Source organism: Psychrobacter maritimus, from assembly GCF_904846345.1.
Classification (GTDB): Bacteria; Pseudomonadota; Gammaproteobacteria; order Pseudomonadales; family Moraxellaceae; genus Psychrobacter; species Psychrobacter maritimus.
On the sequence record NZ_CAJHAJ010000003.1, the window covers coordinates 230,685 to 288,355 of the forward strand.

General features: G+C 42.8%; 41 protein-coding genes and 1 tRNA gene (2 of these 42 cut by a window edge). 19 read left to right on the top strand and 23 right to left on the bottom strand.

The annotated features are described in order from the left end of the window. The 4 genes from narJ to JMX50_RS06120 form a co-directional block, all read right to left on the bottom strand. Positions 1-430, bottom strand: partial view of a nitrate reductase molybdenum cofactor assembly chaperone gene (narJ, locus tag JMX50_RS06105; RefSeq protein WP_227670948.1) — the 5' portion only. 380 nt of this gene lie to the left of the window's left edge; the window shows 430 of its 810 coding nt (coding positions 1-430); the start codon lies at positions 428-430; its stop codon lies off the left edge, out of view. Positions 431-488: 58 nt separating this feature from the next. Then, a complete protein-coding gene (gene narH, locus JMX50_RS06110) occupies positions 489-2,027 on the bottom strand; it encodes a nitrate reductase subunit beta (protein WP_201628839.1) in 1,539 nt (512 codons plus the stop codon). 121 nt (positions 2,028-2,148) lie between these two features. Next, positions 2,149-5,907 carry a nitrate reductase subunit alpha gene (locus JMX50_RS06115; protein WP_201628840.1) on the bottom strand — a complete coding sequence of 1,253 codons (3,759 nt, stop codon included), beginning with the start codon at positions 5,905-5,907 and terminating at the stop codon, positions 2,149-2,151. 423 nt (positions 5,908-6,330) lie between these two features. Beyond that, a complete protein-coding gene (locus JMX50_RS06120) occupies positions 6,331-7,710 on the bottom strand; it encodes a NarK family nitrate/nitrite MFS transporter (protein WP_201628842.1) in 1,380 nt (459 codons plus the stop codon). Positions 7,711-8,203: 493 nt separating this feature from the next. On the opposite strand from JMX50_RS06120, the gene JMX50_RS06125 reads away from it, so the two are divergent. Continuing rightward, positions 8,204-10,267, top strand: a complete 2,064-nt coding sequence (locus JMX50_RS06125) for a histidine kinase (RefSeq protein WP_201628844.1) — start codon at positions 8,204-8,206, stop codon at positions 10,265-10,267. Between the two features lie 195 nt (positions 10,268-10,462). After that, entirely contained in the window at positions 10,463-11,122 is a 660-nt protein-coding gene (narL, locus tag JMX50_RS06130) for a two-component system response regulator NarL (RefSeq protein WP_201628846.1), read from the top strand. 159 nt (positions 11,123-11,281) lie between these two features. On the opposite strand, the gene JMX50_RS06135 is transcribed toward narL, so the two are convergent. Further along, positions 11,282-12,763: an MFS transporter gene (locus JMX50_RS06135; protein ID WP_201628848.1), complete on the bottom strand. Its 1,482-nt coding sequence runs from the start codon at positions 12,761-12,763 to the stop codon at positions 11,282-11,284. Between the two features lie 297 nt (positions 12,764-13,060). On the opposite strand from JMX50_RS06135, the gene JMX50_RS06140 reads away from it, so the two are divergent. The 5 genes from JMX50_RS06140 (at position 13,061) to JMX50_RS06160 (ending at position 19,570) form a co-directional block, all read left to right on the top strand. Further along, complete coding sequence (locus JMX50_RS06140; RefSeq protein ID WP_201624897.1) at positions 13,061-13,498, top strand: DUF1971 domain-containing protein; 438 nt, start codon at positions 13,061-13,063, stop codon at positions 13,496-13,498. Positions 13,499-13,631: 133 nt separating this feature from the next. Then, positions 13,632-14,555: an HpcH/HpaI aldolase/citrate lyase family protein gene (locus JMX50_RS06145; RefSeq protein ID WP_227670937.1), complete on the top strand. Its 924-nt coding sequence runs from the start codon at positions 13,632-13,634 to the stop codon at positions 14,553-14,555. Positions 14,556-15,136: 581 nt separating this feature from the next. After that, complete coding sequence (locus tag JMX50_RS06150; protein WP_201628849.1) at positions 15,137-17,410, top strand: nitric-oxide reductase large subunit; 2,274 nt, start codon at positions 15,137-15,139, stop codon at positions 17,408-17,410. 408 nt (positions 17,411-17,818) lie between these two features. After that, a complete protein-coding gene (locus tag JMX50_RS06155) occupies positions 17,819-18,496 on the top strand; it encodes a DUF411 domain-containing protein (RefSeq protein WP_201628851.1) in 678 nt (225 codons plus the stop codon). A gap of 303 nt (positions 18,497-18,799) precedes the next feature. Next, on the top strand, positions 18,800-19,570 hold the full coding sequence (locus JMX50_RS06160; protein ID WP_201628852.1) for a DUF305 domain-containing protein: 771 nt from the start codon (positions 18,800-18,802) through the stop codon (positions 19,568-19,570). Positions 19,571-19,732: 162 nt separating this feature from the next. On the opposite strand, the gene JMX50_RS06165 is transcribed toward JMX50_RS06160, so the two are convergent. After that, the gene (locus JMX50_RS06165; RefSeq protein WP_201618804.1) at positions 19,733-20,248 is read right to left on the bottom strand and encodes a hypothetical protein; all 516 of its coding nucleotides are present in this window, start codon (positions 20,246-20,248) and stop codon (positions 19,733-19,735) included. A 518-nt stretch (positions 20,249-20,766) separates the two neighbouring features. On the opposite strand from JMX50_RS06165, the gene recJ reads away from it, so the two are divergent. Continuing rightward, positions 20,767-22,620, top strand: a complete 1,854-nt coding sequence (gene recJ, locus JMX50_RS06170; RefSeq protein WP_201628854.1) for a single-stranded-DNA-specific exonuclease RecJ — start codon at positions 20,767-20,769, stop codon at positions 22,618-22,620. A gap of 21 nt (positions 22,621-22,641) precedes the next feature. On the opposite strand, the gene JMX50_RS06175 is transcribed toward recJ, so the two are convergent. The 13 genes from JMX50_RS06175 to JMX50_RS06235 all read right to left on the bottom strand — a co-directional run bounded on the left by JMX50_RS06175 (position 22,642) and on the right by JMX50_RS06235 (position 40,738). After that, positions 22,642-23,304 (bottom strand): trimeric intracellular cation channel family protein, encoded by a 663-nt coding sequence (locus JMX50_RS06175; protein WP_201628856.1) that lies wholly within the window; start codon positions 23,302-23,304, stop codon positions 22,642-22,644. An 87-nt stretch (positions 23,305-23,391) separates the two neighbouring features. Further along, positions 23,392-24,027 carry a trimeric intracellular cation channel family protein gene (locus JMX50_RS06180; RefSeq protein ID WP_201628857.1) on the bottom strand — a complete coding sequence of 212 codons (636 nt, stop codon included), beginning with the start codon at positions 24,025-24,027 and terminating at the stop codon, positions 23,392-23,394. A 14-nt stretch (positions 24,028-24,041) separates the two neighbouring features. Further along, a complete protein-coding gene (locus tag JMX50_RS06185; protein WP_201628859.1) occupies positions 24,042-25,223 on the bottom strand; it encodes a multidrug resistance efflux transporter family protein in 1,182 nt (393 codons plus the stop codon). Between the two features lie 116 nt (positions 25,224-25,339). Beyond that, positions 25,340-26,080: a 7-carboxy-7-deazaguanine synthase QueE gene (gene queE / locus JMX50_RS06190; protein WP_201628860.1), complete on the bottom strand. Its 741-nt coding sequence runs from the start codon at positions 26,078-26,080 to the stop codon at positions 25,340-25,342. Between the two features lie 241 nt (positions 26,081-26,321). Next, a complete protein-coding gene (gene dapD / locus JMX50_RS06195) occupies positions 26,322-27,143 on the bottom strand; it encodes a 2,3,4,5-tetrahydropyridine-2,6-dicarboxylate N-succinyltransferase (RefSeq protein ID WP_183618859.1) in 822 nt (273 codons plus the stop codon). A 178-nt stretch (positions 27,144-27,321) separates the two neighbouring features. Then, positions 27,322-28,260, bottom strand: coding sequence for an alpha/beta hydrolase (locus JMX50_RS06200; RefSeq protein WP_201628861.1), 939 nt, complete (start codon positions 28,258-28,260; stop codon positions 27,322-27,324). Between the two features lie 225 nt (positions 28,261-28,485). Continuing rightward, positions 28,486-28,860, bottom strand: a complete 375-nt coding sequence (locus tag JMX50_RS06205) for a hypothetical protein (RefSeq protein ID WP_201628862.1) — start codon at positions 28,858-28,860, stop codon at positions 28,486-28,488. 618 nt (positions 28,861-29,478) lie between these two features. Further along, positions 29,479-30,108, bottom strand: coding sequence for a type VI secretion system amidase effector protein Tae4 (locus tag JMX50_RS06210; RefSeq protein WP_201628863.1), 630 nt, complete (start codon positions 30,106-30,108; stop codon positions 29,479-29,481). Positions 30,109-30,123: 15 nt separating this feature from the next. Beyond that, positions 30,124-32,943 (bottom strand): DUF2345 domain-containing protein, encoded by a 2,820-nt coding sequence (locus tag JMX50_RS06215; protein WP_201628864.1) that lies wholly within the window; start codon positions 32,941-32,943, stop codon positions 30,124-30,126. Between the two features lie 117 nt (positions 32,944-33,060). Beyond that, positions 33,061-33,888 carry an OmpA family protein gene (locus JMX50_RS06220; RefSeq protein ID WP_201628865.1) on the bottom strand — a complete coding sequence of 276 codons (828 nt, stop codon included), beginning with the start codon at positions 33,886-33,888 and terminating at the stop codon, positions 33,061-33,063. Between the two features lie 64 nt (positions 33,889-33,952). Next, positions 33,953-34,978, bottom strand: coding sequence for a TagF domain-containing protein (locus JMX50_RS06225; RefSeq protein WP_201628866.1), 1,026 nt, complete (start codon positions 34,976-34,978; stop codon positions 33,953-33,955). Next, the gene (gene tssM, locus JMX50_RS06230) at positions 34,975-39,009 is read right to left on the bottom strand and encodes a type VI secretion system membrane subunit TssM (protein ID WP_201628867.1); all 4,035 of its coding nucleotides are present in this window, start codon (positions 39,007-39,009) and stop codon (positions 34,975-34,977) included. Before tssM ends, JMX50_RS06225 begins: the two co-directional genes overlap by 4 nt. Positions 39,010-39,100: 91 nt before the next feature. After that, positions 39,101-40,738: a hypothetical protein gene (locus JMX50_RS06235; RefSeq protein WP_201628868.1), complete on the bottom strand. Its 1,638-nt coding sequence runs from the start codon at positions 40,736-40,738 to the stop codon at positions 39,101-39,103. Between the two features lie 429 nt (positions 40,739-41,167). On the opposite strand from JMX50_RS06235, the gene JMX50_RS06240 reads away from it, so the two are divergent. The 4 genes from JMX50_RS06240 to icmH all read left to right on the top strand — a co-directional run bounded on the left by JMX50_RS06240 (position 41,168) and on the right by icmH (position 45,195). Beyond that, positions 41,168-42,175: a M15 family metallopeptidase gene (locus JMX50_RS06240; RefSeq protein WP_201628869.1), complete on the top strand. Its 1,008-nt coding sequence runs from the start codon at positions 41,168-41,170 to the stop codon at positions 42,173-42,175. A gap of 126 nt (positions 42,176-42,301) precedes the next feature. Next, entirely contained in the window at positions 42,302-42,934 is a 633-nt protein-coding gene (locus JMX50_RS06245) for a hypothetical protein (RefSeq protein WP_201628870.1), read from the top strand. 9 nt (positions 42,935-42,943) lie between these two features. Further along, positions 42,944-44,290: a type VI secretion system baseplate subunit TssK gene (tssK, locus tag JMX50_RS06250; protein ID WP_201628871.1), complete on the top strand. Its 1,347-nt coding sequence runs from the start codon at positions 42,944-42,946 to the stop codon at positions 44,288-44,290. 92 nt (positions 44,291-44,382) lie between these two features. Next, positions 44,383-45,195, top strand: a complete 813-nt coding sequence (gene icmH / locus JMX50_RS06255; RefSeq protein WP_201628872.1) for a type IVB secretion system protein IcmH/DotU — start codon at positions 44,383-44,385, stop codon at positions 45,193-45,195. 201 nt (positions 45,196-45,396) lie between these two features. Here the strand turns inward: icmH and JMX50_RS06260 are convergent. Next, positions 45,397-45,472 (bottom strand) — tRNA-Asn (locus JMX50_RS06260). Positions 45,473-45,831: 359 nt separating this feature from the next. On the opposite strand from JMX50_RS06260, the gene JMX50_RS06265 reads away from it, so the two are divergent. From JMX50_RS06265 to JMX50_RS06275, 3 genes are all read left to right on the top strand, one after another. Next, positions 45,832-46,374: an acyl-CoA thioesterase gene (locus JMX50_RS06265; protein WP_201562794.1), complete on the top strand. Its 543-nt coding sequence runs from the start codon at positions 45,832-45,834 to the stop codon at positions 46,372-46,374. A gap of 302 nt (positions 46,375-46,676) precedes the next feature. Then, positions 46,677-47,765 carry a cation diffusion facilitator family transporter gene (locus JMX50_RS06270; RefSeq protein ID WP_201628873.1) on the top strand — a complete coding sequence of 363 codons (1,089 nt, stop codon included), beginning with the start codon at positions 46,677-46,679 and terminating at the stop codon, positions 47,763-47,765. Between the two features lie 106 nt (positions 47,766-47,871). Beyond that, on the top strand, positions 47,872-48,561 hold the full coding sequence (locus tag JMX50_RS06275) for a DUF2059 domain-containing protein (protein WP_227670938.1): 690 nt from the start codon (positions 47,872-47,874) through the stop codon (positions 48,559-48,561). Positions 48,562-48,704: 143 nt separating this feature from the next. On the opposite strand, the gene dps is transcribed toward JMX50_RS06275, so the two are convergent. Next, positions 48,705-49,187 (bottom strand): DNA starvation/stationary phase protection protein Dps, encoded by a 483-nt coding sequence (gene dps, locus JMX50_RS06280; RefSeq protein ID WP_193031191.1) that lies wholly within the window; start codon positions 49,185-49,187, stop codon positions 48,705-48,707. A gap of 537 nt (positions 49,188-49,724) precedes the next feature. Here dps and uvrB point away from each other — a divergent pair. The 3 genes from uvrB to JMX50_RS06295 all read left to right on the top strand — a co-directional run bounded on the left by uvrB (position 49,725) and on the right by JMX50_RS06295 (position 53,912). Beyond that, complete coding sequence (gene uvrB / locus JMX50_RS06285; RefSeq protein ID WP_201562790.1) at positions 49,725-51,836, top strand: excinuclease ABC subunit UvrB; 2,112 nt, start codon at positions 49,725-49,727, stop codon at positions 51,834-51,836. Between the two features lie 226 nt (positions 51,837-52,062). Then, complete coding sequence (locus JMX50_RS06290) at positions 52,063-53,148, top strand: pyridoxal phosphate-dependent aminotransferase (protein ID WP_227670939.1); 1,086 nt, start codon at positions 52,063-52,065, stop codon at positions 53,146-53,148. A gap of 380 nt (positions 53,149-53,528) precedes the next feature. Beyond that, positions 53,529-53,912 (top strand): hypothetical protein, encoded by a 384-nt coding sequence (locus JMX50_RS06295; RefSeq protein ID WP_201618795.1) that lies wholly within the window; start codon positions 53,529-53,531, stop codon positions 53,910-53,912. A gap of 218 nt (positions 53,913-54,130) precedes the next feature. Here JMX50_RS06295 and JMX50_RS06300 read toward each other — a convergent pair whose 3' ends face one another. Next, on the bottom strand, positions 54,131-55,816 hold the full coding sequence (locus JMX50_RS06300) for an alkaline phosphatase D family protein (RefSeq protein ID WP_201628874.1): 1,686 nt from the start codon (positions 55,814-55,816) through the stop codon (positions 54,131-54,133). A gap of 146 nt (positions 55,817-55,962) precedes the next feature. Next, positions 55,963-56,349: a hypothetical protein gene (locus JMX50_RS06305; protein ID WP_201563005.1), complete on the bottom strand. Its 387-nt coding sequence runs from the start codon at positions 56,347-56,349 to the stop codon at positions 55,963-55,965. 968 nt (positions 56,350-57,317) lie between these two features. Here JMX50_RS06305 and JMX50_RS06310 point away from each other — a divergent pair. Further along, a protein-coding gene (locus JMX50_RS06310; protein WP_201628875.1) for a TAXI family TRAP transporter solute-binding subunit crosses the window boundary here: on the top strand, positions 57,318-57,671 show its 5' portion. The gene runs 681 nt beyond the window's last position; only the first 354 of its 1,035 coding nucleotides appear in the window; it begins with the start codon at positions 57,318-57,320; its stop codon lies beyond the right edge, outside the window.

Here is a 57,671-nt window from a genome sequence, read left to right on the forward strand (position 1 = left end):
TATCGTCTTCGATAATGGTTGCTTGATAGGCTAAAAACTCGAGATATAAAGGCAGATAGTCAGGCAGCTCTTTGACGCTAATCTCAAAGCCCGCTTCTTGATACTGACCCATCAAATCGACCATCGCTTGACCACGGTCGCGCGATTCGCCATGTACATGCTCAAACAACCACAATGATAAAGAACGACCGCGCTCAAACAGACCGTCATAACGCGCTTGCGCCTCAAGAGAGCCGGTATCGATTAAATCTTCAATCAAGTCGATGATTTGCGTGCGTACTTCTGGGCTAATCAGCGTTGATTTGGCGACAATCTCGGTGCAATCGGCAAGCGTATCGCCTAAAAACAGCTCATTGCTTGGATAGTCGATAAGTAAGCTTAAGACCTTGAGTAGCTTCAAATCCGAGTTACCGATAGTTGGTGACTCCATCGATGAAGTAATAGGTTCATGCATCGAAGTATTATTATTAAATTGAGTAGTTTGCATCTTATGACTCCCACTTTTGGACAGTATCGATGAAATCGCGGCGATTGGCTTTACGTTGGCCAAACATACTGTTGTCAGAATGTCCTGAACAGCCCTCGCCAAAGGTAAAGCCGCAACCATTACGCTCAGCAAAGGCATCACTTAAGGCTTCTTCACGATGGGTGGTTGGAATCACAAAGCGGTCTTCGTAATTGGCAATAGCTAAGTAGCGATACATCTCCTCAACTTGTAGCTTGGTCAAACCAACATCATCCAAAATACTTTGGACTTCTTGTTTTTCAACCAGTTGCATACGCTTGTAGCTACGCATAGCAAGTAGGCGTTTTAATGCCAAACGTACTGGCTCTTCATCACCTGCGGTAAGCATATTGGCAAGATAGCGCAGTGGAATACGTAAGCTGTCGACATCTGGAATCAAACCATCCATACCGACTTTACCCGCTTCAGCAGCGTTTTGAATCGGTGATAACGGCGGTACATACCACACCATAGGCAGCGTGCGGTACTCAGGGTGTAGCGGTAGCGCAAGTTTCCAATCCATCGCCAGCTTATAAACTGGTGAGCGCTGCGCTGAATCAATCACCGATTGCGGGACGCCGTCTTTTAACGCTTGGGCGATAACGGCAGGGTCATTAGGGTCTAAGAATACGTCCAACTGCGCTTGATAAAGGTCTTGCTCGTTAGGCGTGCTTGCCGCTTCGGCGATTTTGTCTGCGTCATAAAGCAGTACGCCCAAGTAGCGGATACGACCAACACAGGTTTCTGAGCAAACTGTCGGCAAGCCTGCTTCAATACGCGGATAACAGAAAATACATTTTTCAGATTTCCCCGATTTCCAGTTATAGTAAATTTTCTTATAAGGGCAGCCTGAGATACACATGCGCCAGCCGCGACATTTTTCTTGGTCAATCAAGACGATGCCATCTTCTTCACGCTTATAAATCGCGCCACTTGGGCATGATGCGACGCACGTAGGGTTCAAGCAATGCTCGCATAGACGCGGCAAATACATCATAAAGGTGTTTTCGTACTCGCCATAAATCTCAGCTTGAATGTTGTCGAAGTTCTTATCTTTGCGACGTTTTTCAAACTCTGAGCCGAGGATTTCTTCCCAGTTAGGGCCCCATTCAATCTTTTGCATACGTTTGCCGGTGATGGCTGAGCGCGGGCGAGCAATAGGCTGATGGTTGCTGATAGGGGCGGTATGTAGATGCTGATAATCGAAATCAAACGGTTCGTAATAATCATCAATCTCTGGCAAGTCAGGGTTGGCAAAGATATTGGCCAATACTCTGAATTTACCACCGATGCGCGGATTGATGGTGCCGTTGGCATTACGTATCCAGCCGCCTTTCCATTTGGTTTGGTTTTCCCACTCTTTGGGGTAGCCGATACCGGGTTTTGACTCAACGTTGTTAAACCACGCATATTCCATACCTTCACGGCTGGTCCAGACGTTTTTACAGGTGACTGAGCAGGTGTGACAACCGATACATTTATCAAGGTTAAGCACCATGCCGACTTGCGAACGAATTTTCATGGATCTGTGCTCCAAATATTAGTAGAAAAAGCAGCCTTTATTCTTCAATCATGTCGTTTCAAAAGATGTCGTCTTAAAAAATGTCTTTTAAAACGACGGATTTTCAATAGAAGAAAACGCTTTAATCCTCAATGGTGGTTGGTAATGGGCGTGGTAATTCGTTATCGGGTTTGTCCTCTAACCAGTCGATTTTTGACATTTTACGAATCACGACAAACTCATCACGGTTACAACCAACGGTGCCATAATAGTTAAAGCCATAAGACTGCTGGGCATAGCTACCAATCATGTGGGTCGGCTTCAAAATCGTCCGAGTGACTGAGTTATGGATACCGCCGCGCGTGCCTGTTTGCTCAGAACCGGGAATATTGACCAGTTTTTCTTGGGCGTGATACATCATGGTCATGCCTTCTTTGACCCGCTGGCTAACGATGGCACGAGCGGTGATAGCACCATTGGCATTGAACAGCTCAATCCAATCGTTATCGACGATGCCAGCTTTTTGGGCATCGACTTCCGACATCCAAACACAAGGGCCGCCACGGCTTAGGGTTAGCATGAGCAAGTTTTCAGAGTAGGTACTGTGGATGCCCCATTTTTGGTGCGGTGTTAAAAAGTTCAGTACAATCTCTTTATTACCATTTGGCTTAGCGTCTTTGAGCAGCTCAGTGGTCTTAGTATCAATCGGTGGACGATACTGCTGCATTTGCTCGCCAAACGCTTGCATCCAAGGATGGTCTTGATAAAACTGCTGACGACCAGTAATCGTGCGCCAAGGAATCAGCTCATGGACGTTGGTATAACCGGCGTTATAACTGACTTCATCTGACTCAATACCTGACCACGTTGGGCTTGAGATGATTTTGCGTGGTTGGGCGACGATATCTTTAAAGCGGATTTTTTCATGTTCGCTAGACTTGGCAAGATGGGTATGGTCGCGACCGGTGAACTCAGAGAGTGCAGCCCAGCCTTTTACCGCCACATGACCATTGGTTTCAGGCGCGAGCATCAAAATCATCTCAGAAGCGTTAATCGCCGTATTAAGACGCGGTCTGCCTTCAGAGATACCCGTTTCAGTCACACGGTGATTTAAATCGCCAAGCTGTTTGACCTCGGTTTTCATATCCCAATTCAGACCTTTTGAGCCATTGCCTAATTTTTCTAGGGCAGGGCCAAGCGAGGTGAATTTGGCATAAGTATTCGGATAGTCACGCTCAATCACTTTAATCATCGGGCAGTTTTTACCCGGTACAGGTTTTTCACCAGCGGTTTTCCAGTCAGTGCCACCAAATGGCTGTGCAAGCTCGCCCGGCGTGTCGTGTTGCATCGGCAAAGTGACAACGTCGGTTTCAACGCCTAAATGACCTTTTGATACTTCAGAGAAGCTCTTGGCAATGCCTTTATAAATTTCCCAATCGGTTTTAGATTCCCATGCAGGGTCGGTCGCTGCGGTTAATGGGTGAATGAATGGATGCATGTCGGAGGTATTCATGTCATCTTTTTCGTACCACGTTGCTGTTGGTAGCACGATGTCAGAATACAAGCAAGTAGAAGACATACGGAAGTCTAGGGTGACAACCAAATCTAATTTGCCAGTAGGGCCTTTTTCTACCCAATCAACTTCTTTTGGTTGCAGGTGACCTTTGGCATTTTCCTTATTGAGCAAGCCGTTTTTGGTGCCCAAGAAATAATGCAGCATATATTCATGGCCTTTACCTGATGAGCCCAATAAGTTTGAGCGCCAGATAAACATATTGCGCGGGAAGTTGTCAGGATTATCAGGGGATTCACAAGCAAAGCGTAAGCTGCCGTCTTGTAGAGAATCGACCACATACTCTTCCACATCTTTACCGCAATCGGCGGCTTTGGCAGCGATGGTCAGTGGGTTACGATTGAGTTGCGGTGCTGAAGGCAACCAGCCTGCGCGTTCTGCTTGAATGTTGTAGTCAAGCATATGCTCAGGGAAAAACTTTTTATCAACGAGAGGCGAGAGGATTTCATGGGCAGAGATGGTCTCATGACGCCACTGTGAGCTGTGATTGTAGAAGAAGCTCGTGCCATTCATATGACGCGGCGGACGATGCCAATCAAGCGCAAATGCCAATGGCAACCAGCCGGTTTGAGGGCGTAGTTTTTCTTGCCCAACATAATGCGCCCAGCCGCCGCCAGATTTACCGATACAGCCGCATAGCATGAGCATGTTAATCACGCCGCGATAGTTCATATCGAGGTGATACCAGTGGTTCATACCCGCGCCGATGATAATCATCGATTTACCATGAGTCTTATGGGCATTTTCAGCGAATTCACGCGCGACTTGGATGACGCGCTCACGGCTCAGACCGGTGATGACTTCTTGCCAAGCAGGCGTGCCCGGTACGGTGGCATCGTTATAATCGTCGGTGACATGCTCGCCGCCGACACCATTATCAACCCCAAGGTTGGCAACGGTTAAATCAAATACAGTGGCGACGATAGCGGTGCTGCCATCGGCCAAAGTAATGGTTTTACAGGGGACGGTTTTTTGCTGTATCGCTTCGCCTGGTACTGAGGTGAAATGCGGATGATCTACATGACCAAAGTAATCAAAGCCGACTTTACAGGTCTCATTACTGTCTTTTAAAGTCAGCGTTAGGTCAATATCTGCGCCTGTGGTACCATTTTTTTGTTCAAGATTCCATTTGCCTTTTTCGCCCCAACGGTAGCCGATAGAGCCAAGCGGAGAAACCAGCTCGCCATTACTATTTAGACCGATGGTTTTCCATTCTGGGTTGTTTTCTTGACCTAAATTATCGATTAAGTCAGAAGCACGCAGATAGCGACCCGCATGGCGCGCGCCTTCTTCACCTTCTAGCATCACTAGCACTGGTAAATCGGTATAGCGTTTGGCGTAATCTAAGAAATAGTCACTAGGCTGCTTAAGATAAAACTCTTTGATAATCACATGACAAAATGCCTGCGCGACTGCCGCATCAGTACCCTGTTTTGGATTTAGCCATAAGTCAGTGAGCTTAGAAACTTCCGCATAGTCAGGCGTGATAGAGACGGTCTTGGTGCCTTTATAACGCACTTCGGTAAAGAAATGCGCATCAGGTGTACGCGTTTGCGGAACGTTTGAGCCCCACGCAATAATATAGTCAGAGTTATACCAATCGGCTGATTCTGGCACGTCAGTCTGCTCACCCCAAACCATCGGCGACGCTGGTGGCAGGTCACAATACCAGTCATAAAATGATAAGCAGACGCCGCCAATTAATGATAAATAGCGACTACCAGCAGCATAACTGACCATCGACATCGCAGGAATTGGAGAGAAACCGACGATACGGTCAGGACCAAAGGTTTTGGCGGTATACACATTACTGGCAGCGATGATTTCATTGACTTCTGCCCACGTCGAGCGGATAAAGCCACCCAAACCGCGCTTAGATTTGTACTGTTCTGCTTTGATAGGGTCTTGGACAATGCTGCCCCACGCATCAACTGGATCAGGATACTGCGCTTTGGCTTCACGCCATAATTTTAATAGTGGCTTACGTACTTTAGGGTATTTCACACGGTTCGCTGAATACATATACCAGCTGTAGCTTGCGCCACGAGGACAGCCGCGCGGTTCGTGGTTTGGTAAGTCAGGACGGGTTTCTGGATAGTCGGTTTGCTGCGTCTCCCACGTCACCAAGCCGTTTTTGACGTAGATTTTCCACGAGCAAGAACCGGTACAGTTGACGCCATGCGTTGAGCGCACAACTTTGTCATACTGCCAACGGCTACGATACACATTTTCCCAATCACGAGACTCATCGCGCGTCTCGCCATGCCCATCGGAGAATTCGCCCTGTTTACGTTTAAAAAAACGGAATTGGTCGAGTAAATGGCTCATTTCGCTATCCTCTATTTTATTGCCTAAGGTGTATCTAGAGCTGAGTGCAGAATGCTTCTATCTTGATAGTGCTTGATATCGGTATGCAGCTAAGCCGTAAATATTATTTCGATAGCGTCATTTTAAGTAAGCCGTCACCCTCTTACTATCAGCTAACATGAGCAGGGCACTACCACCTTAGTAGTAGCGGCAAGTTATCAAATTTGCTTAAAAAAACTGTTAAGTGTCTAATTATTGAGCGTCTAATCGTTAAACGTCTAATCGTTAAACTTCCATGAGCCCTGCTTATTTAGCAGCTGAAAATTGTTTAGCAAAAATTTAAAACAAAAAAAGTGCTACTCACATCAGCAAGTAGCACTTCATAGGGTTGGTTATTGCTCAGTAAAAAGACGGTTATTAAAGGGTTGTTATAAAATATCTGCTTTAACAAGGAATCTCAGCATTAGCACGGCTGTAATACCACCAAGTCAATCCGATACAGAGAATATAAAAGGCAATTAAGGCGATAAAGGTGCCATCAATACCCAGTCCTGAACCGAACATTTTTGGTACAAAGAACGCGCCATAAGCGGCGATTGCTGAGGTGAATCCAACCACCGCCGCTGACTCTTTACGTATTTCAATAAATAGCGGCTCTGTCCCTGCTTTCTCAGGCTCACGGCGTTCGTGAAAGGTTCTAAAAATAACTGGAATCATGGTAAAGGTAGAGCCGTTACCGATACCCGTGGTGATAAATAGCACCATAAAGGAGATAAAGTAGCCGACAAAGCTGCCCTCATTGGTCTCGCTAGGTAGGAAGTACATCACCGCCAATACTGCCAATACCATCACGATATAGTTCCAAAAAGTGACTTTTGCGCCGCTGGTTTTATCAGATATCCAGCCACCTAGTGGACGAAATAGCGCACCAACCAAGGGACCTAAGAAAGCAAATTTAAGCGCATCAATGGCAGGAAATGAGTTTTTAATCAGCATCGGAAATGCGGCGGAAAAACCAATAAAGGAGCCAAAGGTTGCCATATAAAGAATACACATAATCCAGTTATGTTTGCGTTTAAAGATAACGGATTGGTCTTTAAACGAGGCTTTGGCGGTGGCAATATCGTTCATGCCAAACCATGCCAATGCTGAGAACAGCAGGATAAAGGGTACCCAAATAAAGCCCGCGTTTTGTAGATAAAACAGTTTGCCGCTGGCAGAGACTTGTGGGTCGCCGCCTAAGCTACCAAAGGCCGCTACCAATATAATCATCGGGACGACGAACTGCATGACCGACACGCCCAAATTACCCAAACCAGCGTTTAGCCCAAGCGCTGTACCTTGTTCTGCTTTTGGATAAAAGAACGAGATATTGGACATAGACGAGGCAAAGTTACCACCGCCAAAGCCGCAAAGCAGCGCAATAATGGCAAATATCATAAACGGTGTATCAGGATTTTGAACCGCAAAGCCCATCCATAATGCCGGAATTAACAGAGATAAGGTTGATATCGCTGTCCAACGCCGACCACCAAAAATTGGCACCATAAAAGAATAAAAAATCCGTAGCGTCGCCCCTGATAGACCGGGTAGCGCAGCGAGCCAAAACAGCTGCCCGCCATCAAAATCAAAACCAATCTCAGGTAAGCGCACGATGACCGCGCTCCATACCATCCATACTGCAAACGCCAGTAGCAAGGATGGAATGGATATCCATAAATTTCGAGTGGCGACTTTTTTGCCGCCCCCTTTCCAGAACTCATCTATCTCAGGTCGCCAGTCAGTGATGAGCTTACCACCTTTGAAGTTGTAATCATTGCTCATACTATTCCTCACTTAATATCATTTATACTTAGTTATAATGGATAGTTTTATAACCTTAAGCCGTTATAAAACTTACCGTATGCAGTCGCTTTGATTGTTGTTAATGACCGCTCGTATATGGGTTAGGTTGATGCGGTAGATTGATGTCTGTGACCAATGCGCCCTTGATAACAGCAAATCATCACAATCAATGGTTTTATAGAAACGATAACTCACGGTACTGCGTTATCCCGATGATGAGTATTCATACATAGTGGTATACTGATGGCTAAAAGAGGTATGTTGCGGGCAGAATGATTACTAAAAGTTTGCTCTGAATGGACCGATGTGGTTTTTATTTTTTGAAAAGTGTGGAGTTTTTAACCAGAACTGGTTTGAGATTGGTTAGGCGCACTTGGCTTTTTTTAAGATGCTTTTAATACTTTTAGTAAGTTGTTAACGCTGAGATACTGAACGCCTCTTTTTTACTAATTTTGATGGGTAAACGCTATTCATGAAGTCTATTCAACGCCGCCAGTCTTTAACCCTGCATGCTTGGGGCGCTATTATTATCATTGCCATCTTATCCTTCATGTCAGCGTTGGGGAGTGGGGCGCTGGCTTGGGTAGCACGGTCTGATGCGGAGGCGATTAATACCGCAGGCTCGATACGCATGGCCACTTATCGCATTAGCTTTCAGATTGCGACTGGTTTTTCCGATGACCATCCTTTTAGCTCAAGTTTAAATATTAACCAAAACGGTGTCAGCGACCAAGAAAATGAGACGTCTGTTAAACAAGATAAATTAGATTTTTCTAATAAGAATACCGCCGAAAAGACCGCTATCTTGATTAAGGATATGGAAAATCGGCTGGCAGAATTGCAGGTCTATCAGCTAACGAGTGCCAATAGACATACGCTCATCAATGAGCAGCTTAATAAGATAAAAGACCAATGGTATCAAGACTTAAAACCGACTTTATTGGCGCAGGATAAACAGGATTTTTATGGCGTTTCTGCCAGTTATATCGAAGATGTGAACCGTTTTGTTGGTGAGCTGCAGTACCGAAACGAGCAGCGCCAGACATGGCAGCAAAACTTGCAAATCCTCTCGTTGATACTGACCATCATTATTGTACTGATTGGCATGCGCCGATTGCATCAATTGGTGCTCACACCTATTTATCAATTGATAAAAGCCAATAACCAATTTAAAGACGGTCAGTTTAATACCAGAGTATCCATCGCAGGCTATCGAGAGTTTGAAGTGCTTGGCAATTCTTTTAATGATATGGCAAGTACGATTGAGACCTACCAGCGCTCGCTTGAGAGTGAGGTGCAAGTAAAAACCCAGCATTTGGTCAAAGCCAATCAAGTACTGTCACTGTTTTATGACTTTTCAAAATCGCTGACCACCAGCCAAGTGAGCTTATATCAGCTCGACGCTTTAATTGCAGATTTCAGTAAGACCTTGCCGCATTTAGAATTTACCTTGTGCATACAGAATAAATATATCACCAGTAAAAATGCCATCGTTCTGCATGGCGAAAAAATGAAAGAGCTGTGCAAAAAGCTCAATTGTGATAACTGTGCAACGAAAAATGGCGAACATACCAAGTCTTATCCTATTGTTCATCAACAAGAAGAATTTGGCGAATTGCGCGTGCGACCTAAGTCGGCGCTAATGATGAATTACTCTTTTATCGCTGATGATGGCCTTAATGATGATGACAGTAATAAGACAGGCAATGATATCGCGCCAGAGCAGCGCATAAACATGACAGAGGCGGGGAGGGTTTTCCCATTTAGCAGTCCTGAATTGGATGCGCAAAATAACGAGCTCATCGTGGCGCTGACCAACTTAATCAGTACCGCCTTATCGCTACGTAAGCAAAAACAGCAAGAGCATCAGCTGATTTTGTTTGAAGAGCGCTCGACCATTGCGAGAGAGCTGCATGACTCCTTGGCGCAGTCGTTGTCTTATCTAAAAATCCAAGTCAGCGTCCTTGAGAGACACCTTAAAAACGCTGGCAGCGAGCCCGTCAAAGCGCCGGTAGCGCAAAATATCGAGCAGATAAAAATGGGGCTAGGCTCAGCTTATCAGCAGTTAAGAGATTTATTGGTGACCTTTCGCTTGACCATTGATAATGATAATTTCGACGAAGCCTTGCACGACGCTGCCAGTGAGTTTGCCTTAAAAGGCGATTTTAATATAACGGTGCACAACCATATTATGACGCTCAATTTGAGCGCCACTGAGCAGATAGATTTGATTCAGATTGCCAGAGAGGCGCTGTCAAATATCAGCCGCCATGCAAAAGCACACAACGTCGCAATTCATTTGGAATACGAGGACGGTGATAAATATATCGTCATGAGTATCATCGATGATGGCGTTGGCATGTCTGGCGGTGTCGATCAAACCCAGCATCACGGCTTGATGATTATGAAAGAGCGCGCCCATAATATCGGCGGCGAACTTATCGTGACCGATAACCAGCCACGCGGCACTATCGTTACGGTCAGATTTGAGCCCAATTTCTTTGATGAAGAAAGTAATAAAGATGCTTATTTATAAGCTCATAATATTGTGATTTTAAGCGATTGAATGGTCTTTTTTAAAGTTGTTGATTGGCGTTTTTTTGGCGGATTTTTCTAACCAGTTTCATTTTTAAATATGATTTCTGCTAAGCAGTTTTTAAGCATTGTAATACTGAGTTATTAAATTTAAATCATTAAATTCTTGTACCATTTTTTAATTTGTGAGTATGTTATGAGCACCAAAGTTTATACCAGCACGTCGCCCGCTCGCCTATTATTGGTTGATGACCATCCGATGCTACGCCGCGGCATATCTGAGTTATTAAGTCTTGAAGACGATGTCAAAGTCGTTGGCGAAACCAGGAATGGTCAAGAGGCATTAGCATTTTTAGAAAATAATGACGTCGATTTGGTGATACTTGACCACAAAATGCCGGTGCTCACCGGTATCGAAACCTTGAGAGAAATCAAAGCCAGAAATATCAATACCAAGACTGTCCTGTTCACCGTTTCTGATAGCGGTGAAGACGTACAAGAGGCGTTAAAATTGGGTGTCGATGGTTATCTGCTAAAAGATATGGAGCCTGAGCTGATTATTATTGATATCAGAAAAATACTCCGCGGTGAGTTGGTCATCAGTCCCAATCTAGCCTCGATACTTGCCCAAACGTTGCGCACTCCAAGCATTCAAGATATCGCCAGTAATCTGACCAGCAGAGAGCTACAAGTCATTCAGATGATTGCTGAAGGGCTGAGTAATAAGATGATTGCCAATAATTTGGATATTGCCGAATCAACGGTAAAGGTACACGTCAAGCATATCCTCAATAAAACCGGTTTGCGGACACGGGTAGAAGCGGCGGTATGGACGGTTAACCATTTATCTAAGTAATCATTTATTTAAGCAATCATTTATTTAAAACTAAAAACCCACCTAACAATATGCTAGGTGGGTTTTTAGTTTTAAATGTAACAATCAAGGAGTGTGATTTTTATGTCTTAGTTTTGGATATAAATATTAACGGCTAATATCAGCTTTTAGTACTTACTTCTAGTATTTACTTTCTGCCGCAATTTGACGATCAACGGATGACATTTTATATTCATCACCAAAGGCGTCTTCTGGTTCTGCCAACCAAAAATAACAGACGACCCATGCAATCAGCGCACCGACTGCAATGATATAAAAGAACTGATTGGGCTCTACAAAGGTATAAATAAATAAGTAGAATACCGCGCCAACGTTACCATAAGCGCCTGCCATGCCTGATATCTGACCGGTTAGACGACGCTTAATCGAAGGAATAATCCCAAAGGTTGCGCCTTCTGCCCCTTGTACAAACACCGAGCATAGAATGGTAAAGACCACGGCGATAAATAGCGGCCATTCGGCATTAAGCATACCCATCAGCGTAAAACCAATGCCAATACCGAACATATAAATCAGCATCACCAAACGACGATTACCGACTTTATCAGAGATATAACCGCCAAGTGGCCGCGCCCATAAATTGACAAAGGCAAAGGTAGACGCAATCAAACCAGCCGCAGTCGGGTCAAGTTTCCACGTCGCAGCAAAAAACATCGGTAGCATGGAAACCACCGCTAGCTCTGCGCCAAAGTTAGCAAAATAGCTGACATTCAGCGCCGCCACCGATTTAAAGGGGTATTTGTCATCTTCTGGAATACCGGCTTTAAGCATGGGCACATTGACGCTAATAGCCTTATAAATCTGATAAGTGACCATCAATACAATCACGCTATAAGCAATAATAGCGCCCGTGGCACTTAAAAATCCCATCGCTTGGGTGCGATACACCAGCAATCCCAATACGCCGTATAAAGGAACGATAAATAAGCAATATAACCACAAGTCTTTCCAAGTCGACACTTCTAACGCGCCTGCTTTACGGGATTTCTTATGCGTACCAACTTCTGGTCCATCGGTGATTAAAAACCAATAAGCCACGCCGTATAGTGCCATTAATAAGCCAGATAAAGCAATTGCCCAGCGCCAACCATCATCGCCGCCAAAGAATTGTAAGGCAACGGTTGGTATGGTAATCGCTGCTGCTGCTGAACCAAAATTTCCCCAGCCAGCATAAAAGCCTTCGGCAAAGCCAATATCTTTTGGTTTAAACCACAATGCCGTCATATGGATACCGACGACAAAACCTGCGCCGACGATAGACATGAATAAGCGCGAGACGAATAGTTGCATGGCAGAGTCGCCAAACGCGAAAAACCACGTCGGTATCGCCATCACCACCATTAAGATAGAAAACACGCGCCGCGGACCAAAGCGGTCCAATGCCATGCCGACGATGACGCGCCCCGGAATCGTCAACGCGACGTTGGCAATTAAAAATAATTTGATATGATCAGGGGTTAAATAGCTTTCCGTCTGTAGCATCGAGGTTGCCAGCGGCGCCATATTAAACCAGACATAAAAGGTGAGAAAAAAAGCAATCCACGTATAGTGAAGCGCCCTTATCTCACGGCGTTCAACCTCGAGTAATTCTTTTGCATGCATGATAATGTCCCCATTATAAATTCTGATGCCGGTAATGGGCACAAGATAGCAATAAAGGGGGCGTCATAACTATTGAGCGAAAGCAGTATAGGGTCTACTTTCTATACTACTTAATGGGGAGTAGGCAGGCATTTTCGGGCGTTATATTTTTATTAATAATCAAACTTATACAAGGCTGGTAAAGCCTTTTAAAAGGTGCTATTTTATATTAATGATAATTATTCTCAATTGAATATTAACCTTTAAGGCAGATTGAGAAATAAAATCTATATTAAGCAAACTAGCCAAGGAGTTATCATGAGTGCCACTACTAATACTACGAATACTAAAAATACCACTAGCACCACCAATCCCAATCCCGTCATTCCAAGCCATTGGAAAATAAAACGTTCAACCCATTTCTTTACCAAAGATAAAGTGCCTAACGCCTTGTTAACCCATCACAATACGGCGGAAGGCGTGTACGGACAAATTTGTGTCATGCAAGGGACGGTGACCTTTTATGGCTTTGCTGATGAAGCGGCCACTGAACCAGAAAAGACAGTGGTTATTAACGCTGGGCAGTTTGCGGTCAGCCCGCCTCAATATTGGCATCGTGTAGAATTAAGTGACGATGCCCAGTTTAATATTAACTTTTGGACAGAAGGTGATAGCGGTAATAAATCACTGTTTAATAGCTCGAAAATCCATAGTAAACCTATCGAAAAGTTATTTGATAAGCCAGAGGAATCTTAATCATCTAGGGTAGCTATACAGTGATTGTGCTATGACAAGCGCTTTTGTCATGGCACAATCATGCTAAATGTTGCTAAGATGACTATTTACCTATTCATCTATTTATTTACCTATCTATCTATGGGAACTAAGCATGTCAGCTTCTAGCAATCAGCCTGCCCATAAAAACACGAGCAGCGATACCCATATTGAATCGCAAAATTACCGAGTAATGATTAAATCGCTTGCTGATACCAAGACGTGGTTATTTGTTCCTGCAACGCGAATAGATCGGGTAGCAAAAGCCTTTGCTAGCGGGGCAGATGCGGTGATTGTTGATTTAGAAGATGCGGTTGCGCAAGTAGGTAAAGCCCAAGCTCGCGTAGCACTAAAAGCATATTATGATGCTGAGCATGACGCTAAAAGCTACCGTCCGATTTGGCTACGTATTAATCAAGCGAGCAGTGAAGAATTTGTTAAAGACTTGGCGCTATGTCAGCAGCTGCCTAAGTTAGCAGGTGTATTACTGGCAAAAGCGGAGCAGCCAACAGATATCGATAAAGTGTATCAAGAAACGGGGTTGCCCGTGATTGCGTTGATAGAAAATGCCATGGGCTTATACCGTATTGAGGAGATGGCAAAAGCTTCAGGGCTGCTTGCATTTAGCTATGGTTTTTTAGATTTATGCAATGATTTACAAGTGCAAGTGGGTACAGCATCAGCGGATATTATTGCCAATCAAATTCGTTATCAGCTTATCCTGACCTCAAAAGTCCATCAACTGCTCGCGCCGATTGACAGTGTGTATGCAGATTTTAATGATAATGAAGGGCTGCATCATCGTGTGCAGCTATGGTCGCAGATGGGCATGTCCGGCATGCTTTGTATCCATCCTAAGCAAGTTGACGTCGTCAAGCAGTCACTGCAACCAACGGTTAGCGAGCTTGAATTTGCGCAGCGCGTGGTCGCAGAATATGAGCGCAGTGGGCAGGCAGTCTTTAAAGTTGATGGTAATATGGTTGATGCGCCGGTGATTGAGCGTAGTTATCAGGTGTTATCAGGTGTTATCAAGCGCTAAATAATTAGCACGATATTGGTTTTAGAGTAATTTAACCACGTACCAGATAGTTCAATGCTATCTGGTTTTTTTATACCTATTCATTATGCACAATCCATTAACCGGCTTTGATATTCGCCCCAATGTTTTGGAAATTTATAGCGAGGTTAATGGCTTATTTTATAAAGAATGAGCGGTACAATTTATTATGATTATAAGAATAAATAGAAATAACTCTTAACATTCATATTAAATGAATGTTATTATGTTTCCAGTTTGATGCTAGATGTAAATACTCATCAAATACTTTTAGCTATCGAAGCGATAAAGTCTATCAGTTGGTCAGTGAGGTAATCTTAAATTTAAGTTATTAACCTTTATTCTTACCTAAATATTAAAACCAAGACTAAGGCAGTAGGCTTAAGATTTGCAGAACTATTAATCAGAGCTATTAATCAGAGCTATCAATCAGAGCTATCAATAGACTTATCGCGACGGGCAACATTATTTTTTTCATTTTTGGAATCATGACGCTTATAAACATTCATTTTAAATAAATGTTTAAGTGTTCAAATCATCTATCTAGCCAGTAGGAGCAAGATATGGGCGAGTACAAGAAGTATTGGTGGGGCTTAATCGCTATCCTCGTAATTACCTTTACCTTTTTAGGTTGGGGCGGCGTGGAAGTGTATCGTACCGCACCTCCTATCCCTGATCAGTATATTGACAGCAAGGGGAAGGTTTTAATCACAGAAGAAGATATTTTAGATGGTCAATCTGCTTGGCAGCGTACCGGTGGCCAGCAGCTTGGCTCAGTACTCGGGCATGGTGCCTATCAAGCGCCTGACTGGACGGCAGATTGGTTACATAGAGAGCTTGTCGCTTGGTTGGACATCAGAGCACAAGAGCTGTATGGGCATGATTTCGCCGCCACCACAGACGATCAAAAAGCGGTACTTAATGCACAGTTGAAAAAAGAATACCGTGGTAGCAATACCAATGATAAAAATCAAGTGGTGTTGTCAGATACGCGTATCGCCGCCATCAATGAAGTCGCGCCTTACTATATTGGCTTGTACGGTAATGAGCCGTCCTTGCAAAAGTCGCGTGAAAACTTTGCCATGAAAAACAATACTTTGGCAGATATTGAAGACAGACAAAAACTGACCAACTTTTTCTTTTGGACCACGTGGATGGCGTCTACCGAACGTCCGGGTACCAATGCCACTTATACTAATAACTGGCCGCATGAGCCGCTAATTGATAACGTCCCAACCTCAGAAAATATCATGTGGTCTATCGCCAGTGTGGTGTTCTTAATTGCTGGGGTGGGTTTCCTTATTTGGGGTTGGTCATTCTTACGTAAAGAAGAAGACGTCAAGGAAATCACACCAAACGCTGACCCATTAACCAAAATAGCGTTAACGCCGTCGCAAAAAGCCTTGGCGAAATACGGTGTTTTAGTCATGGGGCTGTTTGTCTTTCAGGTATTTATCGGCGGTTTCGTCGCGCATTATACCGTTGAAGGGCAAGAGTTTTATGGTATTGCCGTCGCCGATTACTTCCCGTATTCACTAGTGCGTACGTGGCATATTCAGGCCGCATTGTTTTGGATTGCCACCGCTTTCTTGATGGCAGGCTTGTACTTAACACCGCTTATCAATGGCGGTAAAGATCCTAAGTATCAAAAATTGGGTGTTGATATACTTTGGGTGGCGTTAATTATCGTCGTCGTTGGCTCATTTATTAGCCAATACTTTGCCATTGCTGGCATTATGCCGGCGAAATATAACTTCTGGTTTGGTCATCAAGGCTATGAATTTATTGACCTTGGTCGCTTCTGGCAGATTTTAAAATGGGTCGGTATATTGTTCTGGTTGGTATTAATGACCCGCGGTTGCTTACCAGCATTTAAACAACCGGGCGATAAAAACTTATTGGCAATCTTCTTTGCATCAGTTGTTTGCGTGGGTTTATTCTACGGTGCAGGCTTGTTCTACGGCGAGCGTACACATTTAACCATCATGGAATACTGGCGCTGGTGGGTGGTACATTTATGGGTAGAAGGCTTCTTTGAAGTATTTGCCACCGTATCATTGGCTTTCATTTTCTATAACTTAGGCTTGGTTAATAAAAAAATCGCGACAGGTTCTGCCATCGCTTCTGCAGCGCTATTTATGCTTGGCGGTGTACCCGGTACCTTCCACCATTTATACTTCTCAGGCACAACCACGCCAGTCATGGCAATCGGTGCCTCATTTAGTGCCTTAGAAGTGGTACCTTTAGTGGTACTAGGTTACGAAGGGTATGAGCATTGGTCTATGCAGCGTCAAGCACCCTGGATGGATAAGCTCAAATGGCCTATCATGTGTTTCGTTGCCGTCGCGTTTTGGAATATGTTGGGAGCAGGCGTGTTTGGCTTTATGATTAACCCGCCTGTGTCACTGTTTTATTTACAAGGGTTGAATACCACAGCCGTTCACTCACATGCCGCTTTATTTGGGGTCTATGGGTTCTTAGCAATCGGCTTTGTCTTACTGGTCATGCGTTATATTCGCCCAGACTATGTGTTTAGTGAAAACCTTATCAAAACGGGTTTTTGGGCGCTAAATGCAGGCTTGGTATTGATGATTGTCACTAGCTTATTACCGATTGGTATTTTCCAAGCGCACGCATCAATGACCGAAGGCTTATGGTACGCTCGTAGTGAAGGCTTCTTACAACAAGATTTCTTGCAGACACTGCGTTGGATTCGTACCTTTGGTGACGTGGTCTTGATCACTGGTGCCGTTTGTGTGGCATTGCAGGTGGTTAAGTTTGCCTTTGCAAAACCATCACATTCAAACTACCAACCTGACAATCCAGTGAACGATTAATTATCTAAATGATTAACAACGCTAAAAACAAAAAAAGCTCTGCAATGGCAGGGCTTTTTTAGGGCTTAAATAAAGGTGTTTTCTAATAAAAAACGGTTAATAAAAAGCGGTTAATGAAAAGGCGGTTTAACTTCAGACTCTTTGCTTTTTTTTATTATGCTAGTGCGGTTGCGATATGGCTGGATTTTCTGCCATCAATCATAGAGTAATGTGAGCGCTATTCCTATGCTAAGCTGGCAAGATGACAAAATTGTCATCTTAGCGTCATCTGCTTGTCAGACTGACGTTGTTATACTTTTTATTTAATATTTTAATGCTAGGCTTTATTGCTCTAACTATTACTACAACTATCAACGCCATGCATTTCTAAAAATACCTGCCATTTTTATCATTAACGAGACATTTACTATGGTTATCCTTGCCACTAAATTTAGTCGTCAATCTAAATCGCGCCAGCTAAAACCTAATCAGCTCGTAAAGACAGCCCTACGCGGCAGCTTTATAGTATTAGCGGCGTCGACGCTTTTTGCCTGTAATCAAGCAGATATTAAGGCTGATAGCAGTGCCGCTGATATGAACTCGGCGCAAACCCAAGTTTCGGTGAATAATACGTCGACGGATAATTTAGAAAACCCTAACCAGTCTGCTACGATAAGTGCTAAAGCCCAACATTCTGATTTACTCAAAAACGTTTCAGCGACCGTCTATAAAGATGTCAATTGTGGCTGCTGTAAAGACTGGATAGAGCATGCGCAAAATCATGGCCTTACAGCGACAAGCCAGCATCCAAAAGACTTGTCATTATTCAAAGACCGTTATGGCGTGCCGACAGAGATGCGCTCGTGCCATACTGCAGTCACAACCGACGGTTATGTATTTGAGGGGCATGTACCAGCTAAATATGTCGCTCAGTTTTTAGCCAATCCACCGGCACAAGCAATCGGGCTTGCCGTGCCTGGTATGCCAGTCGGCAGTCCGGGTATGGAATATCAAGGTCAATTTGCACCTTATCAAATTATGCAAATAAACAAAGATGGTACAAACCAAGTATATGCAGATATTGAATCTGCTGAGCAGCAGTTATAAGCTCATACAATATGAAACTCATAAAAGAAGCTAGTAAAAGAAGAAGTACCTTTTACAATAGGTTGACTTTTAAATAGCCTAAGCAATATAAAGGCAGTCATAACAACAATCATAACGACCTGAGTCGTGTAGAGAGAGACTGCTTTATGCAGCATTCAAAACAAGAAAAAATGAACCTATATATAAAATTCTCACTGATGATTCTAACGTAGCGGCATTTAGCACATTCGTTTAATAGTTTTTTATTGGTAAATCTTAACTGATTTACCATTTTTTATTGTCTACTCACATAAAGGATATACCATGAAAATCACTCATCATTCACGTCTTGTTGTTCTCACCGCTAGTATCAGTGCGGCATTATTAATCAGTGCCTGTCAGCCTGCCAATGACAAGGACAAGGTTGAAACTGCAGCTGCTACAGAAGAGACAGCGGTAGTTAATGATACTGATAATGTTAACGATACTGCAGCCGCCACAGATCCACACGCCGGTCACGATATGTCAGCGGGCGCGATGGCAGGTGCTGAACATATGACGCCGATGCATCAAGCATATAATGACTCTATGGTAAAGATGCATGACGAGATGATGGTCGGGATGGAGTATAACGATCCAGATGCCGCCTTTGCCAAAGGGATGCTAGGTCATCACATTGGCGCCGTTGATATGGCAGAGATTCAGCTGAAATATGGTACTGATAAAGAAATGCGCCAGCTGGCACAAGACATCATCGCTGCTCAGCAAGCTGAAATTAAGCAAATGCAAACGTGGCTAGCCAGTCATCCTGATGCAGCTGAAGCCACACCCGATACCAAAGCCATGCAACAAGCCTATGCCGATGGTATGGATGCTATGCATGATGAGATGATGGCGGGTATTGCTGATCCTAATCCTGATATGGCATTTGCACGTGGTATGTTGCCGCATCATGTTGGCGCGGTTGATATGGCAAAAGTACAGCTGAAATATGGTAAAGATGCTGAAATGCGTAAGCTAGCGCAAGCTGTTATAGATGCTCAGCAGTCTGAGATTGAGCAAATGCAAAACTGGATTGCCAAACAAAATAGTTAGAAGTTTGGTGTAAAAAAGTAGCTAGAAATTTGCCGTAATATACTGCTTAATTAAATTTAAAAATTTAAATAGAAAACCCAGCTAAGAAGCCCTTAGCTGGGTTTGTTTTTAGCTTATTATTAAGTTGTTAATTAGTTATTGAGCTTTCGATTTGTTATGTTTTTAGACATTCTTACCATGTTGCTTTTGCTGGATGTCTTTTGCCAAGTTATAGCATTCATTGATATGGTCGGTAGCGATTTTTTTGAAAATCATATAACCCATGGTTGCCGCAACCATTTGTCCGCCAAGTGGGATAAATTTGGTCACTTGCTTGGCTGCGATACGACCACCAAAGCCTTGGACGGTTTTTTTCACGATACCACGTGTCGCCATCAAGCCAGCAAAGTCAACGGTACGGTCTTTTAGCGCCGCCCAATGAATGGCACGCGATTCTAAGTCAATGGCAGACTGACGACCTTCAATCAGACCAAAACGTTCGCTAATCTCAGGTAACAGCATGGTTAGCATGCTGGCATCAACTGCCACGTCAAAAAATGGTACTGGAACAATGGCAACACCTGCTGACAACTTGGCGCGTTTTTTGACCAATTTTTCGCAGTCTTTTTTAACTTGTTCAAGATCTAAATTTGGATCGATGGTATTAGGCAGTTTTTCAGCAAGTGGAGTGGTTTTCATAAAGCGTCCTTAAAATGTTTAAAAAACAGAAAATGGTTAATATATTAAAAGAAAAAATTGCAAAAATGATAAGTATCTTATGATTTTCTAATAAGTCATCTTAGATGTTTACCATTTTATGGATTTATACGCCCCATACAATCATTGCTTTGTAGCAAAATGCAGAAAATTACAGTCACTCTGCACCGTTTTTGTAAATAAGTAACGGCTTAGCAAGCAGGGATTTAGAAATGAGCCGCTTCGAATCTTTGTGTGGCATAGAGTAAATTTAATACACACAAAATACAGTGGCGCTTGAATATGTTTTTTGCCGCCTCTGTCTGCGTAGGCACAGCAAGCAAAAAAAATCTATTCAAGCCGCGCTTAATAATTTAGTAGATTCATTTTATTTAAAGTTGACTATAAAATACATGGAATATAAATTACGCCATCAGACCCACCAACGCAATCGCTAAACCTAGACGACAGTGCTAAAAATTCCCATTGTGGCCATCTGCCAAAGCCAGTAGAATACCAACATGCTAAATTTAACCCCCCGTTATACCAGCACTCGCATCGACGAGTTGCCCGCCGCGTTGCAACCACTTGCCGCCCAATCATTTACCCTTGCTAGGCTTTATGCTGGTCGCGGTATCACTGCGCCTGATGAGCTTGAAACAGGACTGTCTGGTTTACTGCCAGCCGAAATGCTGCATGGCGTCACGGAAGCGGTGCGTCTATTAGATGTCGCTATCGATGAAGGGCAGCGTATTTTAATTGTCGGTGATTTTGATTGCGATGGAGCAACCAGTACCGCCTTGATGATGCGTGCGCTGACAAAGATGGGCGCAGTCGTTGATTTTTTAGTACCTGACCGTTTTAAATATGGCTATGGTCTGACGCCAGAGATTGTCGAGTTAGGTATCAAGACTTATAAGCCCGACATGATTGTGACGGTGGATAATGGTATCTCAAGCCACGACGGTGTGGCGCGGGCGCAGGCTGATGGTATCACTGTCATTATTACTGACCATCACCTGACCACCAAAGAGACACCGCCTGCCGAAGCGGTGGTCAATCCCAATCAGCTCGGCTGTCACTTTAGCAGTAAGGCATTGGTCGGCGTTGGCGTGGCGTTTTATGTGCTCGGACGACTAGCAAAATTGCGCCGCGAAGCAGGTAAGTCTAGCGTACAAGTGAGCCAGTATTTAGATTTGGTCGCGCTTGGGACGATTGCCGATGTAGGCGTACTTGATAAAAACAATCGCATTTTAGTCCATCATGGCTTAAATGCCATTCGGCAAGGGCGCTGCTCGCTTGGTATATTGGCATTGCTTGAACAAGCAGGTCGTGACCCTAAGCAATTACAGGCGCAGGACTTTGGTTTTGTTTTAGGTCCGCGTATCAATGCCGCTGGGCGTATGGACAATATGCGCATCGGTATCGAGTGCTTATTGACCGATGACTGGAGCACCGCACAGCGTTTGGCGCAAGAGCTCGAACAGCTTAACCGTACGCGCCGTCATGTCGAAGGCGAGATGCGCGCACAGGCAGATAGCATTGTACAAGCGTTAGCTGCTACTGATTCTAATGCTGATGTTAATACTGCCGATGTTAATACTGATGCTGACGAGAGCGATGAAATTCTTATTCAGCCTAAAACTGAAAAACAGGCGGCTGATAATCAAAATCGCAGCATTATTTTATATCAAGACGATTGGCATCAAGGGGTTATCGGTATTGTCGCTGGACGTTTAAAAGAAAGCCATTATCTGCCCAGTATCGTTTTTGCACCAGCAGACACAGAGCGCACGGGTGGTGATGATGCCATCAAAGGCTCGGCGCGCTCTATCGCAGGCGTGCATATTCGTGATGCGATTGAGCAAGTAGCCGAACGTTATCCTGATTTAATCAGCCACTTTGGCGGTCATGCCATGGCCGCAGGTTTAACCATCAAACGTCGTAATTTTGATGGCTTTGTGACTGCATTTAACGAAGTGATGGCGCAGATGGATGATGAGGTATTTGCCGAGCAGAAATTTACCGATGGACCATTGCAAGCGGCTGACTTTAGCTTATGGTTTGCGGAGCACTTAGCCAATGCCAGTATTTGGGGTCATGGCTTTGCGCCGCCGATATTTGACGGCGTATTTGAGGTATTAAGCTTTAAAGTATTAAAAGACAAACATCTTAAGTTGTCGCTACGTTATCCCGATGTGCAATATCCGATTGAAGCAATCCAATTCAATTTTGATAGTAGTGCTTGGGATTACCGCGCCGAAAAAGTGCATTTATTATTCCAGCTAGACATTAACGAGTGGAATGGCAAACAAAGCTTGCAGTTGATGGTTAAAGATTTGGCGCTGGTAAAAGAAACAGTAGAGGAAAGCTAGTAGTTGCTAGGCTTGAATACTTTAATATTTCCATTCAATGGTTGGAAATTGCCAGTCATAACGAATCGCAAGCATGCGTAAGGTAAAAATCGTCGCCATTGCCGAGATATCAGCAATCCAAGCGGTCACGCCAAGATTGTGTAGCGCAAAGTAGAGGATACCGCCCGTTAAAGCGGCGGTAATATAAATCTCTTGCTGTAGCACCAGCGGAATCTCATTACAAATCATATCGCGGATGATGCCGCCGACAATAATGGTAATCACCCCGAGTAATAATGCCACCGGCACATTGGCGCCCATACTATCAGCAACCTTGATGCCGATTAAGGTAAAGGCTGATAGCCCAATGGTATCAGAGAGCTTGAGGAATTTATCAACGCGCCTAGAGTTGGGATGAAAGAATATCTGCATCACTAGCGAAGAGATGGTAATAACCGTCAAATAACTCATGTCTACCATCCAAAACAGCGGATGACGATCCAAAATCACATCGCGCACCGTACCGCCGCCGATGGCAGTCACAATCGATACCAGTAAGCAGCCAAAGACATCAAAGTTCTTATGCTTGGCCAATATCGTTCCTGAAATACTACAAGCGACAATCCCAATCATATCAAACAGATAAATCAGCGAGCGCGGGTCAAAAGTAGTAATCAATTCAGAATCTAAAGCAATGGTGAGCATGCGTTTTTCTCATTAAAGCCCTGCTATTAAAACAGTGCTATTAAAACAGTGCTATTTTTTCGCTAATCATGAAAATCGACTAATTCGTTAATCAACCAAGCGAATAGAAGGCAGGTGCCAATCGAATTTAAGCGCCAACATACGCACGGCAAAGATGATAAATAACATCATAAACTCATTGGTAACCGCGTCAACGCCCCAATAATCAAGCGCTAAATAAGTCAAAGACCCTGCAATACTGGCAGTGATATAAATCTCACGCTGTAGCAGCAGAGGTATCTCATTACAGATAATATCACGTAATAAACCACCAATAATCGCCGTCCAAACCCCCATCATAACCGCAATAACCGGCGACACATCTTGCGCCAAAGCCACTTTAAAACCAATCACACTAAAAGCCGCCAGCCCAATCGCATCAAAGAACTTAAGCGCTTTATCAATCTTATGATATAAATGAAAGAAAATCTGTAGAATAAGGGAGGTGGCGGTAATGACGATGACATAGTTAAGGTCAGTCATCCAAAATAGCGGATGACGATCCAGCGCCATATCACGCAATGTACCGCCGCCAATGGCATTGACCATAGAAACCAAAATACAGCCAGCAATATCAAAGCCTTTATGCTGCGCCAGCAAAGTACCCGCAATGGCACAAGCAATGACGCCCACCATATCTAATAAATACAGCAGAATGTCAGGAAAAATAAAGTTACTTATCATGATTTATTTGAGCCTCAACCGTCTTTTGCAAACAATATAAGCCCTAGCATAATTAGCCCAATACCGACCAATCCCAATGCTGAGGGTAGCGTGTTATTCAACAATAGTATACCGCCAATTAAAGCAAAGATTACCTCGCTGGCTTGGGTCGAGTCAACGCCTGCCACTTCACTTGAGGTTACCGCTTGTTCACGTGCATAAAGAAATATGCTCGTCGCTGCCACTCCAGCCAACAGTGCGACTAGCAAGGTGTTAAAAATTTGTGTGGTTGCGGGTGGCTCGGGATGTATAAGTACGCCTAAAACCACCCAGAACGGCAAGCTACCGAGGGTCATGAGCCAGATTTTGTTAAAGGCATTTTGTAGGAGTGTCGTCTCGATAGCAGGAATACGAGCAATGAGGTTTTGTAAGGTAGAGGAGGGTTTAGCTTCGATGGTAGGATTTGTCTTTAACGTCATGCTATTATCTACCGGACTATTTATGGCAGTAGATAAGTCGTAAGCTTCTGAGATAAGTGCTTGGTTAGCATCGACGTTATAATCTTTATTGTTATGAAGTTTACTATCGGCTTCTCGCGCTGGTTGCAGCTTCTCGCTGTGTTTACGAGAATTGTGTTTACGCGAGTTGTGGGAGACTTGCCACACCAGCTGATTGCCGATTGGGTAACTGAAGGCGGCGATTAGTGCAGGTAGGGCACCGTAAAGCAGCATTTCTGCCATCGGCGCGCTATCAATATCGGCTAGGGCAGAAGCGCTCAAACCTTCGCTGACATTGACCAATACCACTCCGATAAAGACCAATAAAGCGTAAATGATAAATTTCTTGTCAAACCTTTGTCCAAATGCCATTAATACAATGAGGCTTGTTACCACGGTAAACATAAAGGTAGCGGCAACGACCCAGCCTGCGACGTGGTCGCCCGCATAGCAAATGCCTGTATAAAATACCCCAAAGCCAATACTGCCGGTAAGGCACCAAAAACCCCAATGCTGACGAAAGATAAGCGCAAGCTCTTTGATGCGAGCAAAACCGTGTTGCAGGATAATAATGGCGGTAATAATCAGCCACATAAAAATATAGCGTAGGCTTGCTGACCAAAACCAATGACCACCGGCATTACTCATCAGCTCATTTAAAATAAATGTCGAGCTAAAGAATGCCCCCGCCAATAAGCCCAATAAAATCAGTTTGACCATGCATGCGTCCTTGCAGTTGGCTCGTTAGCTATTTAGAGTGTATTTATCTTTAGGTTGCTGATTTATCTTATTTATTTGGACTATCAATTTGCATGACTTATGCAGATATCAGGCGGTTATTTACCTTTGGCATCGGCCCAAATAATCTTATGTAATTGCAATTGAAAACGTACCGGTAAGGCATCTGCCAGCATCCATTCAGCCAGCTCACGTGCCAGTACGGGCACCTCAGGGCTGCTTATTGCTTTACTATCGGCTACATCGTCTGCAACATTAAACATCGGTGAAAACCAAACCGTACCAACCAATTTATCCAGCTGATGCTCAAGCAGTTTTTCTTTCGCCCACTCATAATCAGCGCGGTTCATAATGACAAATTTGATTTGGTCGTGCGCCGTAAGATAGTCAAGATTTGACCAAAGATTCTTATCGACTTCACCTGAGCTTGGCGTTTTCAGGTCCATCACTTTACTGACTGCGGGCGGCACATTTTCTACCGTCAGCGCCCCTGCGGTTTCAAGTGAAATCTCATAACCCTCATTTAACAAACGCTGCATTAATTCAATGGCATTTGGCTGCGCTAATGGCTCGCCACCAGTCAAGCAGATACGTTTACACGGATAGCTTTTTATGGTCGTGATAATGGCTTCTAATGACTGGCGTTCGCCGCCACTAAAGGCATATTCGGTATCACAATAGACGCAGCGCAGCGGGCAGCCGGTCAAGCGCACAAATATCGTCGGCAATCCTGAGGTCAGCGCTTCACCTTGCAGCGAATAAAAAATCTCGGTCAAACGTAACCCTGCTTCAGGGTCGGTGACAGGAATCAATGATGTGCGTAAAGATAACTCACTCATAATATTTTCAAATACAGTTAGAGATTGATAATGCCGTGAGCATTTATCAAATAAAAAGGGCTTAATAATCTGTCTAACGCTCGGAGTTTCAGTGTCAAAACGAGAGGCAGATTATAACGTAATGTCTTACATTAAACTTGCCATTAAGCTGCTATTAACCTGCCATAAAGCATTAAAAAAGATGCTGGAGTCAGCCCCAGCATCTTTTATGATAAAAATAATTAACATAATAAAAAAAGCATTAGGCTAAACGTAATAGCTCATTGACTGAGGTCTTAGCTCGGGTTTGCGCATCGACTTTTTTCACAATAATCGCAGCATATAAGCTGTGAGTGCCGTCTTCTGATGGCAAGCTACCGGGCACAACGACTGAGCCTGCTGGTACACGGCCGCGATGAATCTCGCCCGTTTCGCGGTCATAAATGCGCGTTGATTGCCCGATAAACACACCCATAGAAATCACTGAGCCTTCTTCTACAATCACGCCTTCAACGATTTCAGAGCGCGCACCGATGAAGCAATTGTCTTCAATAATCGTTGGATTGGCTTGTAGAGGTTCTAAGACACCGCCGATACCAACGCCGCCTGATAGATGCACATTTTTACCGATTTGGGCACACGAACCAACCGTAGCCCACGTATCGACCATCGCACCTTGGTCGACATAAGCGCCAATATTGACGTACGATGGCATCAATACGGCACCCGCTGCGATGTATGAGCCTTTACGAGCAACCGCTGGTGGTACCACGCGTACGCCAGCTTCTTTAAACTGCGCTTCTGTCCAGTTGGCAAACTTCGTTGGCACCTTATCATAAAACTGCACGTGTTCGCCCGCAGCTTGAACATAGTTATCATTTAAACGAAATGATAATAAAACCGCTTTTTTAGCCCACTGATTGACCACCCATTCACCATCTTTTTTCTCTGCCACACGCAAGCTACCGTTGTCTAGTTGCTCAAGCACTTCATTGATGGCATCGCGTACGTCTTTTGGCATGGTTGCTGGGCTATATTCGTTACGATTTTCAAAGGCTTGTTCAATGGTTTGTTGCAATGACATAAATATTCCTAAAATTGATGGAAGGTAAATAAAAACGAATAAAAAGAGCGGTGCTAATAAAGTGAATAAAAGCGTTTTAACTAAAAAATGGGCTTGCTGTATTGTCGCTAATTTAGCGGCTTTTAGCAAATAACTTAAGCGCCAGTAGCAGTGCTGTTATTGATGACTAATGCTGCTATTAATTAGGAGTATGGCTAATTATCCAATCTAAGATGTCTTGATAAACCAATGCTTTATTCTGCTCATGAAGTGGCTCATGGCGCATGTGCGGATAAAGCTGAAGCTCGACATCACTAAAGTTCTGTTTTTCTAAACGGCTGGCAATTTTGCGGATGCCTTTGCCCATATCGCCAATAGGATCGTTCTCACCACTGACCAATAACATAGGAAAGCCTTTGGCAATTGTTGTCGCCCAGTTTTTATTGAGACCAGCGTCCATTAAGGTGAACAACGTCAAAAAGCCATTATTGGTAAAGTCAAAACCCGTCAATGGATCGGCTTCGTACGCTTCGATAGCCGCAGGATCTTCATTTAGCCATGCAAATTCCGAAGTAGAAATACGATTATCAAGCTTACTATTGAGCACTTTATTCATCACGTTGGCAAAGACAGTATTTGGCTTTCTAGGAGCGGCTTTTGCTAAGATTTTATTAATCGGCAACAATACCTTGGTCAATGGATTGGCATCAGCCGTGCCCATTAGGATTGCACCAGTAAAGTTCTGTGCATGATGCTTGAGGACGTTACGCACAATAAACGAGCCCATCGAGTGACCCATGACAAAATGCGGTACGTTAGGATGGCGCGCCTTTAGGCTGTCTGCCATGATAATAACGTCTTTTAACAATGACTGTACCGGATGCTCTTCAGCAAAAAAACCCAAATCATCGGCTGATTTAACGGTCTGCCCATGACCAAGCTGATCATAAGTGGCAACCGCAATGCCATTATCCGCTAAAAACTGCGCAAACTCTGCATAGCGGCCACTGTGCTCCGCCATCCCATGCACAATCAGCAAGGTAGCAGTAATTGCCGTGCTAGTATCGCTTGGCTCAAAAAAAGTATGGTGTAAATAATGGGTGTTATCAGAAGAAGTAATTTGTTCAGTATTACTCATAAAAATCCAGTCTTTGAATGGTGAAGGGTTAACATACAGACAGTATATATAGGTATAAAGGTTTTATTATAAAAATAAATAATGGGGACGAACACTCTAATCGCCAAGCGTTACAAGGTCAAATTGTTTGCTCGTTTATGGTTATCGTACAATAGTCTGGGTATAAATGCTTTTATTTTATGTTTTTAAGTATGTGTTTCAATACGGACAAATTACAGAATACAACTAACCTTTCTCACCATCAAACTGCCAAATAACCTCACCCCAGCTATTATTTGGATAATCTGGCATGATGTCGCCTTGTTTAAAGTAAGTGCGGCTGTCCGCTTTTGCTAAAGTAAACCAGTAGCCAGATTTAGGGCAGGGCTGTCCTGCTTGGCAACGTCCTCGAGCTTTACTGGTGATTTCGGGCTTGTTGGGTTTGGTTTTATTCTCATAATAAGGGGTCATATCTTCACCCGACTCAGAACGCTTAATAAACTCTTCGTAGGTTATTTTATAGGGATCAATGGATACAAACTTACTCATATCGATGCCTGTTTTTTCTAACACAAGGGGTAGGGTGTAGTCAGGTTGATCTTGTTGGATGTCTAAGCCCATTTCTAGTGCTTGGGTCTCTGATTATAATCTCCATGTGGGTATTTCTGGATATAATCTAACATACTCTTTTTCCCAATTGTCCCTATGGTCTGCTCCTACAGTTTGCTTAACGACTTCGATTGGATCGCTTATGTCCAAACTCATTAAGTAATGACGGTTGCCTGTTTCAGGGTCTGTATCTCTAATGTACATAATATCCATAAAAGTATCAGTTCCATATTTTTCAGGAAAGGTTCGATTCTGGTGCTATATAACTATCTAAGGATTCTATGAATTCTTCATATCTCTTACTATTGTATAATTCTAGACAAGAGAATGTAGTGTTATCACCATTAAAAGATTTAAAGTTATTGCTTTTAATGTTATCTTTTATGTATGAATGGACTGAATTGTATACATCTGGACTATTATGATTACCGTTATTAAGGTAAATACCTAAGGCTCTGGAGTAATCTAGATAAGGTAAGTTTTTTTCTTCTGATTTTTTCTTCATACAATAAGAAAATCCATAGTTTTTTAGGGATAGTCTAGAGGATTCTATATATTCATCGTTTTGTGAATAACAAGATTGGCTGAATAGCGATAGCAATATTATTGTTAAGTAACTAAATGGCTTCATTATTTTATTTCCCAAAACAGTATTCTATCTGTTGTAGCAGGAGCATGGGGCATAAAGTAACAGCTATCGCCACAAGTATTTCCATTCCATAAAGTAACATGGCCAGTAGCGTCACTCCATCCACTAACATCAAAGATTATTATTCCTGTTTTTCCAGAAAGCTTTCCACTGACGCTGGCCATAGAGGTGCTACTAGATAGAAAAGTAGATGTTGGGCTGCCAAATTTGCTCTTTACTAGTTTTATCATCTCTTTAACACGCAGCAAATAGCTAAGGTTATCTTCCCCTTTTACAGTATAAAATCCAGATTCCCTGTTTTTTATTCTATATCCAGAGTAGTTTAAAGATCTACTTAACCTTAAAGCACATGCATTAGTATAGGATGCTGGGTTCTCTTTATGTAGTGCATATGCTTGTCCACCGACCATTTTATAAGTATCAGGAGCAGATTTATTGACAGGATAGTTTCGCCATAGTTTTTTGAACAATGTATCTCTACTAATATTTACTTGTTGAGTTCTATTATTCGAAGAGGTTCTCGAACTTGATGTGTTAGGACTTTGAAGAGCTGCAAATGGATTGTACCCAGGTGGATATGCTTGACTTCTATTGCTAGATTCATTAGGCATATATTATTCCTTATCTTAATCGTTTTTTAGGTGGATGGTTATATTTTGTTCTATAGAGGTATACATCATATCCGTAAAGCCTTCTTTATCAGTCGTACCTTCAAACATTTCACTGGTTATTTCAGCTTGTGCAATATAATCGACAAAGCTATAAGGAATATCGCAATCATCAGCGAATCTGAACTGAGCAGTATAGTTGTCTAACTTTAAATGAACTTTAATCTTATTGGAGTCAGAACTATAGAAATTCTCAGTGTTGCCATTGTCGTCAGTCATGCCTTCAAACGTCTCTTTCGTATTCTCATTAATAGCAACATATGGCGTATTGCCATAGGCATCATCATCGTCATCAGCAAATCTAAATTTTGCCTTGTACATTGCACCAGCTATTAAGTTCGGCAACCCCGCCAAACTCAACCCATCAACTCCGCCCCCAGCCTTACTATGCTTCCCAGCTTTCTCAGTAAACTGCTTAGCCGTAATGGTAATATCACCACCATCTAAAGTGATACTCGCACCGCCAGCCGTCAGCGTAATCTTATTCGTTGCCACTATCTCAACCTCTTTGGTCGAGGAGGCGATATTCACATCTTGTTTTGCCGTGGCTTCCAGTTTTCCTGTGTGCGCAGAAAGGGTGATATTTTCTTTCGCATTGGTCATGCTAAATTGACCATCGGCTATTATATTGAGTGACTCGCTGCTGACTTGGTTATGGCTATCACCACTACTGATTATCATATCTTGCTGCGTGGTCATTATCATCTCGCCCATTGACCGGTGAATAAGTAGGTCATCACTGACATAGCCGGTATCAGCCGCACTATCAATCAGCGTTACTGGCGTTGTTTGATGGGTTTTGGTTTGCTGTTCCTCTGCAATAGTCTCAAGCTGGGTTTTAATCGCCTTATGGTCATTCACTTGTCTGCCAAGTCCCGTTGCTAGCTGCGTTAAACGCTCCGCTAAGTGCTGACCGCCAAGACCAGTTTGGGTGAGGGTCGGGGTATGGTGTTGGTAATTATGTTGTCCTGTTTGCGCGTGGGTTTGCGGTTGAGTGGAAAGGGCTAAGGCTTCACCTGACTTTATATTGATTTGGGCATTGGTGGCCGCATTGATACCTTGACGTTTGGCTGTGTCTGATGGATTGATAACCCCCATTTTTAGACTGGCAGATATCCCGGCACTGTCTACTTTTAGCTGAGAGTAAGCTTGCTCTGTACGATGGTCAGTCACCCATTCAGATAGGCCGTTACCCGTGTTGCGATAACCGCTTTCGACCGCTTGTTCATTGTCAGTGGCAAATAGACTTGGGCGCGTAGATGACAATAGGCTACCAATATTAATTAAATGTTCACCATCACCGATAGACTGCATGAGGGTTTGGTCATCAGCCCTATGGGTGAAGTGACTGCCGTAATTAGCACCTGCTTGTGCCTCTAATCGATTGATTGCTTGGGCGGGGCTATCTAGTAAATAGCTTTTAGTCGGCGTCATATGATTACGGCTATCAATCTCATTTTGCATTTCAGTGATGCCCGTCATCGGTGGCAACGCATGCCTACTATAGAGCTGACCGACCCACGGAGTATCAGCAGTGATTAATCTAAGTTGGGTTAGGTGAGTGCCAGCCTCTAAAGAAGAGGCGTGACGCTGATGATGGCGGCGACTACTTGTTAATCCTGTCACATGAGTGAGGCTATTACGTGCTAAATGTACGATATGAGTGGTGCGGTAATGCTGATTCAGTGCGCTATGCTCGGCTAATACAAAGGTGTCAGCGATATTTAAATCTGTAGCATGGCTAAGAGCATGATAGACACTATACTGACTTTGATGGCTGTTTGCGATAATAGCCGCCTCGTTTACGGCTTCGGTATCCGTCACTGGAGCAAAGGCGGCAGGGCTGTCTAAAATCAGCGTATTGTCGTTACCATTATTTTGCTTAAGATGGTTATCTTCAAAAAAGACGTCAGCCGTTTGAGTAGGGTGAGCAACCTTTGCGGCATTGAAGCGTTGCATGATGACAGAATCAGGTTGTACCGTAACATGCTCACTGATTGCTAAGACAGGCGCATGAACACGATCATGTAGTACTTGCTGGTAACGCAGTGGGCCTATATTCTGACTGATGTTATCACCATCGCTTGGATATGCTGAGGTTATGATGAGCTTTGGCAGGCGGTGCTCAAAAGTTTGCTGATGACGCAGGTAAGCGGTTAAACCTTGACGCGAGAGCCGCTCACAAATATGTGTCCAATCACTTATTTGCCATTGGGTCATACGTGCAGGTGTCCAGCTTGCATCTTCATCCCTGTTACTGTCATCGATGACTTCTATGTCTAGCGCCGCTGTGCGCTGTGCGACCATCGTTTGGACAGAAGTTTCAGTATCTATATGGCTGCTTAAATGTTGATGCAAACGATAAGTAATAGGCTGGGCGAGTAGGCGGTAATACCCATAGCTGCCATCATGATCCAATTGACAAATAGCGGTTAGATATAGATGGCGATAGCTGCTGCCATTCGGCGTATCAAAGCATAAGGTTAAAGGACTACCAATTAAAGCCGTGCAAGAAGAGAAGGGTAAATGATGACCTTCATGAATGTAGACCTGTAGTACATAAGTGTCGATACCATGCTGCTGATCCTGATAACCGCTATTAGGATTTAAGCGCTCAATGATAGCTGTCTCATACTCGGCATTGAGCAATTCATCTTGCCACGTTTGATGAACAGTAATATCTTGTTTGGCACTGGCATAAGGAGCTTGGCTATTGCCTTCACTGGCATAGAGCCTATCAAGATGCATGGGTAGCGCCGTATTGAGCAAACGTAGCATGGTTGTTGTCCCATTTTATTAAGCAATGTAATAAAGCAGTGCTATGAAGCGTATAAAGCGCTGGGTTTTGTCATTCTGGATCAGTTATTACTGATAATGGTTACTAGTAAATAAAGGTTACTCAGCAAGGGTAAATTCGATACGCCGATTACGCGTGCGTCCTTCTTCATTATCATTGCTAGCAATAGGGTCTAAATCCCCCTTGCCAGTCGTACTCAGGCGAGCAGCATCGATATTGCGACCGATGAGATACTGTTTCACCGCTTCTGCACGCTGATTCGATAGTGTTAAATTGCCACCAGAATTACCGACATTGTCTGTATGGCCGGTGATAGTTACGGGTTTATCGCCAACCCGCTGTAATACCCCTGCCATATCATCTAGGATACCAAGACCCATTGGGGTTAAGTTGGCACTTCCTGATTCAAACTCAACGATACGATTGCCTAGGGTCTCATCTATGAGCTGTTGTTCGCCTTGAGTGACAACCAGCTGATTTTCTAATTGATAAAGATCGGTCAAACGCGTATGAATACGGTTTTGGATAGCTTGTTTTTGTTCAAGGCTGCTGACCTTACCGTGTAGGCTAATAGTCGTACCATTAATATCTATCCGACCTTGGTGTATATTGGCTATGTCGCTATCAATAATGGCAGTGGCTACTTGCTGCCAATTGGTCGGTATGTTGATATTTGAGCGCACCTCAATTTCATCTCTAACGGGTTTATCAGGGTACTGAGCCTTGAGCTTATCAAGAAGCTGCTGCTTATCTGAACTCGTGGCAACGACGCCTTTTATGACCACAGGCACATCTTGGTCGTTAGGTAGGGTATCTTGAGCAGCAAAGACCATCGCGCTCATAGATAAGGTAATGATTGCTGCCAATAATAGGTTTTTTCTACTTCCTATTAGCCTAGAATTCTTGATTGAGAAACGAGTTAGCATGGCAGTACCCTTTTTTACTTCAATGTTTATCAGGTGTATAAATAGGAAAAATAGACAATAAGCCTTATTGTGCTAAAAATATTTGCTTAAATAATTGTCTGGTGTCATACAAATACAGATCGTCTTGCAATAATATTTTGTTGAATCGAGTCAAACCAATGTCCTCATCGATATAGCTTTGTGTCCAACCACTATCCCCAATCGAGACCCAGTCAGCAGGTAAGATGTTCTTATGCGTTAATAGTTGAGAAAGTAGCTGGCTATCTGATTCGGTAAAGCTCAATAACAGCTGGTAATGCTCAGAGGTTCGATAAAGATAGGTATTAAGCTGTAATTGATGAGGCTGATAAAACCCATGAATCAGGTCATGCCAAAAGGTCGCCATATATATAGCAGGGGCTCTTTCAGCGGGCAGCGTCCAGCTTATAGATTTGTTTAGGCCATGAAAGCCTTTAGAATAAGTTGGTAAAAATAATAAACCAGTGGCAATGATTTGTTGTATTAAATGCGCTTTATCGATACCCATTAAGCCTGCGATATCTTGTAGGGTGGTCTTATTAATGAAGTTGTAATAGTGGGTACTGGCATTTTGATCGATAGTCAGTGAGCAATTATTTAAATCTTCCATTACTTTGGCAGTGTCAGTTTGAGACTTAGCGTTAATTAAGGCGTCATATACATCGTCCCATAAAGACAGAGATTTAATCGGCACATAATTCATCCAACTTTTGGGTTTATCGTGATACATCAGACCAAAGCCAATTAAGGGGTAGCGGCGTTGATTGCTATCGTGACTGGGTATCAGGACACCTGTGACGATTTTATTAGCCGTAGTATCGATGTGACTGAAATATAGCGCTGTGTTTTCTTTTATAGCGCCGTTTTTTAAAGGGTTTGTCTCTAATGAATGCTCAGTTAATACATCTTTTGGCAATAAGGCTTTCGGTAATAAATATTCGGATGCCGTCAATGCCTGACTGACCCAAGTGTCTATATCATTGGTTTCGCTGATATGACTGCGCGCACGAACAAAGTCTCCACGTGCAGGCAGTTTGCCGAAATATACCAATGGTAATGATTCAGAAGTCATGGGTTTTGCTCCTGCGGCTCAGAGCTGGCATTAGCATCGCTAGCAGGAGTATTTAAATGAGACGCTTCATTGGCATCATCATTGCTTGTATTTGCAGAGGTAGCTACACCATTAGCCGCACGTTCATTAGCATTCGGATTTTGCGGTGTGGTGTTTGTGCGTGGCGAGCTACTCGAGGGTTGGTTTTGAGCGTTTGCATCACGCTCATTGGTATTACCACTATTGGGTGCTGCCGTTGTAGGCTTTGCGGTACGTGTAACACCCAGACCAATCACTTCGTTAGGCAGTTTCATACCAGTAAAAGGATTGCTTGAGCGACCTTGACTGGCGGTGCTGCTGTTGCCACTGATAATCCTAAAGCGGACGGAGATAGTAATACCATCACCTGACCATGCCATCTCAAAGATGTTATCGCCAAGCTCGGTGCGCCGCGCACTATTGATAAGACGCTCTACCCCAAAGCTGCCAGCCTCTTCAAAGACAGTATAGTCTTTGCCATCATAATCCTTGGCTCTAATACTGGCACCTGGCTGGCTACTAGGATTTGGCCATACAAATGTCGTCCACGCTTGGGTGCCCATGCGATAACGCAGCTGCTGACCATCAACGACGATGGTATATTCTGTTAAGCCACTGACCGGCAATGGCATAATCTGAAAGGTGGTTTGATTCGAGGCCCCATTAGCACCTGCGGCGCCTGCCGTACCGCTGCCATTACCACCGGTATAATTGACGAAATAGCGACCAAAATCAGCCACAAACTTTGGACTGAGTCCCAAACCTGCACCGTTCCAAATTTTACTAGATATCTGATCACCGCGGCGAATGATAAAGGGCGACAAGGTTTCATTGACGAATTTTGCTACATAGCCATCCTCGCCAAAGAACTGCCCAATCTCAGCAGGCGTGGCTTCTAAATTGGCATTGGCAGTAAACGGATATTTATTGCCCAAATTGTCAAGAAAAGGCTTATATACTTGTGCTTGCCAAACTTTATTAATCTCATCTTTGGTAGGCTTTAAAAGCATATTAAATGAGCGCGTAAGGGACTCACTCAATAATGGGCGTACCAATTGCTTCATCTCAGAGTTGGCTTGACTGAGTATCTGTTCATCTAGTATCTGTAAAGACTTGGTAAGCTCTGAGCCTTCTGGGCTTAAAGTCTGTGAGGCAAACAACAATGCATCGGGACCAATATCATCACTACGAGCGATATTATTAAAGCGGGTTCTAATATGCCCCAAGCTTGCCAAATAATTATCCAATAAAGACAGGTTTTGGTTGTCTTCTCTTGGCGTGACCAAATTGTGAATAGCGGAAAACTCTTGCGCAATCAAGCCTGAACTTGCGGGTATCACAGTAGCATTAGGGCTCGATTGGTTATTACCCATCATGGCTTCGGCCTGACGGAGCTCCGCTGGGCTTTGACGAAGAATAGTTTGCTTAAACCAAGTTACAAATGAGCGCCGAGATTGCGCGCCATCAGCTGAGGATGAGCTTGTAGATTTATTATCCCATTGGGTCTGGCGATCAACGGTTTCAAATAAAGTCTTTAAGGGAGATTCTGTGGCATTGGACAGCTGATTTAATAGTACTGCATGATCGTCAAAGCCTTTACTGTCACGAATATAGACTTGTGATAAAAACCGCTTCCATTCGCTGATATATTCCTGCTTATAGCGACTGACCAAATATTGGCGTATTTGTTCAGGACTACCGGTCAAGGTCAAGTCATTTTGGCTGCTGGTTGCCAATACCCAATCGTCAGCCACCATCTTATTGGTCGCCGCTTTATCGATTTCATCACTGATAAAGGATTCCCATGCTTGCTTGGTAAAGGTGCCAGAAATTACATAGCTACCTAGTAATGCTTCGTTGCCTGTGTTTTGAGTAATCTGTGCCACCGTCACTGCTGGAAAGCGTGCTGATGAGCGCATTTTTATCTCGGAATAAACACGCTCACGTGCAGGCTGGCCTTTACTGACTTTAGATAAATTCATACGGGTTTTATCAATCAATCCTAAGTCGTTTTGAATCAAAGGAAAGCTTGGGTCGTTAATATGAGCCAAGCTAAAACTTAAAATCCGCTCGGCTTGTCGAATCATTTTATCGCGTGGCATATCTGCGCGATTGGCTTCAAGCCAAGTACGCCAAAAGCGCGTCATCTGATCGCTCAAATGGCTGGTTTCTAAATGATCGTGATTGCTCAGCATCAAGTAGGCTTTGAGCGCATTGTAAGCATCTTCAACATCGGTAGGATCTGATTGGATATAGGTATCAGTATTGCCAGTTGCAGACTCACTTTCTTGCGCCTCTGGCTCTTTAACCGATAGTTGTGCCGTATTGGCATTGACCTCAGTGAGGAATTTTTCTATATTTTGTTTGGTAGGTGCTAAGACAATGATGCCAATACCGTTGTAGTATTCTGATAAAAGTTTTTCTTTGAGCTTGTCGCCTTGATATAAGCCAAAACTTAACGAGAGAGGGTGACCATTTTCGTACTCTTCAAGCTGCTCTATGCGACTTTGTAAAATACTGAGTGACTCCAGTTGTGACTGCAAATCACCGTTTGAATTTTTTTGGATTTGAGCAACTTGTTGTAAATCTGCTGCTACCCGTTCAGTCAGCTGTTTATTATTGGCATATGACCATGTCCATAGCCCAGCCGCCGCACAGAGCACCACGACCGATGCTAAGGTTGCAAGGGCGCGATGGCTACGTTTATCACGGTTCTTGTGCTGCTTAACCAAATGTTTGTCTTTTAAGATAACCTTGGAAAAAAGATCGTTTAAAAAATAAGGCTTATCTGCGTTTGTTTGCTGAGAATTAAGGGGAACGGCCGGTGGCTGCAAATCAAAATTTTGTACCATTTGTAGCGTCATTTGACTGCTAACTTGACCTTCTTGTAGCGCACTGGTGAAATAAAAACCACGCAATATCGGCTTAAATTGAAAAGGATTGTCTTCAAACAGAGCGTGCATGAGCGTTCTTATCATAGGACGCAATGACTGAAATTCCATTGGAAATGTCATCAAACTGGGTGAGACAGTACGCTGATGGCGTAACGACAGTTTAGTGGTGCTTAAGTCTTTTAGACCATTTACCAATACGCCAAAATGTTCTTCAAAAACATCTGTAATATTGATGTTGTCGGGGTCTTCTGGATAAGGAATGGTCGCCCCCCATACTTGCCCGCGATCTTCTTGCTCATAATCATGAAAGAAATCACGAAATCCTGATACCAGATCCATCTTGGTAAATACCACATAAACAGGGGCATAAACTTCTAATTGTTCGGTCAAATCCTGCACACGACTTCGTAAGTTTTTAGCCAAATCCAGCGCATAGCTAGGCTCATTTTTAGTCAATTCTGCGATGCTAACGGCAATGATAATGCCATTAATAGGGGCCTTGGGGCGGTTCTTTTTCAGTAGGTTTAAGAATGACAGCCATTCTGAACGGTCGTCTTCATAAGCAGAATAACGCCCTGCGGTATCAAGTAGAATCCCTTCAGTAGAAAAAAACCAATCGCAGTTACGCGTACCACCCACGCCTTTGACTGACAGCTTGTTGGTTTGCTCCATAAATGGAAACTTTAGCCCAGAGTGCAGCACTGCCGAGCTTTTACCAGCTGCTGGATTGCCGATGACCATATACCATGGCAGCTCATATAACGCTGCTTTACCGGTTTGATCACCGATTTTCGATTTACGAATGGTTTTAATGGCGTCTTGCATTTGCTGACGTAATGCTTGCACTTCTTGTGCATTTTCATCTTTAGCGATAGTGTCTTTATTATGCTCATCGCCATTGTTTTCTACTAAATTGGCCAGTTCTGCCGAGGCAAGTCTGCGTTTTTTCCAAAAATAGTAACCTAAGGTAGCAAGCAGAGCAGTAGTTACGGCAATACTAAGAATGACGATGAAGGTTTTAAGCGGCATATAATCGTAAAGTAAGACCAAAGCGACGATAACCCCTAAGATTAATAACACTCTCGGGTGGTAAATAAGATGGAAAAATCTTGCAAACATACTTGCTACCTAATGTAATCTTGAAATAATAGGGGGTTATCGGGTCAGGGTAAACGGTGACTATGATGTCAGGCAACGAATAAAAATACGCCTAAGACGCTTCAGAAGAATGTTGTAGCCATAATATACAGTCGTTCTTATGTTTGGTTATTAAAAATGATAAGCCTGACTGTTGTTCGTTTGAATTAGCTTTGGAAACCAATAAAGATAAGCTTATGAATGTCTTTAACCATAGGTTTGATGGCATATAATGCCCTAAATGATGCTCGTTTACTAGTATGTCTTTCTCTATTAATGAGTCGATAAATGTCATAAATAAAGACAAGTCATAAGGCTGCTTTAATGGATTAATGTCTGTTATAGCGTTTATATTGTTTTTAGAGGTTATGGCTTTGATGGTTGATGTATTAGCAATAGGCTCAAGATTTTGGCTTTCTATGGTTTTCATTTTACGTTTGTCAACGGGCGCTGTAGCCGACGTACCATTTAGTAATAAGTACTTTATCTTTCGTAGGTTTTTCGCGTAGTGCTGGCGAGTCTCGAGCTGTGAAGGATTAGACTGAGAAGAGTTGGAATCAGTATTTGCAGTATTATCTGTCTGACTGAGAGTATGGTTAGGAATCTTAGTCAATAAAAAATAGCTATCACTTTCTAAATTAAGAGCTTCATGAGCAGCTTTATTAGAAAAAAATAACAAGGTTCCCGCTTCGGTTGGTATCGTATTATCGAGCGCAGTTTCATATAGCGACGACTCCAACCATGCTTCATAAATTTGGCAGTCTACATTCATCAGTAAACAAGTTTTAGGGACAGCCGCTTTAGCGAGCGTAATAAGATGTTCATCGATAAAGTCGAGCGGCTGATAGGATTCATCGTCAGCAAAAATCAGAGTGATCGCGAGTAACGATTCTGCTATACCATAATCGGCTAACTGTTGTTTGATAAAACGTAGCAGAAAATCAGTGTCAACGAGGCTTGGGATACACAAGTAAATAGACAGCTGAGATAGGTTTTGGGCAGGCAAGTCATTACGTGACTCTTCATCATTCGTTTCGCTGCTGTTATTACTGTTATTAGCACCTGCGATATAATGCGGCTGCCAATCAGGATGAATATGAATGGCTGAATTTGGCTCATCATCATCTTGTTCAAGATAAGCGAAATGTTGGGCGAGTAGCGAGAGGAAATCATTGCTCAGTAGCAGCTGCTCAGCAACCAAGGCACACAAACGCAAGGTCAACTCATCTGAAGATTGCGGTCGCTCTTCCTCATCGTCGTAGGTATCTGATTCGTCATAACTGGCATAATTGTCGGCATCGGCATCGACTTCAAGCTCATGGCTGGCAAAATTACTGCTATCTTGATAATGATATAAAGGATATTGTTCGGTTATTACACTCTTTATAGGTTTGACTAGAAGCGGTAAACCATCGAAGTCAGATAAGTCTTCACTTAAAACAGTAAGGTCGTCCTTATTGTCTACTATCTCAGACCAACTACTTCCCTCCGGCAGGCAAATACTAGCATTGATAAACAATTGATAGGATTCTATAGGCTCTTTTTCTGTTTCTTTGTCAGTGATAAGCGGGATTTCAGTTTTCTTATTGTCTAAATTTCTTTGATGTCGTCTAATTATCAATATAAAACCAAACAAAGATGCTGGCAGAATGATAAACCAAAGCAATAGTCTAGGGGTAGTAAGCTGTAAGGTATTGTCTTTAAAATACATCCAAGTCATTAGTAAGTAAACAAGAAGCACAACGCTAGAAGTATATATTGCATAGCTTAATAGTTTTCTGGAATGCACTTGCGATACCTCTGGTCGAACAAATAGATGAGAGGCAGTTTATGATATTTCACTCACTATGGCTACTATATTTATCTACTTTGGTTTGTTTTTATTTTTGACATATGGTTTCTAGTCAATTTTTAAGGATATTATAAAATACTGTAATTAAGTCTGGTTATTTTAGGAGAAACCATGTTTTTAGCTATATAATAGCGAGCAGTTTTGCTGGAAATAAGCAGTCGATAATGGATGTCAGGTATATTTTTCTGCTTATTGCGTGTCTTAAGAGTCTGATGTAGTGATGTATTTAATCTTATGATCTATCTGATAACCACGATATTTACGCTTATTTCTATTGTAGTGATAGTCATGCTATTTGATCGTCAGCTATATGGTCGTGTTTATCGAAAAGCTGATAACGCTTTTCAGCACTTATGGGTGCTAAAAACCAAATATTTTGTACTCAAGCCACAAGTGATAACTAATATTAAACCTAAGATTGAGCGTAGATTTTTGAATATTAAATCATCGAACATAAAAGTCTCGAATGTCAGTGCGGCGGTAATACCAACTTTATCCATCTTAGTCATCGTAGCAACGACAGTGCTTTGTTATTTCCTAATAACGCATAACTCCCTTGAGGTTTATCGAACTCAAAGTGATGCACCAAACACCGCCAACGCACAAATCAATCAACTATTAATCGGGGAGCAGCTGCACCCACCGCCATCACCACCAGCAGAGCTGTTTGCTGAGCTTGAAGCGGAGATTGCCAGTTATCAAGCTACTCAAATGGAAGCAGGCTATTGGCCTGAAACGGCAAGTGATACATCGTCAACGAGACCGCTTATGTTACCTGAGCCTGATCTATCAGATTTAAGTGTTCAAGATCATACTACTGGCTACTCAGGCGATATATTGGCCTCACATATCACAAACGGTCATATTAATATCAAGAATGCTGACCGTAATTGGAATAAAATGAATTCTGAATTTGTTCAGCGAATGTTGACTGTTTATAAGGTTATGAGTGAACAATATGGCTATGATATGGTGTTGTTAGAGGGGTATCGTAGTCCTGGTCGACAAGCAAAATTATTGAAGCAAGGGTCGCACGTGACGAAGGCCGGCTCTTATAAGAGTTATCATCAGTTTGGTCTAGCAGGAGATAGTGCTTTTATTAGAAACGGTAAGATTGTCATTACCGAAAAAGATCCATGGGCGATGCAGGGCTATAAGTTATATGGTAAAGTGGCAAAATCAGCAGGGCTAGTATGGGGTGGTGACTGGCGCATGATGGATTTAGGGCATGTTGAGCTACGTAAACCTGGGGTGCTCGGTCGCCCTCAAATGGCTGAGATTTTAACCAGCCAATAATGGCTATCAATGATTATTATCATTTTATATATGGGCAATTGTATGGTAGATTTTTCATTGAAAGTAATATCTTTTTGTCTATTAAGTATAGGGTTGGTTGGTTGCGGTAGTGATGGATTGAGTCAGTTGAACCAAACATTAAAACCTAATCAGCCAACTGCACTAGTAAACAATTATCAATCTGATAAGCAGCTTTATGAGGAAAGTATAAGTAAGAAAATTGTCGATGTTAATGCAAACATGAGCACTAATACTGATTTAGAAAAGCTTAAAGCTCAACTTGAGCAGCAGCAACAACAGCTCAGTGCGATGAATGCAGAACAGCAAGCGTTACAAACGCAGTTAAAACGTCAAACTATTAGCTTACAGATACTTCCGAGCGCCGATGCAAATGCGGGTCGTCAAAAGCAAGGCACCGCTAGTATTGCTCATATCGCCTTCTTAGAAGATGAGAGTCAGTTTTCAGAACTGCTAGAGATGGCGACTAAAGAGGTGAGTGTCATTCCCAGTCGTCAAACAGCGCTGAAGCTGAATGTTCCGCAGGAGGCGCGCTTTATTGCTATTAAAGTGGGGCTAAGATACACCAAGAAGCGCTCACAGCTATTGATTCCTATCAGTAGTATCGACTTTGAAAAGCCGTTAACCTTGAATGTAGGTGCATGTGATGTGAATATCAAAGAAGGCATCATCCCAGAATTGGCACCCATTTTTGCTATTAAACTTAAATATTATCAACAGCCACTGGTTGGTTGCGCGTAGGAGATGATCTTGAGCAAAAACAGAGTATTATGGGGCGAAGGTTTATTTTTAAGACCTCAGCATTTTCAGATTCAAGATACTTATCATAACTCGCAGCGCGCGCTCAGTATGATGCTCGTGCATCCTTACGCTTATGGTATCGCTGATGTGCAAATCGATAGCCAGCTTCTAGAAAGTAATATCTTAAGCTTTGAGAGCATCTATGCAGTCTTGCCCGATGGCACGATATATCAAGCGCCGCGTACGGATGCGCTGCCTAAAGCGGTGAGGTTGGATAGCCAAGATAACGGCGATGAGGTGTATGTGTTTTTAAGCCTAGAGATTGTTCAGGGTAGTGGCAGTAATATACAGACAGAGCATAGCGATAATCCCGCCCGTTATATAAGAGATAGTATCGAAGCCCATGATTTATATACTCAGGGTGCAGAAGCCGTTATTGATATTCTAAAGCTATCACCAAGCGTGCAATTGAGCCATACAGCGCAAGTACCGAGTCAAGATACGCTCTCTATCTTGATTGCTAAGCTGACGCGCAGTACGCAAGGTATCTATCAGTTAGATGAAGACTATATAGTGCCTAGCGTCCATATTATGAGCAATTCTGCGCTACTCAATCAGCTCTATCGCTTGATGACGATGATTAATACTAAGTCAAGCTCGCTCTATGACCACCATCGCCAGTCTAATAATGACTTGTTAGAATTTCGCTCATCGGATATCGCATCTTTTTGGTTATTACATACTTTAAATACGGCTTATTCACAATTGAGTCATTTATACAATAATGCGAAATTACACCCAGAACGGCTGTATGAAGCACTCCTAAATGTTGCCAGTCAATTGGCGACTTTCAGCTCATTATATAAGGTAGGCGACTTACCGCATTATCATCATAATAATATCAATGATTCGTTTACCAGTATCATTGGCATCATCCGTGAGCTCCTCAATACCGTTATTGCCAGTAATTTTATCTCCATTCCTTTACGTCAAAACAAACACTCATACTACATGGGCGACCTGAGCAGTGACAAAATCACGCGTAACTCGCAGCTATATTTATCTGTTAGCTCATCGCTACCAATGCATGAGTTGATAGATTTGGTGCCAAGACGCTTTAAAATTGCGACGCCAGATGCTGTGGAGAAACGAGTCCTATCTGCGCTACCGGGCTCGCCGATTTCACATGTCTCGCAAGTGCCAAGTGCTATTCCTGTCAGACCGGGCTTTAGTTATTTCACTATTGAGCCAGTAGGCGAGCTGTATGACGAGATGATTAGATCTGAATCCATCTGTATTTATGTACCAAATGGTTTTGATGATTTAAAAATTGAATTGATGGCTATCGTACAGTAGTTTTTTTAGGCATTTTAAAATGGTTTTGAAGTCGCTTTTTTTAAATGATTTTTTTAAGCGGACTTTAAAAATAATATGTATTAGGAACAATCATGCTCGGGAATAATTCAATGGGTTCAGCGCCTTCTTTGTTAGATTCAGGCGAAGTTGCCTCAAAAGTTCCAACCGCAGGACTTAATAGACGTATCAGCAGTCAGTCGCTGGTTGATACTATGTATGACGGTTTTTACTTGGTGTTTTTATTGCGCAATCATTATTTCAGCACTGAACCTCGCCATTTTCGTCAAAAAATCTATGATTTTTTAGACAAGTTTGAAATGAACGCTCGTAAAAAAGGCTTTTTATCAGAAGATATCCATGAAGCAAAGTACGCGTATTGTGCGTTGATTGATGAAACCATCATGACGTCACAAGAGTCAGAATTTCAGACTCTAAAAGATGCATGGGAGCTAAATCCTCTGCAGTTAGATTTGTTTGGCTCACAAATCGCTGGTAATGAGTTTTTTGAGCGCTTAGATGGACTGCGCGAACAAGGAGAGAAGCGTTTAGCGGCATTAGAAGTTTATCACTATGCGATGTTGCTAGGATTTCAAGGAAAGTATCGCTTAGAGGCCCCTGAAAAGATTCGCTATCTTATCTCACGCTTGGGCGATGAAATTGAGCATTTACGTGGTAATAAAAACGAATTTTCGCCGTTTTGGGCAATTCCTGATCAAATTAAGCATAAGCTCACCAGTGAAACGCCGCTTTGGGTGATTCTTGCAGTGATGGCAGTGTTATTAAGTGTGATATTTGCAACCATGTGGCACTTTACCAATAGCTTTGCAGATAACCAGTTGTCAGCATATAACCATGTTATTCAAGAAAATAAAGAGCAGGCCCATATCTCAATCTTCTTACCATAAGGCTTGTCCTCATTTAGATGATTATTTAGATAACTATTGATTGATTTGAGGATGTGCCCTCATTATTAGCAATCATTATCTTTAGATAATAAGTCACTTACAAAAACAACAGCCATAAAAAAACCCCCATCAAAGTGATGAGGGTCTTGGCAAATGCCATAATCGAATCAAAGATGACTCAAAAAATTTACTACTAAAATATGGCTCTCCAACCTGGGCTCGAACCAGGGACACACGGATTAACAGTCCGTTGCTCTACCAACTGAGCTATTGGAGAATAAGCGGTAAGTGTTTAATGGCTTACTGCGAGCTTAGAAAGTCTCTAACGAGTTCTTGCTAAGTGGGGCGTATTCTAGCAAAGATAAAAAATACGTCAAGCTTTTTTTGCTTATTTAGCAAATATTGTCCTTTTACTTGCTAGATAAGCCCTTTTATAAGGGTTTTAGCTAAAAATTGGCAATTGAGATATCGATAAAAGCTATATGCCTATAAATAAACTAACAAGCCAATACTGTGATTAATCATTAACTGTTTATAAATAATTTTATCTAATAGGCATTTATTTGCGATTTATCAGAGGCTGCTGTATAACGGACATTCAAAATAGATAGGTCTCTGATAACGGTAAGGAATATTATGTCGCAATACAATACCAGCTCCACTGCCAAAAGCGCCCCTTTAAACCATGAATTGTATATGTCGGTACTGATGACGCCAGATATGGCAAACTTTATAGGCAATGTGCATGGTGGTGATTTACTCAAAATGCTTGATCAAGTCGCTTATGCTTGCGCCAGTCGCTATAGTGGTAGTTACGTTGTGACGCTATCGGTCGATCAAGTGATGTTTCGTGAGCCTATTTATGTCGGTGAGCTGGTTACCTTTGCGGCAAGTGTCAACTATGTCGGTAGAACTTCCATGGAAGTGGGTATTCGTGTGGAAGCAGAAGACGTGCGCGCCCGTACAATTCGCCATACCAATAGCTGCTATTTTACCATGGTGGCGATTGATGATAACGGTAAGCCAACGCCAGTCCCTGCGCTTGAGATTAAGAATGAGATGCAGCAATGTCGTTTTGATGCCGGCTTAGCGCGTAAAAACTTGCGTATGGAAGTCTCGCATCGTCCTAGCTGCGATATTAATAAGATGATTGGTGATAATTCAGATAGTAAGAGCTAAACTCTAATCACATGACGGACAAACCATGTCATCGAAAATGTATGATAGGCGAGTTTTCTTAGCATCGCCATATCCAGTAGAGTGCTCCTAAAATGGGACGCTCCCAAACCTTTAAAGCTATTAAGACCATCAATACTTAAACAAAGTCTCACGAAAACCTTACTGACCAAGGCTAGGTTTTTGGTTAAATTTAATGGTAAACAAGGCAGGTAAATAAACAGTTAAAAACCATTCATACTTATGGTTCGACTGTGTTATTTGACTGTTTTAACCCATTACATAGACCATTGACCGAGACTCATATGAGTTCAAAACCTGCGAAGTCATCAGAATCCCATTCTCCAGAGCCATCAATACCGCAAGCTGGTCGTGCGCGCGGCGTTGATAGCGTGCCCTTTGATACTACAAGCACTTCCTCCTATTCTGCAACCAATGCTGATAAAAAAGAGGAAGACAAAAAATCTTCCTCATTACTCACTGTGCTGATTGCGGTTGGGGCAAATCTGATTATTGCGATTGCTAAAACGGTTGCGGCATTCATGACTGGTTCAGCTTCTATGATAGCGGAGTCGGCGCATTCGTGGGCAGATGCAGGCAATGGCACGTTGCTGATTGTGGCCGAGAAAAAAGCGGTTAAGCCTGCCGATAGGAGCCATCCATTAGGCTATGGTAAAGAGGCGTATGTGTGGTCGATGATTGCTGCCTTTGGCGTTTTTATGGCAGGTTCTATTGTGTCCATTTATACCGGTATTACCGAATGGAACGCGCCCGAGACCGAAACCAACTATACCATCGGCTTTATTATCTTAGCAGTGGCTTTTGTGCTAGAAGGATTCTCGCTGACGCAAGCTTATTTGCAAAGTAAAAAGCATGGCAAGGCCATCAATGTTAGCGCCCTTGGTTATGTTGTTGATACCTCGAACCCAACATTGCGCGGTGTCTTCTTTGAGGATTTAGCCGCGGTTATTGGTTTAGTGGTCGCGGCAGCGGCGATGGGTATGCATGCGTATACGGGACAGCCTTTTTGGGATGCGCTTGGGTCGATTGTGGTTGGTATCTTATTGGGCATGGTCGCCATCTTTTTGATCAATCGTAATCGCGACTTTTTGGTTGGCTATAAAGTCTCAGAAACAATGCATAACTACATATTAACTGAGCTATTAAATCATCCCGATATCGATAGCGTCTCTTATTTACACTTAGAATGGGTTGGACCCAAAAAAATATTTATGGTCGCCGCAGTAGACATCGCCGGTAACCAAAAAGAGCAGGAAATCGCGCAAAAATTTGAAGATATTGAAAATCAGTTCCGTGCCAAGCCGTTATTTCAAGAAGCTATTATAACGTTGTCAGTGCCTAATGCTGAGATTTTACGCTTACCAAATAGCTGATACTGTTTAAAGCGTTCATTTGCTCACTGAACATTAATAATTGAAAACTGATAGCCATAATATTTAAAAAATATAATACCGAAAACTATAATAATGAGAGCTTAATATGAAACGTTTTAATAACGCTACGATAAAAAAATCACGCCAGCGTACTACCATTATAAATCCGTTACTTAGCTTGGTTGTGGTAACGCTGATGTCAGCTCCTATCGCAAATGCCAATGCAGAATTGATTATCCATAGCGAGCCCAATACAGTTAATAAGGACGTCAATAAGATTGCCAATCAGCATAATAATAAACAAGCACCGACCGATGTATCTATCATTAAGCTGATGCAAGTGATGCATATTGACGAGCAAATCGAATCTATCGTCAACGGCCAACAGGCGGCTATCGATGCCATCAATATGCAAACGCAAAATCAGGTCCAAAAGGGCAGCCAGCAGATAAATGATAAGTCGGTAAACAAGCGTCAACGTCAGCTACAAGAGCAAATCCAAAGTGTTTTAGGTCAATATGCGAAGATTATGAGTAATGGAATAGGCGATGCGACAGACGCGCAAACCTTGACCCAAGCTTATATCAGCGCAGCGAAGACTTACTATACGCAAGCGGAAGTTGATGCCCAAATTAAATTTTACGACACTGAAATGGGTCAAAGTATCCTTGCCAAGCAACCACAAATTACCGCTGCCTTTTTACAGCAATCATTGCCTGAAGATACCAGTGCAACCGAAGCACAACTAGGCGAGCTGTTGCCGCAAATGAAGCAGATTATTAAAGGTATTTTTTAAACCTGTTATTTTCAAATCTGAGTTAAACGTACCGCTTTTATATTAAATGACTGTATAAAACTAGCACACATAAAAAAGGTCACTCTTAAAGTGACCTTTCTATTTCTATAATTTATATAATATTTCATTTTTCTATAAAATGCTTATTTCTTTGGCGCATTGGCACCGATAAACCAAGCATCTTTATCGACAATACGGCTAACCTCAGTCAATAAGTCGGCGGTATCCTCATCGCCCGCATCGCTAGCAACATCAATCCCTTCGCGCAATGAAGCGGCAATGGTTTTATAGCGGTTGGTAAGCTCGCGCACATGCTCATCCACTGCTGTAATATCAGTCGGGTAAGTCTCTAAAATAGAGTCCTCAACGACACGCTTAGAGATACCATTGGCTTTACCACCAAGGATAACAATGCGTTCAGCAACCGTATCATAAGCTTCTGTTAAGCGCTCATAAGTGTCATCTAATAGCTGATGCACCCCGATAAAGCCAGTACCTTGCAAGTTCCAATGGCACTGTTTGCTATCCATACTTAGGTCAATTAAGTTTGCCAAATTGGCATTCAATAAATCGACCATTTTTTTAGCTGTTTTGTCATCGATACCACTTGCGTAACGTTCTCTCATGTTTTTCTCCATTGTATTATTTTACTGAATTTATATCGTTAGTAGATAAGCCGTTAATGAATAAATTGTTATTAATATTTTTCTAAATGGCTATTCATTAAATGCTGACTAGCCAATTTAATACTTACTAATCGTATTGCTGCTTAATTGCTGCTACTTACTTAATTCACTACCGATGATAGCAGCTTAAATTCGCTATAGAACCCTTGCGCGTTAGGCTTTATTGAGTGGTCGTGTAATGAGTTTGTTAATCGTGAAAAGCTTTGTAAATTTAGCCGTCGCTCTGTGCGTTTTTTATAAATAAAGCATACTTATAGTGCAGGCAGTATTCTAGGAATAATCAGCTTAATGCTTCTGTCTTGGACGTTATTTGCTTATTTACACTGGGCTGACTTGACTCTTCACTTTGGCTTTTAGATAGCATGACCGTTAAAGGATAAACCCAGATATTATCCTTTAAAAACTGTAGTTTAGACCCCATATTGTTATAAACCTAAGCTCTTATAAGCTTTTATAAAAATCAGGAAGAAAACCATTATGCGAATGCCTGAACCGCGCTCGTCGCGTCAGTTAAACCAATTGGCCACTCAGCTCCAAGGCGAAGCTGAAATTAGTGGTGTCAATGCGTCTGGGACGCAAATATCGAGCCGCGCCTTTGAGATGGTCACCGAATTTGAGCCAGCAGGCGACCAACCGCAAGCAATTGAAAAGTTAGTCAAAGGTATTAATTCTGGCATGGATGAGCAGCTATTACTCGGTGTGACGGGTTCTGGTAAGACGTATACCATGGCAAAGGTCATCTCGGAATGCCAACGTCCAACCATTATTATGGCGCACAATAAAACGCTTGCCGCGCAGCTTTATGGTGAGTTTAAAGCGTTCTTTCCAAATAACGCGGTCGAGTATTTTGTCAGCTATTATGACTATTATCAGCCAGAAGCTTATGTCGCCGCTAGTGATACCTTTATCGAAAAAGACAGCGCCATCAACGACCATATTGACCAAATGCGTCTGTCAGCCACGCGTGCTTTATTAGAGCGTCGTGATGCGATCATCGTCGCGTCGGTATCGTGCATCTATGGCTTGGGTGACCCGGAAAGTTATCTAAAAATGCTGCTGCATGTCGTCGTTGGCGATAAAATCGATCGTACTGCTACGATTAAGCGCTTGGTTGAAATGCAATATACGCGCAACGAGCTGGACTTTGGGCGTGGTACATATCGCTTGCGCGGTGAGCTGTTGGATATCTATCCTGCTGAGTCTGAGCAGCTGGCGGTACGTGTGCATTTGTTTGATGATGAAGTGGAGAAAATCACTTGGTTTGACCCTTTAACGGGCAAAACTGTGCGTAGCGTGCCGCGTATTACCATTTATCCAAAATCGCATTATGTGACCCCGCGTAATAAACTGGAAGCGGCCAGCCATACGATTCGCGCCGAGCTTGAACCGCGTCTTGAGTATTTCCGTGAAAATAATAAGTTGGTTGAAGCGCAGCGTCTGAAAGAGCGTACCCAGTATGATCTTGAGATGATTCAGCAGCTTGGCTACTGTAATGGTATCGAAAACTACTCGCAGCATCTCTCTGGTCGTCCATCGGGGGAAGCGCCGCCGACGTTGTTTGATTATATTCCAGAAGATGCACTGTTGTTTCTCGATGAGTCGCATGTGACGGTATCGCAAATCGGTGCGATGTATAAAGGCGATAGGTCGCGTAAAGAAAACCTTGTCAATTACGGTTTCCGTTTACCAAGTGCGATGAACAACCGCCCGATGAAGTTTGAAGAGTGGGAACGTATTAAGCCCAAAACCATTTATGTCAGTGCCACGCCGGCACAATATGAGCTTGAGCATAGCGAGCAGGTGGTTGAGCAAGTCGTGCGTCCAACCGGTTTGATTGACCCTGAGATTGAGATTCGTCCGGTATTGACCCAAGTTGATGATGTGCTATCAGAGATTACCAAACGCCGTGAAAAAGACGAGCGCGTATTGATTACCACTTTGACCAAGCGTATGTCAGAGGATTTGACCAGTTATCTAAAAGAGTACGATGTCAAAGTCGCTTATTTGCACTCGGATATTGATACGGTTGAGCGTATGCAGATTATTCATGAGCTGCGTACTGGCGTCCATGATGTGCTGGTTGGTATTAACCTCTTACGTGAAGGGCTTGATATGCCAGAGGTGTCGTTAGTGGCGATATTTGACGCGGATAAGGAAGGCTTTTTGCGTTCTGAGCGTGCGCTGATTCAGACTATCGGTCGTGCGGCGCGTCATATTAATGGCAAGGCTATTCTCTACGCTGATCGCATCACACCCAGTATGGAGCGGGCGATTGAAGAAACCGACCGTCGCCGCGAAAAACAAGTCGCCTTTAATCTTGAGCATAACATTACGCCAAAAGGTGCGCGCCGTAGTATCACCGATAAAATCGATACGGGCGAAGATCAGAATGCCAATGACAATCAGGTGATTCCTATCAAGAGCAATCTACCTGATGTTGATATCAGTATTTTACGTAGCCCTGATTTGCTCGCCAAAGAAATCAAACGCCTCGAGAAGCAGATGCAGCAAATGTCACGGGATTTAAAATTTGAAGAAGCGGCAAAAACGCGTGATAAAGTTTTGGAGTTAAAAGCGCATTTAATCTAATAGGTTCATTCCGACTGAATGTAAACGTAGAGAAGGTGAGTTGCATAGGTTGCAGCTCACCTTTTTTATATTTAACACTTAAACCAAGAAGGCTTTTACCTGTATATATTGATAACTAATAATTTGCCGTTAGATAACTTGTAATTATACCGAATGCCACTTAAGATGATATTAAGCAGCTGCATGCGCTTTATTACTCACGGACGACTTAGGCGGACTATCTATCATGCATACAAGTACCCATAATAAAACCAATGAAATTAAAACCAATGAATTACTCAGATTAGACTTCAATGAAAACTCCTTAGGCATGTCAGACTCTGCCAAAGAAGCCATCCTCAATGCTTTAGGTGGTGCTGCTCGTTATCCCGATAAGCCGCGCGCTCAACTGCTGAGCAAAGTAGCCGAAATCAACGGCGTACCTGAAAAGCAGGTCTTATTGGGTAATGGTTCAATCGAGAGTATCAGGGCTGTCGTGCAAATGCTGTATGACAAAGCCTTAAAGACAGATAAAGGATTTCAGCTAGTCATCCCAGACCCAACCTTTGGCTGTGCAGAGTTGTATGCACACTCTCTAGGCGTGCCAGTGGTCAAAGTACCATTAACTCGCGATAACTATGATTTAGATTTTGACAACCTACAAAAAGCTACGGCTGAATTTGACGGTATGAGCCTGTTTTATCTGTGCAATCCTAACAATCCAACGGCCATCATTACCGCGACGGATACGCTCAAAGCTTGGATAAAAAATGCACCAAAAAACCACTATTTCTTATTGGATGAAGCCTACTTTGGGTATGTCACAGACCCAAGTTTTGAGAGTGGCGTTGAGTGGATAAAGCAAGGGCTATCAGATAATTTGATTGTCGTTCGTACCTTCTCAAAGCTATTTGGCCTTGCAGGTTTGCGCGTTGGCTACGCGATTGGACATCCGCAGATTATTGCAGAGATTGGGTCTTTAATGTCTACGGATAATATCAATGTATCAGGTGCGGTTGCTGCAATCGCAACGCTCGAAGATGAGGCGTTTTTGGCGCACAGTTTGCAAACCACTAACCAAGCAAGGCAAATGATGGAGACGGCACTCGATGAGCTAGGACTGCGTTATTTGCCCTCGCAGACCAATTTTATTTTTTATGAAGTAAAGGGTGATGTGCAAACATACATAGATAGAATGAAAGAGCATGGCATCGCGGTCGGTCGTGAGTTTCCTTCTATTCCAGGTTTTAACCGTATTACCCTTGGGACACCCGAAGAGATGACGGTCGTTATTGACACGTTGCAATTATTTCGGAAGCAAGGCTGGGTCTGAGTAAGCTAAATCGTATGTTTTAATTCACCAAAAAGGAAAGCGGCTTAGACGGCAGCTTTCCTTTTTTATTTTTCTAATTTTGTTTTTCTCTAATTTTTTTTCTAATTTTTTTTCTAATGAATTTTATATCCTGTCGCTAGAGTGAGCAGCATTTTTTACCAACAGCAAACGCAGCTTTACATATCCGGTCTTAAAAAATAGCACTACCTCTTATAGTCTAAGTAAACAAAGCATGACCTATTAGCCAATTGGCTAAAAGACCAGTAACTAAAAGCCAATTAACTAATAACTAAACTAAAGGTTAGTGAAAGTTAAAAAACTAGGTCTGCTAATGGATACTTCATCATAATTATAATTTTGTAAATGCTAGGGATATAGAAATGTTCGATATAAAAGCGTTGTTAAAGCGCGAGGTAGAAAAAAAGCTTATTGATGTAGATGATTATATATTTATGCCTGAGCGCATAGAGATGGCACTCGAAGGTGGTAAATTAAACTGTGTGTTAAATAGTGATGGTCGCGTTGATGTTTTTTATACTAAGCAAGGGGTGACGGAAGTCAGTTCAGCGGCGCGTAAGCACCCTTATACGCCGTTTGAAAAGGAGTTAAGTCACGGGATATACGATGACATTATTCGTGATTTGGTTAAAGCGGTGAATAAAGTCCTAGACGGAAAATCCAAATACTTTCATCATAGAGTGTTGCCTATAAAGACGCCGCAACTGCCAACGTCAACCATTATTAAAGAGGATAGCTCTTTTTAATTTAGCGGATTCTTAGTGGCTGTTTAGCGGCCATTTAGAGTTATGGCTTTATAAATGGTAAGTAAAATATATTCAGTTAGGCTTTTATAAAAAGGGCGCGTTATATGCATATAACGCGCCCTTTTTATTGGGAATTTTCTTTATTAGGTGTTTTTTTAGTACACGCCATTACTATGAGCCATTATTATTTTAAATGGCAGATTTATCTCGCTTCTATTTTAACCAGCGCTTAGCGAGGCTGATTTTTTCATCGCCATAGAGGTGTCTTTACTGGCTAAAGCCGCCGTTTTAGTAATAGGGCGCGACTGATTACCTTCAACTAAATGATTGCTACTTGCTTGGGTTACCAGCCCTTTGGCATAACGACAGCGGTCATCACGCTTTTTTAACGTCTCGGTATAATACCACTCGCATTGCAAAGCCTGCTCATTGATGTCCAATAACATATAGCCATGGTCGGTTTGGTTATTGAATTTTTGATGTGGATTTTCTTCTACTCCTGCGCCACTTTCTGGAAAGGCTAAAGAGGTCAGGGCAGGGCAGACAAATTCGACCGCAATGGAGCCTTTGCCAGTCGCTGGATTGTAGCTATTGGCATCAAAAGGATTTTGACAGACATCAAACGCAAATGAGGCATGATAGTCACCGGTTAAGACCACCGTATTATCGATGGCATTTTCTTCGATAAAGTCTAATAAACGCGTCCGCGCGCTGGCATAGCCATTCCAAATATCGCCAGAATTGGTCGCAGATGAGCCTTTAAAGGGCGCTAAAATGACTTGCTGTCCAAGGATTTGCCACGTTGCTTGCCGGCGTTTGCCCTCTAGCATCTTTAAATATAGCCAGTTTTCTTGCTCAAGCCCTAGCAGTTGACGTTCAGGCTCATTACTGGCAGCCGCATCAAGTTTTTCACGGCCAAATATGCGTGTATCTAGCATATTTAAATCAAACAATTTGCCAAACTCGAAACGTCTATAGATGCGTAATTGGCTGTCTAATTCGTTACTGCTGTCGTCGCGAATGGGCATCCACTCATGATAGGCACGTACGGCGGACATTTTACGTTCTAAATAACTGCCTTTGCTATCAGTGTGGAAGCGCGCGCCACCTTTCCATGAATTATCTGCTATCTCATGATCATCCCAAACAGCGATAAAGGGATGCTGGCGATGACATTCTTGTAAATCAATATCGGTACGGTAGCAAGCATAGCGGCGCCGATAATCGTCTAAACTAATAATTTCGTTTTTAGGAAACAGCGGGCGCTCTTCTTTTAATTCGTTATCGCGATAAAAGCCTTCGGGGTACTCATAGATATAATCGCCTAAATGTATAACGGCAGATATGTCGGCTTGCTTGGCGATATTGGCATAGCCGTTAAAGTAACCAAAACCATAGTTCGAGCAGGAAACCACTGCCAAGCGTACGCGATCGACTTCACTCGCTGGCAGGTCTGGGTGCGGTATGGTACGTGTACGACCGATAGGAGAGAGATAACCTAATGCTTCAAAGCCGTAGTAATAAGTGGTATTGGGTTTGAGATTCTTAGGGTCAACTTTTACGGTAAAATCAGATGCGGCGCTGGCTTTTGCTCGCCCTTGAGCGACGATGTTTTTAAGTGCTGGGTCTGTTGCAATCGTATAAGCAACAGGAATGCTGGAAGCCTCGATACTGCCGTCGTTGGTAATCCGTGTCCACAGTATCACGCGATCATGTAGCGGGTCGCCACTGGCAATACCATGCACGAAAGGCGCTGCTCCTTGATAACCTAAGTCATCTAAATCATCAAGCTGATTTGGCGGCTTGATGTTATCGTCATCTGACGAACAAGCGCTCAGCTGCGTTAGTACCGTTCCGGCTACTGTTACCTGACCACCCAGTTTTATAAATGCACGTCTTTTCATGAGTCATCCTTGATATAGATTACAGATAAATTCCATTTATCCTTAATGATAGTAAATAATCTATATGAATAGGCTGGGTTAAGCAATCGCTAACCCAGCCTATTTCGTTAAAATAAACGCTCTTAATCGATAACTTTATCAGTTGTTTATTTGACGATGCTGCCGTAGCAACTTTGCAGCGATTTTGCCACCACTCTAGCGACCAGCTGTGTGCGATAGCTGGCATCTATTGCAGCATTGCCAAGCTCGACGATAGTCACTTGCTGCGGTGCTTGCTCACTGACGCAGCCACAAACTCTCCCTTTTACTTCTTCCTCTTGGGCGTCAGTCATCGCCACACTCGCAATGCGCCACGCGTTTTGTTTTTCAATTTGGCTACGGCATTGATTATCAATGGCGGCTTTAAAGACATTCATACCAATCTCGTTTGCCGTGCCAATTGCCGTACCGGCATTGGAATTGACATCGGTTGTGGCACAGCCAGCTAGCGCAAATGTGGCCAGCATCATGGTTGAAGTAAGTAATTTTTTCATAAACTTTCCTATAAGGTTGTTCAGTATTATTGGCGGTCGTATGCTCTAAGCGCTATTTTCAGCTGCTTATTTTAGTGCGTAGCTATAGAGCGAATACAGCGTTTGCACTGTAGCATAATAGAGATGGATTTCGCCTTCAAAAAAATGAGTATACAATAAAAAATATTGTCTAATTTAGGTATCGTTATTCTGCTAAAGAGTGGTTATATAAGCGGCATTAACGAAGTAAATAAATGGCTAGCAGTAGCGTTATAAGAAGAGTGCTATTGATATATTTTTTAATAAAATATGATGTTAATAAAAATAGCTTGGCGCATTTTTATGAAGAGCAGCGCGGATAAAGGTTTACAACCCCGTCAAAATTTGTTTAAATCATTTATAATATGAAACTTAGTATCGCATAGCGAAACTATAGATATGGTTTCGGCTGTTGATATATAGTTAAAGTACTTTGAAAACGGTACAGTGCTGCTGGGATTAATTTTGCGCAGCCTCTGTCAGCGTAGACACAGCACGCAAGTAAAATTTATACCAGCAGCACGTGACAAAAAAGGTTTCAGTTGTGTTTAAGATTAACCATAGCTTTGGTATAGCTTAGATTTGGATTGCAACTTGTGACATATTGCTTAGCTCATTAAATATAGAGAACCATATCACTGACTGTTTTTTGAACATAAGCACTCGCATCCATTAAAACATCGTAGCAATATATGACATGCCATGTTTTAATTGAGGAGACCCTAGGTTATGGAACGCTTAACTCCTGAGTTTATAGCGAAGGTCAGCGTCATAGACTGAGGTTGGTAGTCAACAAGAATGAGTTGCTACTACAGCTTTGTATTTAAGAACCATGTATTTAAGAACTTTGTATTCAAGAATCGTGTATTTAAGAACCATGTATTTAAGAACTTTGTATTCAAGTTTTTTTTATAAACCCATTTTGCTTTATTTTATCAAGGAAGAAAATAATGAAGTCTATTTATAAGATGCCTCTATTAGCCGCCATGATTGCAGCCAGTATGACTCTGGTTGCTTGTTCAGACAAAGCGCCTGCTGATAATGCCGCTACTGACAGTGCTACTACCGACACTTCTACAGATACTGCCGCCACAGCAAGTGACAAGCTCGAAACCAAGTTCGTCACCATTGCTACAGGGGGCGCCTCCGGTCCTTATAATATTATTGGAACGTCTTTAGCAGAGATTTATGCTAAAACCTTTGGTGTTAACGCCAAAACCCAAACGACAGGGGCGTCAGTAGAAAACGTCAATCTATTGACCCAAGGTAAAGTAGATATGGTACTGGCGCTTAGTGATGTGGTC

Excerpts from the sequence above, each read along its gene's own strand:
- narH (WP_201628839.1), bottom strand. The coding sequence starts at position 2,027 with ATGAAAATTCGTTCGCAAGTCGGCATGGTGCTTAACCTTGATAAATGT.
- JMX50_RS06115 (WP_201628840.1), bottom strand. The coding sequence starts at position 5,907 with ATGAGCCATTTACTCGACCAATTCCGTTTTTTTAAACGTAAACAGGGC.
- JMX50_RS06120 (WP_201628842.1), bottom strand. The coding sequence starts at position 7,710 with ATGAGCAATGATTACAACTTCAAAGGTGGTAAGCTCATCACTGACTGG.
- JMX50_RS06125 (WP_201628844.1), top strand. The coding sequence starts at position 8,204 with ATGAAGTCTATTCAACGCCGCCAGTCTTTAACCCTGCATGCTTGGGGC.
- narL (WP_201628846.1), top strand. The coding sequence starts at position 10,463 with ATGAGCACCAAAGTTTATACCAGCACGTCGCCCGCTCGCCTATTATTG.
- JMX50_RS06135 (WP_201628848.1), bottom strand. The coding sequence starts at position 12,763 with ATGCATGCAAAAGAATTACTCGAGGTTGAACGCCGTGAGATAAGGGCG.
- JMX50_RS06140 (WP_201624897.1), top strand. The coding sequence starts at position 13,061 with ATGAGTGCCACTACTAATACTACGAATACTAAAAATACCACTAGCACC.
- JMX50_RS06145 (WP_227670937.1), top strand. The coding sequence starts at position 13,632 with ATGTCAGCTTCTAGCAATCAGCCTGCCCATAAAAACACGAGCAGCGAT.
- JMX50_RS06150 (WP_201628849.1), top strand. The coding sequence starts at position 15,137 with ATGGGCGAGTACAAGAAGTATTGGTGGGGCTTAATCGCTATCCTCGTA.
- JMX50_RS06155 (WP_201628851.1), top strand. The coding sequence starts at position 17,819 with ATGGTTATCCTTGCCACTAAATTTAGTCGTCAATCTAAATCGCGCCAG.
- JMX50_RS06160 (WP_201628852.1), top strand. The coding sequence starts at position 18,800 with ATGAAAATCACTCATCATTCACGTCTTGTTGTTCTCACCGCTAGTATC.
- JMX50_RS06165 (WP_201618804.1), bottom strand. The coding sequence starts at position 20,248 with ATGAAAACCACTCCACTTGCTGAAAAACTGCCTAATACCATCGATCCA.
- recJ (WP_201628854.1), top strand. The coding sequence starts at position 20,767 with ATGCTAAATTTAACCCCCCGTTATACCAGCACTCGCATCGACGAGTTG.
- JMX50_RS06175 (WP_201628856.1), bottom strand. The coding sequence starts at position 23,304 with ATGCTCACCATTGCTTTAGATTCTGAATTGATTACTACTTTTGACCCG.
- JMX50_RS06180 (WP_201628857.1), bottom strand. The coding sequence starts at position 24,027 with ATGATAAGTAACTTTATTTTTCCTGACATTCTGCTGTATTTATTAGAT.
- JMX50_RS06185 (WP_201628859.1), bottom strand. The coding sequence starts at position 25,223 with ATGGTCAAACTGATTTTATTGGGCTTATTGGCGGGGGCATTCTTTAGC.
- queE (WP_201628860.1), bottom strand. The coding sequence starts at position 26,080 with ATGAGTGAGTTATCTTTACGCACATCATTGATTCCTGTCACCGACCCT.
- dapD (WP_183618859.1), bottom strand. The coding sequence starts at position 27,143 with ATGTCATTGCAACAAACCATTGAACAAGCCTTTGAAAATCGTAACGAA.
- JMX50_RS06200 (WP_201628861.1), bottom strand. The coding sequence starts at position 28,260 with ATGAGTAATACTGAACAAATTACTTCTTCTGATAACACCCATTATTTA.
- JMX50_RS06205 (WP_201628862.1), bottom strand. The coding sequence starts at position 28,860 with ATGGGCTTAGACATCCAACAAGATCAACCTGACTACACCCTACCCCTT.
- JMX50_RS06210 (WP_201628863.1), bottom strand. The coding sequence starts at position 30,108 with ATGCCTAATGAATCTAGCAATAGAAGTCAAGCATATCCACCTGGGTAC.
- JMX50_RS06215 (WP_201628864.1), bottom strand. The coding sequence starts at position 32,943 with ATGCTACGTTTGCTCAATACGGCGCTACCCATGCATCTTGATAGGCTC.
- JMX50_RS06220 (WP_201628865.1), bottom strand. The coding sequence starts at position 33,888 with ATGCTAACTCGTTTCTCAATCAAGAATTCTAGGCTAATAGGAAGTAGA.
- JMX50_RS06225 (WP_201628866.1), bottom strand. The coding sequence starts at position 34,978 with ATGACTTCTGAATCATTACCATTGGTATATTTCGGCAAACTGCCTGCA.
- tssM (WP_201628867.1), bottom strand. The coding sequence starts at position 39,009 with ATGTTTGCAAGATTTTTCCATCTTATTTACCACCCGAGAGTGTTATTA.
- JMX50_RS06235 (WP_201628868.1), bottom strand. The coding sequence starts at position 40,738 with ATGTATTTTAAAGACAATACCTTACAGCTTACTACCCCTAGACTATTG.
- JMX50_RS06240 (WP_201628869.1), top strand. The coding sequence starts at position 41,168 with ATGCTATTTGATCGTCAGCTATATGGTCGTGTTTATCGAAAAGCTGAT.
- icmH (WP_201628872.1), top strand. The coding sequence starts at position 44,383 with ATGCTCGGGAATAATTCAATGGGTTCAGCGCCTTCTTTGTTAGATTCA.
- JMX50_RS06265 (WP_201562794.1), top strand. The coding sequence starts at position 45,832 with ATGTCGCAATACAATACCAGCTCCACTGCCAAAAGCGCCCCTTTAAAC.
- JMX50_RS06270 (WP_201628873.1), top strand. The coding sequence starts at position 46,677 with ATGAGTTCAAAACCTGCGAAGTCATCAGAATCCCATTCTCCAGAGCCA.
- JMX50_RS06275 (WP_227670938.1), top strand. The coding sequence starts at position 47,872 with ATGAAACGTTTTAATAACGCTACGATAAAAAAATCACGCCAGCGTACT.
- dps (WP_193031191.1), bottom strand. The coding sequence starts at position 49,187 with ATGAGAGAACGTTACGCAAGTGGTATCGATGACAAAACAGCTAAAAAA.
- uvrB (WP_201562790.1), top strand. The coding sequence starts at position 49,725 with ATGCGAATGCCTGAACCGCGCTCGTCGCGTCAGTTAAACCAATTGGCC.
- JMX50_RS06290 (WP_227670939.1), top strand. The coding sequence starts at position 52,063 with ATGCATACAAGTACCCATAATAAAACCAATGAAATTAAAACCAATGAA.
- JMX50_RS06295 (WP_201618795.1), top strand. The coding sequence starts at position 53,529 with ATGTTCGATATAAAAGCGTTGTTAAAGCGCGAGGTAGAAAAAAAGCTT.
- JMX50_RS06300 (WP_201628874.1), bottom strand. The coding sequence starts at position 55,816 with ATGAAAAGACGTGCATTTATAAAACTGGGTGGTCAGGTAACAGTAGCC.
- JMX50_RS06305 (WP_201563005.1), bottom strand. The coding sequence starts at position 56,349 with ATGAAAAAATTACTTACTTCAACCATGATGCTGGCCACATTTGCGCTA.